Consider the following 56,424-nt stretch of genomic DNA (forward strand, 5'->3'; position numbering starts at 1 on the left):
GTCTTCCCGGTCCTGATCACCCTGGTCTTCGGCTACCTCTTCGGCGGCGCCGTGGCCGTGCCACCCGGCGCGAACTACTTCGACTTCCTCATGCCCGGCATGTACGGCATGACGATGCTCTTCGGCCTGAGCGCCACGATGGTCCAGGTCACCACCGACGCCTCCCGAGGCGTCACCGACCGCTTCCGCTCGATGCCGATGGCCCAGTCGGCCGTGCTGCTCGGCCGCAGCATCGCCGACCTGATCCACTCCACCGTGCTGCTCGCCCTCATGCTCGGCTGCGGCCTGGCCGTCGGCTGGCGGCCCACCGGCGGCCCGGCCGGCGCGCTCGCCGCGGTGGCCCTGCTGCTCCTGCTGCGGTTCGCGCTCATCTGGGCCGGCATCTACCTCGGCCTGCTCACCCGCGACCCCGGCGCGGTGGCCGCCGCGCAGGCGCTGGAGTTCCCGGTGGGCTTCCTGTCCAACGCCTTCGTCGCGCCGTCCAGCATGCCGGGCTGGCTGGGCGCGATCGCCGAGTGGAACCCGCTGTCGGCCACCGTCGGCGCGGTCCGCGAGCTGTTCGGCAACCCCACCTGGGGCGGCGACTCGTGGGTGGCCCAGCACTCGGTGCTCATGGCGGTGATCTGGCCGCTGGTCCTGCTCGCGGTCTTCTTCCCGCTGTCGGTCCGCGCCTACCGTCGGCTGGGCCGCTAGCGGCGGTAGAAGTCGATCGGCTCGGCCGGCAGCGGCGTGTTGCCGAGGATCAGGTCGGCCGCCTTCTCCGCCAGCATCATCACCGGCGCGTAGATGTTGCCGTTGGTGACGTACGGCATGGCCGAGGCGTCGACCACGCGTAACCCCTCCAGCCCGTGCACCCGCATGGTCTCCGGGTCGAGCACCGACAGCTCGTCCAGGCCCATGCGGTTGCTGCAGGAGGGGTGCAGCGCGGTCTCGCCGTCGCGGCGCACCCAGTCGAGGATCTCCTCGTCGGTCTCGACGCCCGGGCCGGGGGAGAGCTCGCCGCCGTTCAGCTCCGCCCAGGCCGGCTGGGAGAGGATGGCCCGGGCGTGCCGGATCGCCTCGACCCACTCGCGCCGGTCCTGGTCGGTGGACAGGTAGTTGAACCGCAGCGCCGGCTTGACCGCGATGTCGCCCGAGGTGATCCGCACCGAGCCGCGGGCGTCGGAGTACATCGGCCCGATGTGCAGTTGGTAGCCGTGCCCGCCCGCCGGGGCCGACCCGTCGTAGCGCACCGCGATCGGCAGGAAGTGGATCATCAGGTTGGGGTAGGCCACCTCGTCGTTGGAGCGCAGGAAGCCGCCCGCCTCGAAGTGGTTGGTCGCGCCGGGCCCCCGGCGCAGGAAGAGCCAGTCGGCCCCGATGAACGGCCGCCGCCACATCGCCAGCGACGGCTGCTGGGAGACCGGCTTCAGGCAGGCGTGCTGCACGTAGACCTCCAGGTGGTCCTGGAGGTGCTCGCCGACGCCGGGCAGGTCGTGCCGCACCTTGACGCCCGCCGCCTCCAGCACCGCCCGCGGCCCGACGCCGGAGACCTGCAGGAGCTGCGGCGAGTTGATCGCGCCGCCGCACAGGATGATCTCCCTGCCGCGCACGGCGGCCCCGTTGACCTCGACGCCGACCGCGCGCTCGCCCTCGAACAGCACCTTCGACACCAGCGCGCGGGTCCGCACCGTCAGGTTCGGGCGCCGGCGCACCGGGTGCAGGTAGGCGCGGGCCGCGCTGAGCCGCCGGCCCCGGTGCAGGTTGCGGTCGAAGGCGGCGAAGCCTTCCTGCCGGTAGCCGTTCACGTCGTCGGTCAGCTCGTGGCCGGCCTGCCGTACCGCCTGGAAGAAGGCCTCGAACAGCGGGCCACGCGCGGGCCCGCGCTCCAGCTTCAGCGGCCCTCGCGACCCGCGGTAGGGCGAGTCGGGGTCGGCCAGGCAGTTCTCCATCCGCCTGAAGTACGGCAGGCAGTGCGCGTAGTCCCAGCTCTTCATGCCGGGGTCGGCCGCCCAGCGCTCGTAGTCGAGCGGGTTGCCGCGCTGGAAGATCATGCCGTTGATGCTGCTGGAGCCGCCCAGCACCTTGCCGCGCGCGTGGTAGATCCGGCGCCCGCCCATGTGCGGCTCCGGCTCCGACTCGTACTTCCAGTCGTAGAAGCGGCTGCCGATGGGGAACATCAACGCCGCCGGCATGTGGATGAAGACGTCCCACCGGTAGTCGGGCCGCCCGGCCTCCAGGAGGAGGACGGAGGCGCCGGGGTCGGCGCTGAGCCGGTTGGCCAGCGCGCAGCCGGCCGAGCCGCCGCCGACGATGATGAAGTCCCACGTCCGCGTCACCGGGGCATCCAGTCCTTCCACACGATCTTGTTCTCTTCGACCCACTTCTCGGCCGCCTGCTCGGGGGTCAGGCCGGCCACGATGTCCCCGGCGACCGCGTTCTGGTGGTCGTTGCTCCAGGTGAAGTTGCGGACCAGCTCGTAGGCCTTGCCGCCCTCGCGGGCGAAGCGGGTGCTGACGATCTTGTCCAGCAGGTAGGGCGGGTAGTCGCAGGCGACCTTGGCCGCGTCGGCGTCGCAGCCGATGGCGTAGGGCGGCAGGTTGACCTTCACCAGCTTGACCTTGGTGAACAGCCACTGCGGTTCGTAGAAGTACATGAGCAGCGGTTTGCGGTTCTTGGTGGCGTCGAGGGCGGCTTTGATGAGCGCGTCCTCGCTGCCGGAGTAGACGACCCGGTAATTCAGGTCGAGATTCTTGACGATGCTCTCGTCGTTGGTCACGAAACTGGGGTCGCCATCAAGCACCTGACCGAAATTTCCGGATTTAGCCGTCCGGAAAAGGTTCGCATGCTTGTTGAGATTGCGCCAGTCCGAAATTCCGGGATAGGCGCCGGCCATCCATTGCGGGATGTACCACCCGATAACGCCCTTGTTGCCGTTCAGCCCGGCGGAGAGCGCCACCTTCTTGCGGTCGATGTACTCCTTCTTGAGATCCTCGTGCCCCCAGTTCTCGACGATCACGTCCACCTCGCCACTCTCGAAGCGGGCCCAGGAGTCCTTCTCGGCCGACTCCCGGAAGGACACCTCGTAGCCGAGCTCCTTCCGGAGCAGGTGGGCCAGGACGGCGGCGGTCGCCCGGTAGCCGGCCCAGTCGTGCAGGTCGATCCGCACCCGCCCGGCCGACCCCGCCCGGGGCGCGGGCTCCTCGGCGGAACAGGCCACCAGGAGGAGGGCCAGGGGCACGGCGAGCAGCTTGCTTCTGGTCATTGGGGTTCTCCGTAGGATGCCGCGGCCCCCACGATGCAGGGGGCCGCGGCTGGGGATCTCCGGGTCAGCGGGGGAGCGCCGGGGTCAGCTCGGGATCCAGGCCTGCCACTTGGCGGTGTTGGCCTCGATCCACTTCTTGGCGGCCTCCTCGGGCTCCATGCCGTCGTTGATGTCCATGGACACCTGGTTCTGGTCCTCGTTGGTCCAGCTGAAGTTCTTGACGAGCTGGTAGGCCTTGCCTCCGGTGTCGGCGAACTTCTTGCTCACGATCTTGTCGAGGTCGAGCTCGGCGTAGTCGCAGGCCACCTTCTTCGGGTCGGCGTCGCAGCCCTCGGTGTACGGAGGCAGGTTGACGCGGACCAGCTCGGTCTTGCTGAACAGCCAGTGCGGGTCCCAGAAGTAGAACAGCAGTGGCTTCTTCTGCTCCTGCGCGGTCTGCGCGCCCTTGATCAGCGCCGCCTCGGAGCCGCCGGTGACGACCTTGTAGTTCAGCTTGAGGTTCTTGATGATCGCCTCCTCGTTGCTCACGTAGGAGGGGTCGCCGAACAGCAGGGCGCCCTTGTCGCCCGACTCCGAGGTCTTGAAGAGCTCGGCGTACTTGTTGAGGTTCTTCCAGTCGGTGATGTCGGGGTACTTGTCGGCCATCCACTTGGGCACGTACCAGCCGATGACGCCCTTGTTGCCGGTCGAGCCGGCCTCGACCGCGACGCCCTTCTCCTCGATGAACTTCTTCTTCAGGTCGGGGTGACCCCAGTTCTCGATGATGACGTCCACGTCGCCGGTCTCGAAGCCCTCCCAGGCGAGCTGCTCCTTGATCTCGGGCAGCTCGACGGTGTAGCCGAGCTCGTTCTTCAGCAGGTAGGCCACCACGTTGGCGCTGGCCTCGTAGCCGACCCAGGGGTTGATCGCGATCTTGACGGTGCCGCCGGCGGAGGTCTCCGGCGTGGCGCTGGCCGACGGCTGCGGGCTGGCCGCGGCGCCCGGCGTGTCCTGGACCTTGGCCCCGCCGCAGCCGGCGAGCGCCATTCCTAAGGTCAGGATGCCTGCGAGCAGGCGTATCTTCATTTCCGACTCATCCTTTTGCTGTGAAGAGGGGGGCGCCGGTCGGCGCCCTGGGTGATCCGGTCGAGCATGATGCCGAGCAGCACGATGGCCAGGCCGGCGGCGAAGCCCATGCCGAAGTCCGTGCGCTGGGAGAAGCCGGAGACCACGTCGTAGCCGAGCGCGCCGCCGCCGACGAGCGCACCGAGCACGACCATCGCGAGGGTCATCACGATGCCCTGGTTGGCGGCGAGGAGGATGGCCTTGCGCGCCATGGGGAGCTGGACCTTCCACAGGAGCTGGCCTGGTGTGGATCCGGCGGAGGCCGCGGCTTCGACCACGGTCGGTGGCACGCCGCGGATGCCCTCCTCCACCAGCCGCACCACGGGCGGCACCGCGTAGATCACCGAAGCGAAGATCGCGGTGAACCGGGTGGCGCCGAACAGCGCCAGCGCGGGGAGCAGGTAGACGAAGGCGGGCAGGGTCTGGGCGGCGTCCAGCAGCGGGCGCTGGAACGCCGAGTAGCGGGGCGAGCGGGCCGCCGCGATGCCGAGCAGCACGCCGGCCACGAGCGTCACGGCCACGGCGACGATGACCATCGCCAGGGTGACCATGCTGTGCTCCCACAACGCCAGGCCGATGAGCGCGGCCACGCAGACCAGCGTGGTGACGGCCGGCCGTACCCCGCCGACCCGCCAGGCGAGCCCGGCCAGCAGGGCGGCGACCAGCCACCACGGGGCCGAGGTCAGCACCCCCTCCAGCGGGTTGAGCAGGCCGTAGCTGACCGCGTCCTTGATCGCGTCGGTGGCGGCGAACCAGCTCGACTCCATCCAGTCCACGAAGGCGTTGACCGGCGCGGCCGTCTTCAGCACCCACGGCCACTCGGCCGGCAGCGTCCGGCTGAGCACGAGACCGGCGACCACCAGCAGCGTGGCGCCGATCAGCCGGCCGGGCCTGAACCGCTCGCGGGCGGCGGCCATGGTGGCGCGGTCGAGCACGATGCCCATGATCACGATGGCGAGCCCGGCGGGGAGCATGATGCCGACGTTCTCCCGGGACAGGCCCTTGATGACGTCGGAGCCCAGGCCGGGCGCGGAGATCAGGTTGGCGATGACCACCATCGACAGCGCCATCATGATGGTCTGGTTGATCGCCAGCCCGATGGTGCCGCGCGCCAGCGGCAGGTAGACCTTGCGCAACGTCTGCCAACCGGTCGCGCCCAGCGAGGCCGAGGCCTCCACCGCCGAGGGCGAGACCTGCTCGATGGCCAGCGCCGTGATGCGGATCGCCGGCGGGATCGAGTAGATCAGCGTCGCCATGACCCCGGCCGGGGCGCCGATCTGGAAGAACAGCACCATCGGCGCCAGGTAGGCGAAGGTCGGCATGATCTGCATGAAGTCGAGCACCGGCGCGATGGCCCGGCGCAGCCGCGGCGAGCGCCCCGCCCAGACGCCCAGCGGCAGCCCGATCGCCAGCGACAGCAGCACCGCCGCGCCGACCAGGGCGAGCGTGTCGACGCTCAGCTCCCAGACGCCGAGCACGCCGAGCGCGGCGAACCCGGTCACCGCCAGCAGCCCGATCCGCCAGCCGCCGGCCAGCCAGCCGAGCGCGCCGGCCGCGCCGATCAGCCCCGGCCAGCCCAGCGCGTGCAGCCCGGTCTGCAGGGCCACGAAGAGCGAGCCGACGACGAGCCGGATGTAGTTCACGAAGTAGAGGAAGAGCGGGCTGTCGTTCTTGTGGGTGTCCACCCACTCGCGCAGCTCGGTGATCGCGGTGAACTGCGCCGCGTCGTCGTCGTGCGGGAGCGTTCCCGTGCCGCGGAACAGCAGGTACAGCCCCACCGCGACCAGGGTGAGCCCGGCGGGCGCCACCCAGCGGGGGAGGGCGGCGGGCGCGGTGAGCGCGGGCGCGCTCACGCCGGGACCTTCTCCGGTACGGCGAGCGAGGCCAGGATGTCCACCCGGTCGACCACGCCCACCAGTCGCTCGCCGTCCATCACCCGGATCGGCAGCGCGGAGGCGGCCGCCACCGGCACGGCCTCCCGGATGACCGTGGAGGCGGCCAGCGCGGGCCCGTCCAGGGAGTCGTGCTCGTCCGGCTCGCGGCAGATCCAGCGCAGCGACAGCACGTCGCTGCGCGGCACGTCGCGCACGAAGTCGGCCACGTAGTCGTCGGCCGGCGCCCCCACGAGCTGCTCGGGCGTGCCGAGCTGCACGATGGCGCCGTCGCGCATGATGGCGATCCGCTCGCCCAGCTTCAACGCCTCGGCCAGGTCGTGGGTGATGAAGACCATCGTCTTGCCGACCTCGCGGTGCAGCCGGACGACCTCGGCCTGCATGTCGCGCCGGATCAGCGGGTCGAGCGCGCTGAACGGCTCGTCGAAGAGCATCACCTGCGGCTCGACCGCCAGCGCGCGGGCCAGGCCGACGCGTTGCTGCATGCCGCCGGAGAGCTGGTCGGGGTAGGCGTCGGCGTGCCCGTCCAGGCCGACCAGGGTGAGGATCTCCCGGGCGCGGGCGTGCCGGGCGGCCTTGGCGGCGCCCTGGATCTCCAGGCCGTAGGCGACGTTGTCGATGACGCGGCGGTGCGGGAGCAGGCCGAAGTGCTGGAAGACCATGCTCACCTTGTGCCGGCGCAGCTCGCGCAGCCCGGCGGGGGTGGCGCGCACGACGTCCTCGCCGCCGATGGAGATCTCGCCGGAGGTGGGCTCGACCAGCCGGGTCAGGCAGCGGACGAGCGTGGACTTGCCGCTGCCGGACAGGCCCATGACGACGAAGACCTCGCCGGGCCGTACCTCGAAGCTGACGTCGCGGACGGCCGCGGTGCAGCCGGTCCGCTCGCGCAGGGCGGCGGGGTCGAGGTGGCGGTCGTCGCTGGTCATGACGCGCTCCGCCCGGGGGCCGAAGATCTTCCACAGGTTCGAGACCGTGATGCCGGCTGACATGCCCCCAGGAGTTTCCGGAGCAACCACCACAATTCCCTCCAGAAGGGTCGGCGCATGTAGGGGCACAACTTATGGCCAAATTCGAGAGTTCCTCAAGGTGGTGAGCCCCTGGAACCCTGACTGTTACCTACTGGAACGCGACAAACGCCCAAAGGGGACAGTAAACGTATTCCGGGCTTTCTTCCTTTATGCTCTCCAGCCACAAAGCTCGTGTTTTGTCGCGTAATGTGTGGCTCGACAACCTCGTAGTGCGGTATGTAAATGCTTTTCAGCCGATGTCAGGACTTATGTGATGGGTGAGAGTCGGTCTCAGGCCGCAGACGAGAGCAGGTGGCGCCTTCGCAACTGGCGGGTCCGCGCCCGCCTGGTCGCCCTCATCCTGGTGCCCACGGCCGCGGCCGTCCTGCTCGGCGCCGTTCAGGTGCTGAGCTCGACCGGAGCGGCCACGGAGTACGCCGGGACCAACCGGCTGGCCAGACTGACCGCCGAGGTCGGCGGCCTGGCCCACGAGCTGGAGGCGGAACGGGCGCGCGTCGCCTGGCACATCGCCACCGGCCGCCGCACCGGGCGCGAGGCCGTCACCAAACAGATCGCCGAGGTGGACTCCGCCGCGGGACGCGTGCGGGCCCTGGCCGCGCAGCTCGGCGGCGACCTGACCGGCCGCACGGCCGACGAGGTCGAGGCGATGCTCTCCCGGCTCACCGACCTCGCCGAGGTACGCAAGCAGGCGGTCGAGGGCGACCTGCTGCCCGGCGCGGCGATCGACCTCTACACCACCGTGGTCAACGACCTGCTCACGCTGCACGACGAGGTGAGCAAGGGCAGCGACGACGACGCCCTGTTCCGGCAGACCCGCGTGCTGCACGCCCTGGCCCTGGCCAAGGAGAGCCTCTCCCTCCAGCAGGCCCTGTTCACCGTGGTCATGGTGGACGGCCGCTTCGAGCAGGAACAGCTCAAGCGGGTGCTGGGCGAGCTCTCCCGCGAGCAGGACGAGCGCCGCGCCTTCGCCGACGAGGCCACCGCCGAGGAACGCCGCGCCTTCGACGAGTCGGTCAACTCCAGCCTCGCCGACCGCGCGCTGTTCCTGCGCGAGCTGCTGCTGACCCGCGCGGCGGCCGGCGCCCCGCTGACCGACCTCGACCTGACCAAGCGCGACGACGTCGGCGAGTGGTTCGAGGCCTCCGGCCGGGTCGTCGAGGCCATGCGCAAGATCGAGACCGACCACGCCGCCCGGATCGTCGCCCGCAGCGAGGAGCTGAGCGCCACCGAGAGCCAGCGCGCCTTCGTGGTCGCCGCCGCCGTGCTCGCCCTGCTGGTCGCGGTCCTGCTGATCACCACCGGGGTGGCCCGCTCGCTGGTCAAACCGCTGCGCCGGCTGCGCAGGGAGGCCCTGGAGGTGGCCGGGCGCCGGCTGCCCGAGGTCGTGCAGCGGCTGCGCGAGGGCCAGGACGCGGCCGACGCCGCGGTGCCGCCGATCGGCGTCTTCTCCAAGGACGAGGTCGGCGAGGTGGCCCGCGCCTTCGACGAGGTGCACCGCGAGGCGGTACGGCTGGCCGGCGACGAGGCCAAGCTGCGTGCCAACGTCAACGCGATGTTCGTCAACCTCTCGCGCCGCTCCCAGACCCTGGTCGAGCGGCAGCTCACGCTGATCGAGCGCCTGGAGCGCGGCGAGCGCGACGACACCCGGCTGGGCGACCTGTTCAAGCTCGACCACCTGGCCACCCGCATGCGGCGCAACAGCGAGAACCTCCTGGTCCTGGCCGGCCAGGAGACCGCGCGCAAGTGGACCGAGCCGGTCGAGCTGCTCGACGTGGTGCGCGCGGCGGTCGGCGAGGTGGAGAGCTACGACCGGGTCAGCGTGCAGGTCCAGTCGGACGTCGCGGTCGCCGGCCAGGCGGTCAACGACGTCGTGCACCTGCTGGCCGAGCTGGTGGAGAACGCCGTCTCCTTCTCCCGGCACGACGCCAAGGTCTACGTCTCCAGCAACCGCATCGACGGCGGCGGGCTGATGGTCTCGGTCACCGACCACGGCATCGGCATGGCGGCCGACGAGCTCGCCCAGGCCAACTGGCGGCTGGCCAACCCGCCGGTGGTGGACGTCTCGGTCGCCCGCCGGATGGGCCTGTTCGTGGTGGGTCGGCTGGCGCTGCGGCACGACATCCGCGTCCAGCTCCGGCCGCAGGACGTCGGCGGGCTGACCGCCATGGTCCTGCTGCCCGACCGCATGCTCACCGCGGTCGCCGAGCCCGCGCCGCCGCCCCGGCCCGCGCCCGGGTTCGACGGGCCGCCGCCGGCCGAGATCTACCCGAACGGGCACCCGTCCTTCGACTACCCCTCCGCCGACCTCCGCCTGGCCGAGCCGTACCTGCCCGAGACGCGGCGGCCCGACTACGCCGTCTCGGTGGAGACCCTCGACCGGGTCGAGGCGGCCACCGGCTGGTTCACCCGCACGCCCGCGCCGACCGACGGGGTGGGCACCGACACCGGGCCGCTGGAGCGCATCGAGGCGGAGCCGCCGCCCCAGCCCCAGCCGCGCACCGAGTCCGCCTTCCCGCTCGCCCCCGGCTACCCCCTCGGTCCCGAGCCCGACCCGTACCCCGTGCCGGAACCCGGGAGCTGGTTCGTCCGGCCCGCCGAGCCGGGGGACGACCCGCACGCCACCACCGTGCTCCCCGCCCTGCCGCCCCCGGCGAGTCCGGCCGGGCCGCCGGGGCCGAGCCTGCCCGCCGGGACCACGCAGGCCGGGCTGCCTCGCCGTACCCCCAAGGCGAACCTGATGCCCGGCACACCCGCACCGCCGCCGGCGCCGCTGCCGCCGGTCTCACCCGACCACCTGCGCGACCGGCTCTCCACCTTCCAGCAAGGGGTCAGGAAGGGCCGCGCGGAGATCGAGGAGGACCCCCGATGAGAGGCATGAGCCAGGCGGCCCGCGACGTGAACTGGCTGGTCACGGGCTTCGTGGAGGAAGTGCCAGGGGTGGCGCACGCGGTGGTCGTCTCCGCCGACGGCCTGCCGATGGCCTTCTCGCGCGGCTTCCCCAAGGACCGCGCCGACCAGCTCGCCGCCATCGGCGCCGGGCTGATCAGCCTGACGCAGGGCGCGGCCCGCGTCTTCGAGGGCGGCGTGGTCAACCAGACGCTGGTGGAGATGGAACGCGGCCTGCTACTGGTCATGTCGATCAGCGACGGGTCGTGCCTGGCGGTGCTGGCCGCCCCGGACTGTGACATGGGCCTGGTGGCCTACCAGATGACGGTGCTGGTCGAACGGGCCGGCCAGGTGCTCACCCCGGCGGTCCGGGCTGAGCTCTCGGCCTCGCGCCCATGGTGATGGGAGATCTTCGGTGACATCGTGGGACGACGGGGCGCAGCAGGAGCGCAGCTCGCTGGTGCGCATGTACACGGTCACCGGGGGCCGGACCGCGCCCCGCGGCGGGCTGGCCATCGAGGCGCTGGTCTCCTCGGCGACCTCGGCGGTGCTCGGCACCAGCTACTCGCGCGAGTACCGGGCGATCAGCGAGCTGTGCCGCCAGGTCCGCTCGGTGGCCGAGGTCTCGGCGCTGCTGGCCGTCCCCCTGGGCGTCGCCCGGGTGCTGATCTCCGACATGGAGGCCGAAGGGCTCGTGCGGGTCTACCAGCCGCAGGTGGGCACGCCGGAAATGAACCTCCTGGAAAGGGTGCTCAGTGGGCTACGCAGGCTATGAGGCGATGACCTCAAGCAAGATCGTCGTAGCCGGCGGGTTCGGGGTCGGCAAGACCACCTTCGTCGGCGCGGTCTCCGAGATCATGCCGCTGACCACCGAGGCCGTGCTGACCGACGCCTCGGCCGGCGTGGACGACCTGGCGATGACGCCGCTGAAGTCCACGACCACGGTGGCCATGGACTTCGGGCGGGTCTCGCTGGACCGGGATCTGATCCTGTACCTGTTCGGGACGCCCGGTCAGCACCGGTTCTGGTTCATGTGGGACGACCTGGTGCGCGGGGCGATCGGCGCGGTGGTGCTGGTCGACACCCGGCGCCTGGCCGACAGCTTCCCGGCCATCGACTACTTCGAGGAAGCGCGGCTGCCGTTCATCGTCGGCATCAACGGCTGGGACGGCCAGTTCGCCTACGGCGAGCCCGAGGTCAGGGAGGCCCTGGCCCTCGCGCCGTCCATCCCGATCGTGCGCACCGACGCGCGCCGCCGCGACGCGGTGAAGGGCACGCTCATCATGCTGGTCGAGCACTCCATCCGCGTCCGCTCCGCCGCGCCCTACTGATTCCACCAGGTGGCCGCGACCAGCTCGGCGACGAGCGTCTCGGTCAGCAGGGCCACCAGCGGGTCGTCGTCGTGCCGGTACCGGATGTCGCGGCCGACCGTCAGCACCGTGGAGCCGCGCTGCCGTACCCACTCCATGGCCTGCTCGTCGTAGGCCGAACCGGGGAAGAGGATCGCGCGGTAGTCGAGCGTCTTGGTCAGGTAGACGTCCACGTGCGCCCAGTCGCCGGTCTCGCACGCGTCGGCGGGCCGGCGCGGCCCTTCGCGGACCATCAGGGCCGACTGCTGCGCGCTCGACAGCCGTTCGGCCGGGGCGATCGTGTAGACCCCGTGCGGCCCGTCGAGCAGTTCGAGCGCCTTGGGCAGCCACTCCGCCCGCCGGTCGAGCAGGTCGGCGCTCGCCTCGGCGGCCCTGCGGACCAGCTCGGGCAGCCTCAGGTCGGCGCCGGTGAGCCGCTCCTCCAGGGCGAGCAGCAGGATCAGCGTGTGCTGGAAGGTACGGCAGGCGACCCCGCCGCGCTCCTCGCCGGCCAGCATCGGCACCAGCAGATCGGCGTGCTTGGCCAGCTCGGAGCCGGGGTTGTTGGTGAGGACCGCGCGGTGGCTGTCGCCGTACCGGGCGACCGCGTCGAGGGTCTCGCGCGAGCCGCCGGTGGCCGAGATCGGCACCACGAGCAGGTCGGGGCTCTGCGGGTAGGACGCCTCGGCCGAGGCGTACTCGGCGTAGGCGTCCACGCCACGCGCCCGCAGTCGGCGGGCGGCGACCCCGGCGGCGTAACGCGAGCTGCCCATGCCGAGGAACAGCACGCGGGAGAAGCCGCCCAGCGCCGCGAAGGGGTTCTCACCGGACAGCGTGGCGGCCAGCTCGGCCAGGGCGGCCGGCTTGGCTTCCAGGTCGGCGAGGAACAGGTCGGGCTTCACGGGGTCTCCTCCACAGGGGCGGGGTCGTCGGGGTCGTCGGGGTACCACGTGCGCAGCACGCCCATCGGGGCGTAGCGCCAGCGGGGCAGGTGCCGGGCGGCGTAGATCAGCTCCCGGCACTCCTGCTCCACCTCGAACGGTCTGATCAGCCGCTCGTCGAGCAGGTCGCCGGCCCGCTCGCGGTAGGCGGCCAGGAACTTCTCCCTGGCCTCGCGCGCCCAGGTGGCGGCGGCCTCGGGCGGGGTGCCCCGGCGCAGCACCGCGACCTGGGCGACGTGCTCCAGGCTGGTGGTGAGCTGGGCGACGTCGCGGGCGGCGGGCTGGCGGGCGGCGCCGGGCTCGCTGACGGTCGGGTTGCCGTCGAAGTCGATCACCGCGTAGCCGCCGTCCCACTGCAGGATCTGGCCGACGTGGAAGTCGCCGTGGATACGGATCCGCCGATCCTCGACCGCATGCTCCAGTCCGGCCAGCTCGCGGCGCATCGTCTCGGCGCGGCCGGCCAGCCAGTCGCCGTCGTCGCCGTCGGTCAGCTCCAGCGCCTCGCGCAGCGCCTCCGCGGCCCGCCGCGCGTCGTCCGGCGGGCGCGGGCGGGCGCCGGGCGGGGTCTCGGGGGCGGGCTCCACGGGCAGGGTCGCCAGGGCCAGGTGCAGGCCGGCGGCCAGGTGGCCGAGCACGGGCGCGAAGGCGGTCTCGCCGGACTCGGCGAAGTCGACGCACCACTCCCACCCGTCCCGAGCCCCCGGCAGGAAGCCGGTCACCAGCGCGACGAGGTGATCACCCACCGTGACGGCGGCGTACGGCGGAGCCGTCTCGTTGAAGCCCGCCTCAACAAGGTGCCCCAGAACCTCCGGTGCGGGGTGCGGCAGCGGGGCCGGCGGGATGATCCACTTGACGACGACCCGCTCTCCCGCCACGACTGAGAAATTGGTCTGGTCGACCTCGATCGCCCGCTCGGCGGCCTCGCCGTACGAAAGCGCAGGCAGGGGTCGGTAGCGGCGGACGGCGACGGGCGCGGGCACGGGATCGCCGGAGGCGAGCGCGGCGAGTAGCGCGGTGGTGAGGCCTCGATCTCTTGTGGTAATCGGATTCTCACTTACCGCCAGCAACCGCCGCCAAACTGAAGCGAAGTTCAAGAACAGACCAAACTTCCAGGCTGGGCATCGATCGTTAGTGTTGCTCAAGTTTAAAACTTCTGCAAAAGTCCTACCTTGGTCTGCCATGTCAGGACCTATGCGTATCGGCTTGCATCAAGGAGTATCGGTCGTGTTCCGTACCCGATTCACCCGTCGTCTCCCGGCCGCGCTGGCGGTCACCGGGCTCGCCCTGGCAGTGGCGGCCTGTGGTGGTGAGTCGTCGACCACCACCGACGCTGCCCCCCAGGCGACGGCGGCGCAGCTCAACCCCCAGGCGGACCTGTCCAAGCAGACGATCAACGTGACGGTCTGGGACGGCTACACCCCCAAGGAACTCGCCCAGCGAGCCACCGAGAAGCTGAAGATCTCCAAGATCGACATCGGCCTGCACGAGACCAACGAGAAGGCCATGGCCAAGCTCACCGTCCCCGGTGACAGCGGCATCGACGTGGCCTTCGTCTCCGGCCAGTACGCCGAGGCGCTCAACGCGCAGGGCCTGCTGGAGCCGATCCACGCCGAGCTGATCCCGAACCTGGCCAACCTCTACCCCGAGGCCACCCAGCTCTCCTACGACAAGGGCAACAAGTACTCCGTGCCCTACACCTGGGGCACCACGGGCATCTGCTACCGCAAGGACCTGCTCAAGACCACGCCGTCGAGCTGGAACGACCTGCTCAACCCGCCGGCCGAGGCGGTCAAGAAGGTCACCATGATGACCACCGAGCGCTGGCTGGCCCTGCCCGCGCTGAAGTCGCTCGGCCTGTCGGTCAACACCGACAAGGACGAGGACATCGCCAAGGCCAAGGAGCTGCTGCTCAAGGCCAAGCCGAACCTGCTCGGCTACGACGACACCACCTTCGGCGAGAAGCTGAAGTCCGGCGAGGCCGTCATGGCCGAGGCGTGGGACGGCTGGTGCCCGACCACCGAGAAGAACATCGGCTGGGTGGTGCCGAAGGAGGGCTCCGACCTCTGGGTGGACACCATGGTGATCATGAAGTCCTCCAAGAACAAGGAGGCCGCCCACGCCCTGATCAACTACATCCTCGACCCGGAGATCCACAGCTGGGCCGCGGAGAACATCGGCTACAAGGTGCCCAACAAGGCCGCCATGGACCGCGTGAAGATCGCCGAGGGCTCGCTGCTCGGCATCACCCCGGCCGACCTGCTCATGGGTGAGTCGCTGATCGACCTGGGCGAGGCCGCCACCAAGTACACCCGCCTGTCGACCGAGGTCGCGGCGCAGCAATGAGAAGCAGGCCCCGGTTCTGGGCGGCCTCGGCTTTTCTGGGGCCGGGGCTGCTCTACCTGCTCGCCTTCCTCCTGATCCCGCTCGCGCTGATCTTCGGATTCACCGTCTTCAAGCGCGGGCGGTTCGGCGGGATCGTCTACGAGTACACGGCGGAGAACTTCGCCCGCCTGTTCGACCCGCTCTACCTGGGCGTGGTCGTCGACTCGCTCAAGCTCGCGGGGATCACCACGCTGCTGGCGCTGCTGCTCGGCTACCCGACCGCGTACGCCATCGCCCGGCTGCCGCACAAGTGGCGGACGATCGCGCTGGTGGCCGTGGTGCTGCCCTTCCTGACCAGCTTCATCATCCGCATGTACGCGCTGATCATCCTGATGAGCGGGCCCGGCCTGATCAACTCGGCGCTGGGCACGGAGCTGGAGCTGCTCTACCACGAGGGAGCGATCGTCACCGGCCTGCTGTACTGCTACCTGCCGCTGATGGTGCTGCCGCTGTACACCGCCATCGAGCGGCTCGACCCGCAGCTTCGCGAGGCCTCCGGCAACCTGGGCGCGAACGCCTTCACCACCTTCCGGCGCGTCACCTTCCCGCTGACGCTGCCCGGCGTGCTGACCGGCTGCATGTTCGTCTTCGTGCCGAGCTTCGGCAACTTCGCCGTCCCGGAGATCCTCGGCGGCAGCAAGTCGCTCATGGTCGGCAACCTGGTGCAGACCGCCTTCCTCAAGGAGCGCGACTACCCCTTCGGCTCCACCCTGGCCCTGGCGCTGATCGCCGTGCTGCTGGTGCTGCTGCTGATCCAGGCCAAGGTGGCGCGCCGTGGGTAAGCTCCGCCTGGTCCCGCTCTGGATCACCTACGTCTTCCTGTACCTGCCGATCCTCGTGGTCGTGTGGATGTCGTTCAACGCCGGGCGCTCGCCGTACGTCTTCGAGGGCTTCAGCCTGCGCTGGTACGGCGAGCTGGCCGCCAACGACCGGCTGACCGAGGGCCTGGTCAACACGCTGATCGTGGCGGCCGGCACGACGGTGCTGTCGACCGTGCTCGGCACGCTGCTGGCGGTGGGCCTGGCGCGGTACACCCGCTCCAAGCTGCTCGACGCCGTCGCGCTGATGCCGGCGGTCCTGCCCGACCTGGTGATCGCCATCGGGCTGCTGATGGTCTACTCGCTGGTCCAGTTCACCCTGGGCCTGTGGTCGGTGATCATCGCGCACAGCGTCTTCGCGATGGCCTTCGTCACCGCGGTGGTCAGGACCCGGCTCTCGCACGCCGACGCCTCCCTGGAGGAGGCCTCCCGCGACCTGGGCGCGGGGGCGTTCCGCACCTTCGTCCGCATCACCCTGCCGCAGCTCGCGCCGGGCATCGTGGCCGGGGCGCTGCTGGCCTTCACGTTGTCGATCGACGAGTTCGCGATCGCCTTCTTCACCGCGGGCAACACCCAGCAGACGTTGCCCATCGTCATCTACTCCATGCTCAAGGTCGGGGTGAAGCCCGAGGTCAACGCCCTGGCCACGGCGCTCCTGCTGGTCAGCTTCACTGCGGTGATCGCCGGTCAGCGCCTGACGAAACTAGGGGAGAGCCGTGCTCACGATTGACCGCGTCAGCCGCCGCTTCGGTGAGGTCACCGCGCTGGACGAGGTCTCGCTGGAGATCGGCCAGGGTGAGTTCTTCGCGCTGCTCGGACCGAGCGGCTGCGGCAAGACCACGCTGCTGCGCATCCTGGCCGGGTTCGAGACGCCCGACTCCGGCGCCGTCACCCTCGACGGCGAGGACCTGCTGAAGCTGGCGCCCAACCGGCGGCCGATCAACCTGATGTTCCAGTCGTACGCGCTGTTCCCGCACATGAGCGTGGCCAAGAACATCGCCTACGGCCTGGAGCAGGAGAAGCTCGGCCGCCAGGAGATCCGCCGCCGCGTCGGCGAGGTGCTGGAGACCGTCGGCCTCGGCGAGCTGGGCGAGCGCAAGCCGCAGCAGCTCTCCGGCGGCCAGCGCCAGCGCGTCGCCCTCGCCCGCGCCATCGTCAAGCGGCCCCGGCTGCTGCTGCTGGACGAGCCGCTGTCCGCCCTGGACAAGAAGGTCAGGGCCGACATGCAGCTGGAGCTGAAGCGGCTGCAGAACGAGGTCGGCATCACCTTCGTGGTCGTCACGCACGACCAGGAGGAGGCCATGTCGCTGGCCGACCGCATCGCCGTCTTCTCCAAGGGCAGCGTCTGCCAGGTGGACGCGCCGGTGGCCCTGTACGAGCGGCCCAAGACCCGGTTCGTGGCCGACTTCGTCGGGGCCAACAACATCTTCGAGGACGGGCCGGAGCTGCTGGCCGTACGGCCGGAGAAGATCAGGCTGGACGGCGGGAAGCTGGAGGGCAGCGTCGCCGACGTGAGCTTCTACGGCGGCACCTCGCACATCTCGGTGACGGTGGCCGGGCGCGCCAAGCCGGTGCTCGTGGCGGTCCAGGGGGCCAGCACGGTACGGCAGGGCGAGGCCGTGGCCCTCGGCTGGGACCCCGGCGACGCGGTGCCGATCAGTGAGTGAGTTCGCAGCCCGTCGCGGTACGGGCATACGTCATGATCAGCTCGGCCGCCCGGTCGGTGTCGATCGCCGGGTGCCGGGCGGTGATCCGGTAGCCGTAGGCGTCCTCCAGCGCCACCAGGTTGCGCGCGATGGACAGCGAGTCGGCGGCCAGCCGGAAGACGCCCAGCGCCGCCCCGGTGTCCAGGATCGACTGGTACATCGCCACCTGGCGGTCGTACAGGGCGGTCAGGAGCACGCCGTAGACGCGGTTGCGCCCGGCGGCGCCGCCGGCCTCGTTGAGCAGCCGCACGTCCGGGTCCTCCGGCCCGGTGGGCAGCCCGGCGCGGATGGTGGTGACCAGCTTCTCGACCGGGTCGCCGATGCTGCCCACCCGCTCCATCCGCTGCTCGTAGAAGCGTTCGACGCCGGCCTGCTGGGCGTCGATCAGCAGCTCGGACAGCTCGGGGTAGTGGTAGAGCACGGCCCCGGAGCTGAGCCCGGCCTCCTCGGCGACGTGCGCGAGCTGCACCCGGTCGAGCCCGTGGCGGACGATGGCCCGGCGGGCGGCCTCGATCAGGTCGATGCGCCGGTCGGTGCGGCTCTTGCGCTGAGTCACGGGTGCAATAGTGCCCTGAAGTTGACCTTGCTCGCTAGTAATAGACATTCGACCCATATGTCCCCCCGGAGCTAGAAATGTCACTCACCATCCTGTTCATGCCGGAAAGTGCCTACGGGCCGACCAACAACTGCATCGGCATCGGCGACATCCTGCGGCAGCGCGGCCACCGCGTGGTCTTCGCCGCGGAGGCCTCCTGGAAGGGCAAGCTGGAGGCGCTCGGCTTCGAGGAGGACCTGGTCGACCTCGCGCCCCCGGCCGAGGACGCCGAGGAGCAGGACCCGGGCCAGTTCTGGAAGGACTTCATCCGCGACACCGCGCCCGAGTACCGCAAGAGCACGCTGGAGCAGCTCTCCACGGTCACCAAGCCGATCTGGGACTCGCTGATCGACGGCGCCAAGTACTGCGAGCCGCAGCTTCGCGAGATCATCGCCCGTGTGCAGCCGGACGTCATCGTCGAGGACAACGTCATCACCTTCCCGGCGCTGCTCACCGCGGGCAAGCCGTTCGTCCGCATCGTCTCCTGCAACCCGCTGGAGATGCGCGGCGAGAACGTCGCCCCGGTCTTCTCCGGCCTGCCGGCCGCCGATCGCGGCGAGTGGGACGGCTTCCGCGCCGAGTACGAGCGGACCCACCGCGAGATCTGGACCGCCTTCAACGAGTGGTGCGTCGAGCAGGGCACCGAGCCGCTGCCCGACCTGGACTTCATCCACCAGGGCGCGCTCAACCTCTACGTCTACCCCGAGGCCCTCGACTACGTCGCCGACCGGCCGCTGGACGAGTCCTGGCACCGGCTCGACTCCTCGGTGCGCGAGACCGACGAGGCCTTCGAGCTGCCCTTCGAGCGCCGCGAGGACGCCGCGCTCGTCTACTTCTCGCTCGGCTCGCTCGGCTCCTCCGACGTGGAGCTGATGCAGCGGGTGATCGACATCCTCGGCACCACGCGGCACCAGTACATCGTCTCGATGGGCCCGCTGCACGCCGAGATCAAGCTCGCCGCCAACATGTGGGGCGCCGAGTTCGTGCCGCAGACGAAGATCATCCCGCTGGCCGACCTGGTCATCACCCACGGTGGCAACAACACCACCACCGAGGCGATGCACTTCGGCAAGCCGATGATCCTGCTGCCGCTCTTCTGGGACCAGTACGACAACGCCCAGCGCGTGGACGAGTTGGGCTTCGGCGTGCGGCTGTCCACCTACGCCTTCGCCGACGACGAGCTCACCGGAGCCGTCGAGCGCCTGATCGGCGACACGGAGCTCCGTGGCCGCCTGGCGGCGATCGGCGAGGAGATCCGCCGCCGTGACGGCCTGCGCAAGGCCGCCGACCTCATCGAACAGCTCGGATAGGAACATGCGTCAACTGATCAACCCGGCGACCGGCCAGCCCTTCGACGAGGTGCCCGACACCTCGGTGGAGGCGGTGGCCAAGGCCGTCCAGCGGGCCAGGACGGCCTTCGCCACCTGGTCCGAGCTCACCCCGGGTGAGCGCTCCCGCGTCCTGCTGCGCCTGGCCGACCTCGTGGAGGCCGACGCCGAGGAGCTGACCCGCCTGGAGGTCGAGGAGACCGGCAAGCCGGCCGCCGTCTTCCGTGACGGCGAGCTGCCCTTCGCGGTGGACAACCTCCGCTTCTTCGCCGGCGCGGCCCGCTCGCTGGACGGCTCGGGCGCGGGGGTCTTCTCCCAGGGCTACACCTCGGTCATGCTGCGCAGGCCGGTCGGGGTCGTCGGGTCGATCAGCCCGTGGAACTTCCCCTTCATCATGGCGGTCTGGAAGGTCGCGCCCGCGCTCGCCGCGGGCAACGCCGTGGTGATCAAGCCCGCTCCCATGACGCCGCGCAGCACCCTGCGCCTGGCCGAGCTGGTCGCCCGCGCCGGCGCGCCCGAGCACCTGCTCCAGGTCGTCCTGGGCGGCGCGGAGGTCGGCCAGGCCCTGGTCACCGACCCCGGCGTGGACATGGTCAGCGTCACCGGCTCGACCGAGACCGGCCGCGCGGTGATGAGCGGCGCGGCCCAGACGCTCAAGCGGGTCCACCTGGAGCTGGGCGGCAAGGCCCCGGCGCTCGTCTTCGAGGACGCCGACCTGGCCGAGATGGCCCGCGGCGTGGCCATGGGCGCCACCTACAACACCGGCCAGGACTGCACCGCCGCCACGCGGGTGTACGTCGACCGCCGCGTGTACGGCGACGCCGTCGCGGCCATCGAGGCGACTGTTGCCAAAATCACTGTCGGCGATCCGTGGGACCCGTCCACGGACATCGGACCGCTGATTTCCGCCCAGCACCGCGAGCGCGTGCACGGTTTCGTGACGCGTTCGGGCGGCACCGTGGCCCACGGCGGCCGGCCCCTCGACGGGCCCGGGTTCTACTACCCTCCGACCCTGGTCACGGGCGTGGAGCAGGGTAGCGAGATCGTCCAGGGCGAGATCTTCGGCCCGGTGCTGGCCGTCCTGCCCTTCGACGGCGAGGAGGAGGCGATCCGGCTGGCCAACGACACGCGGTACGGCCTGGCCTCCTCGGTGTGGTCGCGCGACGTGGCCCGGGCCATGCGCGTCTCGCACCGCCTCGACGTGGGCGTGACCTGGATCAACGACCACCTGCCCATCGCCAGCGAGGCCCCGCACGGCGGCGTCAAGGGCAGCGGCTTCGGCAAGGACATGAGCCAGGAAGCGGTCCAGGAGTACTCGGTGACCAGGCACCTGATGATCAAGCATGCGGCACCGGCGGAGCGGGACTCCTTCCGGCCAGCCTAAAACGCGCGGTTTGGGCGCATTTGTCAAGAAATGGTCGGTTCGCCGATCTGGTAGGGGTTGTGTTCCAATTACCCCCATCCAAGATTTCTTATGCGCCCAACGCGTCTCGGATTTTCCAGAGCACGTCGGACGGCGAGAGGTTGCGAAACACAGTGAGGAAGGAAATCCCCAGGCACGCCACGTCGGGGGAGCAGACCGGCGGACGGTTCCAGCTCGGGAACCTGCGCGTACGGTCCAGGCTCGTGGCGCTGATCCTCATTCCCACCGTCGTCGGCGTGCTCCTCGCCGCCATCCAGCTCACCGACGCCATCTCGACCAGCTCGGAGTACCGGCGCCTGACGCAGGTCGCCGAGCTGGTGCGACGGCTGGGCGGGCTCTCCCACGAGCTCGGCAAGGAACGCACGCTCACCGCGTGGTTCGTCGCCGACAAGCGGCCCACCGGCCACCTGACCCGGCTGAAGGAACAGCGCGTCAAGGTCGACACGCTCCGCGGCCAGGTGCTCAAGGCCACCGAGGTGATCGACGGCGGCCACCAGCCGCGTGTGCGGCACGCGGTGGAGGAGATGCGCCGCTGGCTGAACGGCCTGCCCGCGCTCCGTGACTCCATCGTGGGCGAGAGCGCGCCGCCCCGCGCGGCCATCCGGACCTACACCAGCCTGATCGAGGTCCTGCGCGCCCTGCAGGGCGAGATGGTGACCGTGGGCGACGACCGCCTCGTCGCGGACGGCAGCGCCTTCGCCGCGCTGCACCGCGCCAAGGAGGAGGTCGCGCGCCAGCAGGTCATCCTCACCGTCGCGCTGGCCGAGAACCGCCTCGACTACGACGACCTGTCGGACTTCCTCGGCTCCTGGGACCGCCAGCAGGCCGAGCTCGACCGGTTCACCGCCGAGGCCGCGCCCGCCGAGGCCCTGCTCTACCGCAAGACCGTGCGCGGGCAGACGGTCGACCGCGCCGACGCCATGCGCCAGCGCGCCCTGGCCCAGCTCCGCGAGTACCGCACCATCCGCGACCTGGACATCAGCACCCGGCGCGACCTGAACGTCTGGTACGCCTCCACCGGCGTCACCGTCGACCTGACCCGCAAGGTCGAGGACGCGCTGGCCGCCAAGCTGGTCAGCCGCAGCCAGGAGCTCCAGGACGCCGAGCAGCGCAACGCGATCATCTCCGGCGCGGTCATCCTCGTCCTGCTCATCCTGGTCCTCGTGATCACCACCTGGGTGGCCGGCTCGCTCGTCCGCCCGCTGCGCCGGCTGCGAGCCGAGGCGCTGGAGATCGCCGGATTCCGCCTGCCCGAAACCGTCCGCGCTCTGCGCGAGTCGGGGGAGAGCACGCTGCCCCAGGTCGCCTCGGTCGGTGTCACCACCCGCGACGAGATCGGTGAAGTCGCCCGGGCCTTCGACGAGGTCCACCGCGAGGCGATCCGGCTGGCCGGTGACGAGGCCAAGCTGCGTGCGAACGTCAACTCGATGTTCGTCAACCTGGCCCGCCGCAGCCAGACCCTCGTCGAGCGCCAGCTCGACCTCATCGAGGAGCTGGAGCACGGCGAGGAGGACGAGAGCCGGCTGTCCAGCCTGTTCCGCCTCGACCACATGGCCACCCGCATGCGGCGCAACTCCGAGAACCTCCTGGTCCTCGCCGGCCAGGAGACCGCCCGCAAGTGGAGCGAGCCCGTCCCGCTCGTGGACGTGGCCCGCGCCTCGCTGTCGGAGGTCGAGAACTACGAGCGCGTCGCCATCCAGATCCCCTCGGACCTGGAGATCGTCGGCCCGGCCGTCACCGACACCGTCCACCTGCTCGCCGAGCTGATCGAGAACGCCATCTCCTTCTCGCCGCGCGAGACCAAGGTCGTCGTGACCAGCGCCCCCGTCGCCGGCGGCGGCGTGCTGCTGTCGGTGACCGACCTCGGCATCGGCATGTCGGCCGAGGAGATGGGCGAGGCCAACTGGCGGCTGACCAACCCGCCGATCGTGGACGTCGCGGTCGCGCGCCGCATGGGCCTGTTCGTGGTCGGCCGGCTGGCCCTGCGCCACGGCATCCAGGTCCAGCTCCGCCCGCGCGAGGGCGGCCCCGGCCTCACCGCCATGGTGCTGCTGCCCGCCGTCCTCATCGTCCCGGCCTCCGCGCCGACCCAGCAGATCCCGGCCTACGCCGGCGCCGGCCAGGGTTCCACCGGGGGCGCCACGCCCGCCGGGCCCAACCCGTACGGCCAGCCCCAGGCCCTCGTGCCGTACGGCGAGCAGCCCCCCGCGGGCTTCGACAGCGCGCGCTACGAGCAGCAGGCCCCGGCGACCGGCTTCGACGGCCCCATGTTCGGCGACCGCGGCGCCTTCGGCGACGACCGCTCGGCCGGCTCCGGCAGCGCCGGGCTCGGCGTCATGGACACGCCGTGGCCGACGCACCTGCCCCCGCCCGGGGGCGGCGACTCCTGGCCGTCGGCGGCCGAGGAGCCGCAGGAGGTCTACGAGCAGCCCGACTTCCAGCGCGAGCGGCCCAGCCGGCTGGCCGACGAGCCCGTCGCGTCGTGGCCGTCGTTCGCCGAGACCGCGCGCGAGCCGTACGCCGAGCCCTATGCCGATCAGGCGGGGCGCGAGCCGTACGCGGAGTCGTTCGCTGAGTCGTTCGCTGAGGCCGACGGCACCGGCCCGCTCCCGGTGATCCGGGAGTCGGTGCTGGACGACCGGGGCGAGGAGGCGCACCTGCCGATCTTCTCGGCGGTCAGCACCTCCGACTGGTTCACCAAGCCCGAGATCCTGACCCGCCCGGCCGAGCAGCGCGCCGAGCAGCGGCAGGACGGTCCCGGACTGCCGCAGCGCGGCGCCGACTCCTTCGGCTCCACCGGCGACTTCGGTTCCCTCGGCGCCTCCGCCGGTGACTTCGGCGCCCCGGCCGGTGACGGCGGTCTTCCGCAGCGCCGTCCGGGCGCCACCGAGCCGCCGGTCGACAGCTCCCTGCCGCAGCGCTCGCCCTTCGGGGAGTCCGCGTACGGCGAGCCCGCCTCCGGCGCCTTCGCCGGCGGCGGCTCGGCGGCCGGTGGCTCCATGTTCGGCGACGCGGGCCAGGGTGGCGGCCTGCCCCGCCGCCAGCCCGCGGGCGGCGGCTTCGGCGACGCCGACCCGTTCGGCTACGGCGACCAGAGCCAGGGCCAGAGCGGCCAGGGCCACTTCGGCCAGAGCCAGAGCCAGAGCCAGAGCGGTCAGGGCGGTCAAGGCGGTCACTTCGGCCAGGACCAGGGCGGTCAGGGCGGCCTGCCGCAGCGGCAGCCGTCCTCGGGCAACTCGCTGCTGCGCGGCGGCCCGTCCGAGCCCAGCACCGGCGGAACCACCAGCACCGGCCTGCCGCGCCGGGTGCCCAAGGCGAACCTGGTGTCGGGCTCGGTGCAGAGCTCGGGGTCGTTGTTCGGCGAGCCGGCGGAACCGGTCTCCCCGGACCGGCTCCGCAGCCGGCTGTCGAGCTTCCAGCAAGGCGTACGGCAGGGCCGTGAAGAAATCGGAGAGGAATGAGCATGAGAGAACTGAGTCAGGGCGCGCGCGGCGTCAGCTGGTTGATCACTGACTTCGTGAACAACGTGCCCGGGGTGGCGCACACCGTGGTGGTCTCCGCCGACGGGTTGCCGCTGGCTTTCTCCGAGGGCTTCCCCAAGGACCGGGCCGACCAGCTCGCCGCGGTGGCCTCCGGTGTGGTCAGCCTCACCGCGGGCGCGGCCCGGGTGTTCGAGGGCGGCGCGGTCAGCCAGACCGTCATCGAGATGCAGCGCGGACTGCTGATGATCATGTCCATCAGCGACGGGTCGAGCCTGGCCGTGCTGGCCTCGGCCGACTGCGACATGGGCTTGGTGGCCTACCAGATGACCCTGCTCGTCGAGCGGGCGGGCCAGGTGCTCACCCCCGCCGTGCGGGCCGAGCTGCAGGCGGCCCGCCCCCGCTAAGGGCGGTTGCGACGGGAGAGGTTTGTGTCAGAGCAGGGTTGGACGGGTGATACCTCGCCGAACAAGCCACGCAAGGCCAACTCTCTGGTCCGGCCGTATGCCGTGACCGGAGGGCGGACCGCGCCGCGGATCAAGTTCGCTATGGAGGCGTTGGTATCGGTCCCCGCGGAATTGACAGCCGCGCACCAAGACATTTCACTTATCAGTCCGGAGTATCAAACGATCATCAACCTGGCTCGCCAGGTACGCTCGATCGCCGAGATCTCCGCTCTTTTACGACAGCCGCTCGGGGTCGTCCGAGTGCTGATCGCCGACATGGCGGCGGAGGGGCTCATCCGCGTCCACCAGCCTGCGCTGGAGTCGGGTAAGCCGGACCTCAACCTGCTCGAAAGGGTGCTCAGTGGACTTCGCAGGCTCTAGAGGCCTCTCCTCGACGAAGATCGTCGTGGCAGGCGGCTTCGGTGTCGGCAAGACGACATTCGTGGGTGCGGTTTCGGAGATCCTGCCGCTGACCACGGAAGCCGTCATGACCGACGCCTCGGCGGGGGTGGACGACCTGTCGCTCACGCCGACCAAGACCACCACCACCGTGGCGATGGACTTCGGCCGGGTCTCCCTCGACCAGGACCTGATCCTCTACCTGTTCGGCACGCCCGGGCAGCACCGGTTCTGGTTCATGTGGGACGACCTGGTGCGCGGCGCCATCGGCGCGGTGGTGCTCGTCGACACCCGGCGGCTGGCCGACAGCTTCCCGGCGATCGACTACTTCGAAGAGGCGCAGCTGCCCTTCGTGATCGGCATCAACGGCTGGGACGGGAGCTTCCCGCACCAGGCCGAGGAGGTGCGCGAGGCGCTGTCGCTGCCGCCGTACGTGCCGATCGTCTCGCTCGACGCGCGGGCCCGCGAGTCGGTCAAGCAGACGCTGATCACGCTGGTGGAGCACGCGCTCACCCGGCACATGGCCACCCCGGCCTAGTCCTTCCGGACCGGGCGGCGACCCTCAGGCTCGCCGCCCGGACCGACAGCACCCCCTGGCCGGCGCCGCTCCCGGCAACGTCAACGCTCCGCGTGCGCGCCCCGGTGCCAGGCCAGCAGCCGGGCCTCGACGAGCAGGAAGCCGCTGTTCAGCACGATGCCGAGCAGCCCGAGCAACACGATCGCCGCCCACAGGGCCGGGATGTCGATGCCTTCCGCCTCCCGCATCCGGTGGCCGATCCCCTCCGTGCTGGCGTAGAGCTCGGAGATGACCATCATGATCAGCGCCAGCGAGACGCTCAGCCGCAGCCCGGCGAAGATCTTGGGCGCCGCCGCCGGCAGGATGATCCGCCAGAGCTGCTGAGCCCGGCCCATCCGGAAGACGCGGGCGGTCTCCAGGTACTGCCGGTCCACGAACCGGGCCCCGTCCGCCGTGTTGATCAGCACCGGCCACAGCACGCCGTACACGATGGCCGCGATCTGCACCGGCGACCCGATCGGGAAGAAGAGCAGGAAGAGCGGCAGCAGCGCGGCGGGCGGCACCGAGCGCCCGAAGTGCACCAGCGGCCCGGTCAGGTCGGCCAGCGTCCGCGACCGGCCGATCGCCAGGCCGAGCGCCACCCCGGCCGCGGCGGCCACCGCCCAGCCGGCGCCCAGCCGGGCGAGGCTGGGCAGCACGTCGGCGGCGCCTTCCGGGCTCACCCACAGCGTCACGGTCTTGGCCGCGATCACCGAGGGCGGCGGGAAGTAGACCGCCTCGGCCAGCCGCGAGCCCGCCTCCCACGCGGCCAGCGCCACGACCACCAGCGCCAGCCGGATCAGCGTGTGAAGTGCCACCGGAACAGCCTCCGCTCGGCCAGGGTGAACAGCAGGTTGGCCGCCAGCCCGAGCGCACCGGCCCAGAGCGTCCCGGCGAAGACCAGGTCGGGCCGGTTGGCGGTTCCCGCCTCCAGCAGGAAGACGCCGATCCCGCCGCCGCCGGCCAGCAGTTCGACGCTGACCGCGACGATGAGCGTGACCGAGGCGGCGATGCGGACCGCGGTGGCGATGAAGGGCGCGGTGCTCGGCAACGACACCCGCGCCAGCACCGCCAGCGGCCCGAAGCCGAAGGCGCGCAACGTCTCCTTGGCCAGCGGGTCCACGTCGCCCAGGCCGTACATGGTGTTGATGAGCAGCGGCCACGAGCAGGTGTAGACGATCAGCGCCGTCTTGGCGTCGTGGCTGTCGGTCCAGACGAACATGGCCAGCGGGATCAGCGCCAGCGACGGGATCGGCCGCAGGAACTCCACCAGCGGCCGCATCGACCGCTCGATCAGCGGCACGCTCCCCAGCAGCAACCCCAGAGGTACGGCCAGCATGATCGCGATGGCCAGGCCGGCTCCGCACGCCAGGAGGGTGGCGCCGGCGTGCGCCAGGAAGGCCGGATCGACCGCCAGCCCGGCCGCCGCCGCCAGGACGGCCGAGGCCCGCGGCAGGAAGGACGGTCCGAAGAGCTCGGCGGCGAGCAGGACCGCCGCCACGCCCGCCGCACCCAGCGCGACCTTCCTGATCATCCGATCTTGGCGGGGACGAGCTCCGCCACGTCCACCTTCCTGCCGATGTAGCCGTAGCCCTGCAGCAGGTCGGCCAGCTTCTGGAAGGCGGCCTTGTCGACCTCCATCGAGAAGGTCCCGAGCTTCATCTTGGCCGCCACGTCCGCCGGGATCTTGGTGTAGGTCGGGATGACCTCGTTGATCGCCGCCCGGTCGTCGCTCGCCAGCTTCTGGGCCTTGGCGAGCGCGCGGTGGAAGGCGGCGGCGGTCTTGGGGTTGTCGCTCAGCCACTTCTCCGAGACGCCCCAGGCGTCGATCGGGATGCCCGCGGTCGGCCCGCTGGTGGTGTCGATGAGCTCGACCGCGCCCTGCGCCTTGGCCGCCGACAGGAACGGCTCGACCAGCCACGCGGCGTCGACGCTCTTGCTCGCCAGCGCGGGGAGCTGCTGGTCGAAGGGGACGGCGGTGAACTTCACGTCGGCCGGGGTGAGCCCGGCCTGCTGCAGATGGGCGTTGGTGACCGTCTGGCCGAGCGCCTGGAGCACGTTGACCGCGACGGTCTTGCCCTTCAGGTCGGCGACCGCCTTGACCGGGGAGTCCGCGGGCACGACCACGCTGGCGATGCCGGGCGCGCCCGCCTGGACGTGCTGGAAGAGCTTGAGCTTGGCCGTGCCCTTCTCGTGGATGGCCAGCAGGGAGACGTAGCTGGTCAGGAAGGCGTCCATGCTGCCGTTGAGGATCTTCGGCAGGACCGCCTGCGGAGCCTGGATGATCTCCGTCTTGACGGTCAGGCCCTCCTCCTTGAAGAAGCCCTTCTTCTCGGCGATGAAGAGCGAGGCCGAGGAGGGGACCGGCACCACGCCGACGGTCAGGGTGGTCTTCTCCAGCCCGCCGGTCGAACCCGAGTCGCCCCCGCCGCCACAGGCGGCGAGGGCGAGGGCTAAGGCGGCTACGGCGGCCAGACGTCTCATGCGGGGGTCCTTTCGACGCCGCGCACCAGCCGGCCCACCTCCGCGCGCAGGTGGACGAAGTCGGGGTGCTCGCGGGTGCTGATCTGGTCACGAGGTCCGGGCAGGTCGACCTTGAGGTCGCCGACCACGTGCGCGGGAGCCTTGGACAGGATGACGACGCGGTCGCCGACGTAGACGCTCTCGTCAATGTCGTGGGTGATCAGCACGATCGTCATCCGGTGGTGCCCGCGCACCTGCAGGACCAGGTCCTCCAGATCCTCGCGGGTCTGGGCGTCCACCGAGCCGAAGGGCTCGTCCATGAGCATCAGCGACGGGCGGTAGGCCAGGGCGCGGGCGATGGCCACGCGCTGCTGCATGCCGCCGGACAACTGGAACGGGTACTTCTTGCCCGCCCCGGACAGGCCCACCGACTCCAGCGCCTCCTGGGCGGCCTCCTTGCGCTTGGCCTTGTCCAGGCCGCGCCGGCGCAGCGGGAGCGCGACGTTGTCGGCGACCGACATCCAGGGGAAGAGCGAGCGGCTGTAGTCCTGGAAGACCACGGCCAGGTTGTCGGGGGTCTGGCGGACGAGCTCCCCGCTCACGCGGATCTCACCGCCGGTCGGGGTGATGAGGCCGGCGATGGAGCGCAGGAGGGTGGACTTCCCGCAGCCCGACGGGCCGACGATGGACAGCAGTTCGCCCTCGGCGACGTGGAGCGACAGGCCGTCGATCGCGTGGTGCGCGGTGGGGCCGCTGCCGTAGGTGTGCGTGAGGTTCGATATCTCGAGCAAAACCGGGATCCTTGCGGGGGGAGGAGCGGCGGAACATCGGGACTCTATCCGAGTGCGTCTTGGCCGGTCACTCATCGAGTCAAGATAATTGACCATTAAGCGGCGTTTATGTCTATTTCTCCGGTTTTATGGCTTTAAGAGAAGCGGGTGTGCCTGAAGCCCGGCTTCCCCGCGGAGCCTTCTGAGATGATCGGCGCGGCTCCCCGCGCGGTGCGCATGAAGGCTGACATTTGCGGCCTCGGCGCTATTTGCCGGGGTTCGGACGACTATGATCATTTGGTGGTTACGGCGGGGAAGGAGCACTCGTGCGGGCTTTGATCATCGGTGGCGGGATCGGCGGGCTCACCACCGCGCTCAGCCTCCACGCGGCGGGCATCGACTGCCGGATCGTGGAGTCGGCCGCCCAGCTCAAGCCCCTGGGCGTCGGCATCAACCTGCAGCCGCACGCGGTGCGGGAGCTGACCGAGCTCGGCCTGGGCGACGCGCTGGAGCGCACCGGCGTGCGGACCAGCTTCATGACCTTCACCGACCGCTTCGGCGGGGTGATCATCGCGTTGCCGCGCGGCCTGTCGGCCGGCTACCGCTGGCCGCAGTACTCCATCCACCGCGGCGAGCTCCAGATGCTCCTGCTGGAGGCGGTGCGCGAGCGGCTCGGCGCCGACGCGGTCGTCACCGGCACCACGTTCGAGGACTTCGTCCAGGACGAGGACGGCGTCACCGCGCGGCTGTCCACCGGCGAGGAGCGCGCCGACGTGCTCGTCGGCGCCGACGGCATCCACTCCGCGGTGCGCGCCCGGCTCCACCCGCACGGCGACCACCTGCAGTGGTGCGGCGTGCAGATGTGGCGCGGCGTGGCCGAGGGCGAGCCGTTCATGGACGACGCGACCGTGCTGGTCGCCGGCTCCAACGCGGTCGCCAAGTTCGTGGCCTACCCGGTCTCGGCGCGGGCCCGCGAGCGCGGCCGGGCGCTGATCAACTGGGTGGCCGAGGTCAAGGTGGCCGAGCCTGGCGTGGTGGAGCTGGCCGACTGGACCGGCCAGGGCCGCCTGGAGGAGGTGCTCACGCACTTCGCCGACTGGAAGCACGCCCTGCTCGACATCCCGGGCGTCATCGCCGCGACCGAGCGCATCCTGGCCTACCCCATGGTCGACCGCGACCCGCTGGACAGCTGGGGGAGCGGGCGGGTCACGCTGCTGGGCGACGCCGCGCACCCGGTCTACCCGATCGGGTCCAACGGCGGCTCGCAGGCGGTGCTCGACGCGCGGGTGCTGGCTCGCTGCCTGGCCACCGCCGGCCGCCCGGAGGACGGGCTGGCCGCCTACGAGCTGGAGCGCCGCGAGGCGACCAACGCGCTGGTCCGCGCGCACCGCGAACTGCCGATGGAGAGCACCTTGCGGCTGGTCGCCGAGCGCGCGCCGCAGGGGTTCGGCGACATCGCCGACGTGCTGACCGCCGCGGAACTGGCCGAGACGGCGGAGGCCCAGCGGAGGCTCACCGACATGGATGTCGAGGAGCTCAACCGCCGGGCCTCGTGGAGCGTGGCCTGACCCTCACCGGGGGCCGGGCCCGCTCGGGAGCGGGCTCGATTCCGGTGCGGGTCAGGAAGCAGCCGGGGAGTGCACCAGGGGCGCCACGTCGAACTTCGCCTTGAGGTAGCCGAACTTCAGCATCAGGTCCGCCACCCGCTGGAGCCGGGTCGGGTTCACCGAGGTGGAGTAGCCGCCGAGCTGCATCAGGTCGGCCGTGGCCTGGTCGATCTTGGTGTACTTCGGCAGCGCCGCGTCCACCTCGTCGGAGTTGCTGATCGCCAGCTCGATGGCCTTGGTGAGGCCGCGCTGGAAGGCCGCGACGGTCTTCGGGTTCTTGCTCGCGAACTCCTCGGTCACCAGGTAGCCGGCGATCGGGAAGTCGGCGGTCGGGCCCTGCATCAGGTCGGTGATGGTCTTGGCGCCGTTCTTGCTGGCGGCCAGCTCGTGGAAGGGCTCGGGGAGGAAGGCCGCGTCGATCTGGCCCTGCTCCAGCATGCCGGGCATCTCGGGGAAGGGGTGCTCCACGAACTGCACGTCCTCCGGCTTGAGGCCGGCGACCTCGAGCTGGGCGCTCACGGTCAGCGTCGCCACGTTGTTCAGCGTGTTGACGGCGATCTTCTTGCCCTTGAGGTCGGCCATCGAGGTGACCGGGGAGTCCTTCTTGGCCATCAGCAGGAAGTTGTTCGGCTTGGCCACGTAGGCCTCGGCGATCACCTTCAGCTTGGCGACGTTCTCGGCGGAGGCCTTCAGCGCGGAGACGTAGTTGGAGTGCAGCACGTCGAGCTTGCCGGAGGCCAGCTCGCCCATGGCCGCCGCGCCACCCTGGATGGTCTGGACCTTGACGTTCAGGCCCTCGGCCTTGAAGAAGCCCTTGTCGATGGCGATCTGGACCGGCGCGACCTCGGGCAGCGGCAGCATGCCGACGGTGAGGTCGGTCTTCTCCAGACCGCCCGTCCCCGAGCTGGTGGTGCTGCCGCCGCCACCGCAGGCGGTGGCGGCGAGGGCGAGTGAGACGACTAGTGCGGAAATGCTTATGCGACGCCGGAGACCGGACATGGACTCTCCCGGGGGGAAGCGCGTGCCGAAATACACGCCCAAGCTGTGATCTTGCGGTCGATGAGCTTAGCGCAAGGCGATGGATTGACCTATATTGCCGGATTCCTCCTGTTACCCCTTGGCCTTGCTTGTAAGGAAATGTCCGGATTCTTGGGCCCCCAGAAAACGCCCATGAATCCGGACATTCGGTAATAAAAACTGTGTATTTGGAATATGTCGTCTGATTGTGGGATGGATCAGACGGTCTGCCGCGCGAACCGGTGCCAGGCCAGCAAACGCCTCTCCACCAGCAAGAACAGCCCGTTCAGCAGCAGTCCGAGGACGCCGAGGAGGATGACCAGCCCCCACACGCTCGCGAGGTCGAAGTTGCGCTGAGCCGTCAGCAACTGGAAGCCGATCCCGTCGGTGGCGCCCACCAGCTCCGAGATGACCATGAGGATCAGCGCCAGCGACAGGCTCACCCGCAGCCCGGCGAAGATCTTCGGCGCCGCGGCCGGGAGGATCACCTTGGTCAGCCGCTGCCGCCCGCTCAGCCCGAAGGCCCGGGCCGACTCCAGGTAGAGCGCGTCCACGTTGCGCGCCCCGTCGATGGTGTTGAACAGCACCGGCCAGACGATGCCGAAGGCGATCACCGCGATCTGCATCCGCGGCCCGCTGCCGAACAGGGCGAGGAAGACCATCAGCAGCGCGGGCGGCGGCAGCGCCCGGCCGAACTGGATGACCGGGTCGAGGAAGCGCAACGCCACGGCGGTACGGCCGAGCAGCAGCCCGAGCCCGATGCCGATGACGCCGGCCAGCACCCAGCCGGCCAGCAGCCGCCCGATGCTGGGCGGGAAGTGGCCCAGCGCCGCCTCCGACAGCCAGAGCTGCCCGGCCGGGCCGGAGAACCACATTTCCACGGCCTTCGCCGCGATGGCCGACGGCGGCGGGTAGAAGGTGCTCTCGCCCGCCCGGGCGAGCAGCTCCCAGCCGCCCAGGATGGCCGCGAACACCGCGATCCGCGTCAGCGTGAGGGTGAACCGGTTCATCGGGCGCCTCCGGTCTTGGCCGTGTGCCAGCGGAACATCCGCCGTTCCGCGCCCACGAACGCGGCGTTGGTCAGCAGGCCCAGCACGCCCGCCCACAGCACCGCGGCGACGGTGAGCAGCACGCCCTCGGGGCTGCTGCCGGCCTCCAGGATGAAGGTGCCGATCCCGGATTCCTGGCTGCTGATCAGCTCCGCGCTGATCGCGACGATGAGGCCGAAGCCGGCGGCGATGCGGATCCCGGTGGCGATGAACGGCGCGGCGCTGGGCAGCGACACCCGGGCGAGCACGGCCGACCGGCCGAAGCCGAAGGTGCGCAGCGTCTCCTTGGCCAGCGGGTCCACGTCCTTCACCCCGTAGATCGTGTTGATCAGGATCGGCCAGGTGGACGCGTAGGCGATGACCCCGATCTTCATCTGCAGGTTGTCCGGGAACAGGAAGACGGCCAGCGGGATGATCGCGATCGACGGGATCGGCCGCAGGAACTCGATCACCGGCCGCGCCACCGCCTCCAGTGCCGGCACGCTGCCCAGGACCAGCCCGGCCGGTACGGCCAGCAGTACGGTCAGCGCCAGCCCGGCGGCCCAGGCGCCGAAGGTGCCCGCGATGTCGCCCAGGAACGCCGGGTCGGCGATGAGCGTGATCGCCTCGGCGATGATCGTCGAGGCCAGCGGGAACAGATCCGTGGAGATCAGACCGGTGCGCCCGGCCAGTTCGGCGAGGAGCGTGACGCCCACGACGCCGAGCACGCCGCACACCACTTTGTTTTCGGTCCAGCTCGGTGCCCTCATGGGAACTGTCCTATCCGCATGGGTCTCCTCGTGTTTAGCGCCCAAGGCCGAGGGCAATAATGTGTGTCCTCAAATTCGCGCAGCCGAGGGCTGAAGCGGTGACTCGCGCCAGAGTAGCGGAGCAGAACGGACTAATCACCCGGAACTATGGCCACTCCTGCGGTCAAAAACCATCATCTGTCCGCTTATGTCCGAATCACTCCTTGACCCTGTGTCATATGTCCGAAATGGGTAGGGTCTGGCGGGGTATGGGGTGAATGCTCTGTCTGGGCCATTGGCCGAAGTAATCCGGATGTGCTCAAATAATCATTCGCCACGTGGATACTCATGAGTCACAGCGAGAACTGCGCTGCGAGATCACGTGCTTCAGTCCATCCGAGAGAGGTTGCGGACGTCATTGAGGACTGCATCTTCACGCGGCAGTCGGGATGTCGGGCCCGACGCCGCCGTCGACCCTGAGGCCCCAGTGGCGAACTCGGCCCCTTCGCCGGCCCCCGCCCGCGCCGCCGCCCGGTCCAAGGGCGGCATCTTCGCGCTGCGCAACTGGCGCGTCCGCTCCAAGCTCGTCGTCCTGGTCGTCCTGCCGACGGCCGCCGCCCTCATCCTCGGCGGCGTCAGCGTCGCCTCCTCGGTGAGCAGCGCGATCCAGTACCAGCGCGTCAGCGACACCGCGGAACTGGCCGGGAAGCTGGCCACCTTCGCCGACCAGCTCCAGCTCGAACGCGACCTCACCGCCTGGTGGGTGGCCGAGGGGCGCCAGCAGGGCGCGGTCGAGAAGATGCAGACGCAGCAAGGCGTGGTGGACAAGACCAAGAGCGAGCTCGGACCGATCGTCCAGCGGGCCTCCGACTCCGACTACGTGGACGCCGCCGACATCCGCCAGGTGCGCAACCGCATGGACGAGCTCGCCGTCGCCCGCAAGGCGGCCGCCGAGTCGCTCTTCGACACCGGCACCGTCATCAACCTGTACGAGCAGATCATCCGCGACCTGCTCGCCATCCACGAGCAGGTCTCCCAGGGTGCGGTCGACACCGAGCTGTCGCACAGCGTGGCCACCTTCGGCGCCCTGTCCCGGGCCAAGGCGCAGATGTCGCGCGAGCGCGCCCTCCTGCTGGCGGGCCTGGCGGCCGGCCGCTTCACCGAGGCGCAGCGCTCCGACTTCGTCACCGCCCGCTCCCAGCGCGACTCCGAGCTGAACACCTTCCGCAGCGAGGCGCCCCTGGCGCTCCGCAACACCTACGACGACACGGTCAGCGGCCAGAAGATCGACCAGGCGGAGTTCATGCGCGCCCGCGCGCTGTTCCTGACCGGGCGCAACCGCCTCCTGGCCGACCGCCTGCTCGGCGGGCAGCAGGCCGAGGAGCAGTGGTTCGAGGCCGCCTCCACCACCGTCGACCGGATGCGCAAGGTCGAGATCCAGATCGCCGACTCGATCATGTTGCGCAGCCGTACGCTGAAGGAGTCGGAGCAGCGCAGCGCCATCGTGGTCGCCGCGCTCATCCTGGCCCTGCTGGTCGCGGTCCTGATCGTCACCGCGGTGATGGCCCGCTCGCTGGTCCGCCCGCTGCGCACGCTGCGCGGCGAAGCCCTGGAGATCGCCGGCCAGCGGCTTCCGGAGACCGTCCGCCGGCTGCGCGAGTCCGGTGACCTGGCCGCCGCCCAGGTCGACCCGATCGGCGTCGTCTCCGAGGACGAGGTCGGTGAAGTCGCCCGGGCCTTCGACGAGGTCCACCGCGAGGCGGTACGGCTGGCCGGCGAGGAAGCCCGCCTGCGCGCCAACGTCAACGCGATGTTCGTCAACCTCTCGCGCCGCTCCCAGACCCTGGTCGAGCGGCAGATCACCCTGATCGACAGCCTGGAGCAGGGCGAGCAGGACGAGCAGCGGCTCGGCAACCTGTTCAAGCTCGACCACCTGGCCACCCGCATGCGGCGCAACTCCGAGAACCTCCTGGTCCTCGCCGGCCAGGACCCGCCGCGCCGCTGGAGCCAGCCGGTCAAGCTGGTCGACGTGGCCCGCGCCTCGCTGTCGGAGGTCGAGAACTACGAGCGGGTCGCGCTGCAGGTGCCGGACGGCGCCTCCGTCGCCGGCCAGGCCGTCAACGACATCATCCACCTGCTGGCCGAGCTGGTGGAGAACGCGCTGTCGTTCTCCCCGCGCGAGACCCGGGTGGTCGTCTCCGCCAGCCGCATCGACGGCGGCGCGATCATGCTGTCGATCACCGACAACGGCATCGGCATGACGCAGGAGGAGCTGGCCCACGCCAACGAGCGCCTGGAGAACAGCCCGACGGTCGACGTCTCCGTCTCCCGCCGCATGGGCCTGTTCGTGGTCGCGAGGCTGGCCCACCGGCACGGCGTCCGCGTCCAGCTCCGCCCGCACGGCGCCGGCGGCCTGACCGCCATGGTGCTGCTGCCCGAGTCCCTGCTCGGCGCGCAGCCCGGCCTGACCGGTGCGGCCCCCGGCATGCCCGGCGCGGTCCCCGGCCCGGCGCACAGCTCCGACCCGTTCGCCTCGGCCTCCCCGGCCCTGGCCGCGCCGTCGATGCACGCCCCGATCATCCCCGAGCAGATGCCCGGCTCCTGGCCCGCGACGCCGCAGTACGGCGAGCCGCCGGCACGGGAACCGCAGTTCGGCGGCCCGGGCTTCGGCGGCGAGCAGCGCTGGCCCTCCGACCCCGGCCCCTCGTGGCCGGCCGACTCGCCCGCCTCGGCCTTCCCCTCCGCGGGATCCGGCTTCGGCACCGGCGGCTTCACCAGCGACAGCGCCTTCTCCACTGGCGGCACCTTCGACACCGCCGACCCGTGGCTGGCCTCGCGTGGCTGGAACGCCCCGCCCGCGCCGCCGGAGGAGCCGCCGAGCTGGACCTTCCCGCCCGAGCGGACCCCGGAGCGCAAGTCCTTCGACTTCCCGGAGACCGAGTCGGCGGCCACCGGCCCGATCCCGGTGGTCAAGCCGCCGAGCGCCGGCGACGAGTTCCTGCCGATCTTCGCCTCGGTGGAGTCGGCCTGGTTCGAGCAGGGCGGCACCAGCTCCTGGGGCACCACCAAGGCCGACGCCGGCTGGAACGCCGCGGCCGCCGCCCGTGAGCCGGTGAACGACGGCTCGACCTCGGCGGGCCTGCCCAAGCGGGTCCCCAAGGCCAACCTGGTGCCCGGCTCGGCCGATGCCGCCGCGAAGGCCGCCGCACCGGCGCCCCCGCCGGCCCCGGCGCTGCCGCCCGAGCGGGTGCGCAGCCGGTTGTCGAGCTTCCAGCAGGGCTTCCGCGCCGCGCGCGCGGATCTCAGCGAGGGCCGGGCGCAACCCCCCGGCTCCCGGAACGTTGATAGCAGGGAGGAGGACGAATGAACGATCTGAGCCGCGGGGCTCGCGGAGTCGACTGGTTGATCACCGACTTCGTCTCGACAGTGCCTGGCGTCGCGCACGCCGTGGTCGTCTCGTCCGACGGCCTGCCCCTCGCGGCCTCGTCCGGCTTCCCGCCGGACCGGGCCGACCAGCTCGCCGCCATCGCCTCCGGACTGATCAGCCTGACACAGGGGGCGGCGCGGGTCTTCGAGGGCGGCGCGGTCAACCAGACGATCGTCGAGATGCAGCGCGGGCTCATGCTGATCATGGCGATCAGCGACGGGTCCTGCCTGGCGGTGCTGGCCGCGCCCGACTGCGACATGGGCCTGGTGGCCTACCAGATGACCGTCCTCGTCGAGCGGGCCGGCCAGGTGCTGACGCCTGCCGTACGCGCTGAACTGCGCGCCAGCCAGACCAGGTGATGACGTGAGACAGACGCGTGGTGCCTTCCAGGCGGAACGGGGTTTAGTCCGGTGAGCGATCCACGATGGAACAGCGGCGGGTGGGAACCGGTTCCCCAGCCCCCGCCTCCCTCCGATCCGGCCTCCCCGGTGCGCCCGTACGCGGTGACCGGCGGCCGGACGGCTCCGCGCATGAAGCTGGCCATGGAGGCCCTGGTCTCCTCGGCGACCGCGGAACAGCGCGAGCTGAGTTACATGACGCCGGAGTACCAGGCGATCAGCCAGTTGTGCCGGCAGATCAGATCGGTCGCCGAGGTCTCCGCGCTGATGCGGATGCCGCTCGGGGTGGTCAGGGTGCTGATCGCCGACATGGCGGCCGAGGGTCTGGTCCGCGTCCACCAGCCGCAGCTGGACGAGGGAAGGCCAGACGTCAACCTGCTCGAAAGGGTGCTCAGTGGACTTCGCAGGCTCTAGCACCGGCCTCACCTCCACGAAGATCGTGGTGGCCGGTGGGTTCGGCGTGGGGAAGACGACCTTCGTCGGAGCGGTGTCGGAGATCATGCCGCTGACGACCGAGGCGGTCATGACCGACGCCTCGGTCGGGGTGGACGACCTGGGCATGACGCCGCTGAAGTCCACGACCACGGTGGCCATGGACTTCGGGCGGGTCTCGCTGGACCGGGATCTGATCCTGTACCTGTTCGGGACGCCCGGTCAGCACCGGTTCTGGTTCATGTGGGACGACCTGGTGCGGGGGGCGATCGGCGCGGTGGTGCTGGTCGACACCCGGCGGCTGGCCGACAGCTTCCCGGCCATCGACTACTTCGAAGAGGCCAAACTGCCTTTCGTGGTGGGAGTCAACGGCTGGGACGGCTCGTTCTCGCACGGCGAGGCCGAGGTGCGCGAGGCGCTCACCCTCTCACCTGGGATCCCTATCGTCCGGCTGGACGCCAGGTCCAAGGACTCGGTCAAATCGGCATTGATCACGCTCGTGGAGCATGCGCTCAGCCAGCGCATGGCGGTGCCCGGTTGGGGATAGGCTGGGAAACCACGCCTGAACGCGGGCGCGCGCCCCGGGTGCGCGCCCGTGCCGTAAAGATCTCCGAGGACTGGTCAACCACGTGTTCGAGACGCTTTCCGACCGCCTGACATCGGTCTTCTCCTCCCTCCGTGCCAAGGGACGCCTCTCCGAGGCCGACATCGACGCGACCACCCGCGAGATCCGCATCGCCCTGCTCGAGGCCGATGTGGCGCTTCCCGTGGTCAGGGCCTTCGTCGCGCAGGTCAAGGAGCGCGCCCGCGGCGCCGAGGTCTCCCAGGCGCTCAACCCCGCCCAGCAGGTCGTGAAGATCGTCAATGACGAGCTCATCGCGATCCTCGGCGGCGAGACCCGCCGGCTGCGCTACGCCAAGACCCCGCCCACGGTCATCATGCTCGCCGGCCTCCAGGGCGCGGGCAAGACGACCCTGGCCGGCAAGCTGGCCAAGTGGCTGCGCGACCAGGGCCACGTGCCCATGCTGGTCGCCGCCGACCTCCAGCGCCCCAACGCGGTCCAGCAGCTCCAGGTCATGGGCGAGCGGGCCGGCGTCCCGGTCTACGCCCCCTTCGCCGGCAACGGCGTCGGCGACCCGGTCCAGGCCGCCCGCGACTCCATCGAGCACGCCCGGCGCCAGCAGCACGACGTGGTCGTCATCGACACCGCCGGCCGCCTCGGCATCGACTCCGAGCTGATGAAGCAGGCCGCCGACATCCGCGACGCGGTCCGGCCCGACGAGGTGCTCTTCGTCGTCGACGCCATGATCGGCCAGGACGCGGTCACCACCGCCCAGGCGTTCATGGAGGGCGTCGGCTTCGACGGCGTCGTCCTCACCAAGCTCGACGGCGACGCCCGCGGCGGCGCGGCCCTGTCGGTCCGGCACATCACCGGCAAGCCGATCATGTTCGCCTCCACCGGCGAGAAGCTGGAAGACTTCGACGCCTTCCACCCCGACCGGATGGCCTCCCGCATCCTCGACATGGGTGACATCCTCACCCTGATCGAGCAGGCCCAGAAGACCTTCGACGAGGAGCAGACCGCCAAGATGGCGGGCAAGCTCACCTCGGGCGAGGACTTCACGCTCGACGACTTCCTCGAGCAGATGATGATGGTCCGCAAGATGGGGCCGATCAAGAACCTGCTCGGCATGATGCCCGGCATGGGGCAGATGCGCGACCAGCTCAACTCCATCGACGAGCGCGACCTTGACCGCATCCAGGCGATCATCCGCTCGATGACGCCGGCCGAGCGCGGCGACCCCAAGATGATCAACGGCTCCCGCCGGGCGCGCATCGCCAAGGGCTCGGGCGTCGAGGTCTCGGCGGTCAACAACCTCGTCACGCGCTTCTTCGAGGCCCAGAAGATGATGAAGCGCATGGCCAGCGGCGTCGGCATCCCGGGCATGCCCGGCGGCCGGGGCAAGGCGGCCAAGCAGGCCAAGAAGAGCAAGGGCCGGCGGGTCAGCGGCGACCCGCGCAAGGCCGCGCTCGGCAAGGCCAAGGACGCCGAGACGCCGCCCGCGGCCGACAAGCCCAAGGGCGGGGCGCTGGGCAACCTGCGGTTGCCGCCGGGCATGCAGTTGCCGCCCGGCTTCGACCCGTCCAAGCTCAACCTGCCGCCGGAGCAGAAGTGAAGAACCCGCGCCGGGCACAGTTGATCATCGCCGTTCTCGTGCTGGCGATCGCGGTGCTCTACGCGTTGCAGGCGCTGGGGGTCATCCCGCGCGCCTGACCTTGATGACGATGAAAGCCGGTGCTCCTTCGGGAGCACCGGCTTTCATCGTTTCTCAGTTGTCGGTTCTTTATTCGGTACGGCGGCGCCGGCTCGCGTAGCGGATGGCGAGTCCCGCGCCGATGGCGGCGACGGCGAGCGCCGGGTAGACCAGCGGCAGGCCGGTCATGGGCAGGTCGTCCGAGCCCGGGCCGCGTCCGCCGCCCCCGTGGTCATGCGGGCGGTGGGGGCGCGGCCGGTCCGAGGTCGGAGTCGTGGCCGTCGGGGTCGTGGGCGTCGGCCCGGGCGTGGTGGGCGTCGGGCCCGGTGTCGTGGGCGTCGGTCCGGGTGTCGTGGGCGTCGGGCCCGGGGTGGTGTAGGTCGGGGTCGGGGTGGTGGGTGTCGGCCCGGGCGTGGTGGGCGTCGGGCCCGGAGTGGTGTAGGTCGGGGTCGGCGTGGTCGGCGTCGGCTTCGGCTTCGGCTTGCAGAAGGCGCAGGTCCTGGCGAGGACGACGGAGGCCAGCGGCCCCGAGTACTTCCGGCCGCCCTCGTCCTTGATCACGCCGGTGAAGGTGATCTCGATCCAGGCCTCGGCAGGAAGCGCGCCCGGCGGGGTCTCGTGGTCGGTCCTCCGGGCGGTGATCTTCGCGCTGTCGATGTTCGGGAACCCGAGCTGCGCGCCGGTCACGGTTCCGGACACCGTCTGGCCGTTCTCGATGGCGGTGCCCCCGGCGGGCGCGTCGCCCAGGATCCTGATCGTGCCCGGCGCGGACTGCACCGCCGCGAAGCCCTTGGCCTGCTCGGTGCACCGCGCGTAGTTGTTGACGTTGCCGGTGGACAGCAGCGGCACGGTGGCCGACGGGCTGAGCGCGAAGCGGTTGACGACCAGGTCGGCGCGGCCTTCCCAGGCGTCGGGCGCGTCCACGCCGCTGGCGTACAGGGTGCCGTTGGCCAGCGACATGAACCGGCTCATGCCGTCCGGGTCCGGCCAGGTGGGATGGACGGCGGTGTCGGTGCCGGGCGTGTTCTCGACGGCGACCGTACCCCAGATGCCGGAGTAGGCCGGCTGGCCGAGCAGGTCTACGGGCGGCAGGTAGAGCTGCACGCCCGAGGCTTTGCCGTATTCGCCGGTGGAGGCGCCGGCCGCGGACAGCAGCAGTGCGCCGGCCGTGAGCGTGGCCGCTGCCGCGGTCAGCAGCGCGCGAGTCTTCGTGGTGGTCGTCACGCGTGCTATTGCCCCGCAACCTCCCCCCGGTGCGGGCGGGGGACACGCACGGCTTACCGAGGTTTTGCGGCTCGCCTGCCGTACCTGGTCGAAGGCAGTGCCCGCGGTCTGGCACAATGACATGTTGGAACATCGTGGCCAGGTGGGTGCCCTCTCATCTCCTGCCGGTCGCGCCTGTCCCTTCGAGCGGCTTCCCATCGTGCCCCACTCGGTGCGACGTCGTTCACCCACGCTCTGAAGCAGGAGAGACCACACCCGTGGCAGTCAAGATCAAGCTCAAGCGGCTCGGCATGATCCGCAACCCGCAGTACCGCATCATCGTCGCCGACAGCCGCACCAAGCGTGACGGCCGGGCGATCGAGGAGATCGGCCTGTACCACCCGAAGGAGAACCCCTCCTTCATCCAGATCGACGCTGAGCGCGCCGCTTACTGGCTGGGTGTCGGCGCGCAGCCGACCGAGCCCGTGCTGAAGCTGCTCAAGCTCACCGGCGACTGGCAGAAGTTCAAGGGCGAGGCGGCTCCGGCGCCGCTGCTGGTCGCCGAGCCGAAGGCCGACCGGCACGCCGTGTACGAGGCCGCGGCCAAGGAGGCCATGTCCGGTGGCGACACCGGCACCGCCGCCACCACGCCGAAGAAGGCCAAGAAGAAGGAGGAGGCCCCCGCCGAGGAGGCCGCCACCGAGACTCCGGCCGAGGCCTGACATGCTCGAGGAGGCACTCGAGCACCTCGTGAAGGGCATCGTCGAACATCCTGACGATGTCCGGGTCCGCGCCCGCCGCATCCGCAGCGGGAGCGTGCTCGAGGTCCGGGTGCATCCCGACGACCTCGGCAAGGTCATCGGCCGCAACGGTCGCACCGCCAAGGCGCTGCGCACCGTGGTCAACGCCCTGGCCGGCGGGAAGCGAGTGCAGGTCGACTTGCGCGATCTGTACGAAGTGGCCCGCTAGCGAAAGTTCGTAGCGAACGCGCCCTCATCGGTTCACCGGTGGGGGTGTGGTCGTTTCTGGAAGGGAAGTCCCCAAGGTGAAGCTGGCCGTCGGCCGCATCGGCCGTCCGCACGGAGTGCGCGGCGAGATGACCGTCGAGGTGCGCACCGACGATCCCGAGGAGCGGTTCCGCCCCGGCACCGTCTTCGCCACCGACGCCGGAACGGTCGTGGTCGAGGCCGCCCGGTGGCACAAGGGCGTGCTCCTGCTCTCGGTGGAGGGCGTGCGCAGCCGCGAGGCCGCCGAGGAACTGCGCGACACGATGCTGCTCATCGACTCCGAGGACGTGGCGCCCACCGGCGACCCCGACGAGTTCCACGACCACCAGCTCATCGGCCTGGCCGTGGTCACGGTCTCCGGCGAGCCGGTCGGCGAGGTCACCGACGTGCTGCACCACGGCCAGGACCTCCTGGTCGTCCGGCGCGGCGGCGGCGAGGACGCCTACATCCCCTTCGTCAAGGCACTGGTCCCCGAGGTGGACGTCGAGGGCGGCCGGCTCGTGGTGGACCCGCCCGAGGGCCTGCTGTGAGCGGCTCCGCCGGAAGGTCCGCGCGATGAGGGTCGACATCGTCTCGATCTTCCCGGAGTACTTCGCGCCGCTGGACGTCTCGCTCATCGGCAAGGCCCGCGAGCGCGGCGACCTCGACGTGCGCCTGCACCAGCTCCGCGACTGGACGCACGACGTGCACAAGACGGTCGACGACAGCCCGTACGGCGGCGGCCCCGGCATGGTCATGAAGCCCGAGCCGTGGGGCGAGGCGCTCGACTCGATCATCGACGGCGGCACGCCGAAGCTGGTCGTGCCCACGCCCAGCGGCCGTCCCTTCACCCAGGCGAAGGCCCAGGAACTGGCCCGCGAACCGTGGCTGATCTTCGCCTGCGGGCGCTACGAGGGCATCGACTCCCGGGTGATGGCCGAGTACGACGCCGACGAGGTCAGCATCGGCGACTACGTGCTCGCCGGGGGCGAGGTGGCCGTGCTGGTGATGATGGAGGCCATCGGCCGGCTGCTGCCCGGCGTGCTGGGCAACGCGCACTCCGCGGTGGACGACTCCTTCGCGCCGGGCGCGATGGAGAACCTCCTGGAGGGCCCGGTCTACACCAAACCGCCGGTCTGGCGCGATCGGGCCGTACCCGACGTGCTGCTGTCCGGCCACCACGGGAAGGTGGCGCGGTGGCGGCGCGACGAGGCGCTGAAGAAGACCGTGCGCAACCGGCCCGATCTCGCCGCGCGGCTCACCGACCTCGACAAGCATGATCGCCGGGTGCTGGACGAGCTGTCGTTTCGCGCCGGGCCGGAAGATATGGCACACTGAATCGCTGGCCCGCTTTCCGGGTCTGCTTAGTCATGTACGCGTGTCCCCCTCGAGCCCAGGCCGGGTGGACCTCCGCGTGCTCATCGAAACGTTGAGGATAGTTCTCATGCACACGAAGATCCAGGAGCTCGACAAGGCGAGCCTGCGCAGCGACGTCCCGGACTTCCGTCCCGGTGACACGCTCGAGGTTCACGTGCGAGTCGTCGAAGGCAACCGCTCGCGTATCCAGGTCTTCAAGGGCTTCGTGCTCCGCCGCCAGGGTGCCGGCGCTCGCGAGACCTTCACGGTCCGCAAGGTCAGCTACAGCGTCGGCGTCGAGCGGACCTTCCCGGTCCACAGCCCGGTCATCGAGAAGATCGTCCTCGTGACCCGCGGTGACGTGCGTCGCGCCAAGCTCTACTACATGCGTGACCTGCGCGGCAAGGCCGCCCGCATCCGCGAGAAGCGCGACAACTCGACCGCCAAGTAAAACGGCGTCCGGAATGGCCCGGTACGGCACTGCCGTACCGGGCCATTTCCTTTATCTTTTCCGACGCGTGGCCGGTGTACCGTCGGTCGTGGCTTGTCGCGCACGCGCATCATCTAGGCTCGTGGGCGATGACTAGCGAGAGCCAGGACAACGAGGTGGACGTGGTCGCGGAAGACACCCAGAAGCCGGCCAAAGGCAAGAAGGACAAGAAGGGGTCGTTCTGGAAGGAACTCCCCGTCCTCGTGGTCGTGGCGCTGGTGCTGGCTCTGATCATCAAGTCCTTCGTGGTGCAGGCGTTCTACATCCCCTCCGAGTCGATGGAGAACACCCTCCTGGTCAACGACCGGGTCCTGGTGAACAAGCTCGTCTACCACACGCGTGACATCGAGCGCGGCGACGTCGTGGTCTTCTCCGGCGTCGACTCCTGGGACAGCGAGGTCGTCTACGAGGAGCCGGCCAACCCGATCGCGGCCTTCTTCCGCTGGGTCGGCACCGCCTTCGGCGTGATCCCCGGCGAGAAGGACTACATCAAGCGGGTCATCGGCGTCGCCGGCGACCGGGTGAAGTGCTGCGACGACAAGCAGCGGGTGACGGTCAACGGCGTCCCGCTGGACGAGAAGAGCTACCTGTACCCGGGCGACGTGCCCTCCAAGGAGCACTTCGACGTCACCGTGCCGCAGGACGCGCTGTGGGTGATGGGCGACCACCGCGTGGTCTCCCAGGACTCGCGCGCCCACCAGGGCGACGTCGGCGGCGGCACCATCCCGGTCGAGCACGTCGTGGGGCGGGCGTTCGTGATCGTCTGGCCGTTCTCGCGGGCCACCACCCTGCCCATCCCCGAGACCTTCGCCCAGCCGGCCCTGCAGGCCCTGGGCGGAGCCACCCCGTTGCTCGCGGGCTTCGCGGGCGCGATCCCCCTAGTGCTGCTGCGCCGGAGGCTGTTGTTGAGGCGGAAGAAGAAGTGAGCGAGCCCATTGCCGAGAGCCCGAAGGCGGAGAAGAAGAAGGGCGGGGGGTTCCGCGAGACGGTCGTGCTGCTCGCGGTCGGCGTCGGCCTGGCCCTGCTGCTCCAGCACTTCGTGATCGGCTCCAACTTCATCCCGTCGGAGTCGATGGAGAACACCCTGCTCATCGACGACCGCGTGTTCGTGAACAAGCTCGACGGCTCGGTCGACCGCGGCGAGATCGTGGTGTTCAAGGGCTGGAACGGCGAGGCGACGATCAAGCGGGTCATCGGCATCGGCGGCGACCAGGTGAAGTGCTGCGACGCCAAGGACCGGATCACGGTCAACGGGGTGCCGCTGGAGGAGTCGTCCTACCTCTACCCGGGTGACAAGCCGTCCGAGCACGAGTTCTCGGTCAAGGTGCCGCCGGGCAAGCTGTGGCTGATGGGCGACCACCGCTCGGCCTCGGCCGACTCGCGCGCGCACTACGAGGACCCGGGCGGCTGGATCTCCGTGGACGACGTCGAGGGCAGCGCCTTCTTCCGCTACTGGCCGCTCAACCGCATCGCGGTGATCAGCACGCCGGAGAGCTTCGCCAAGCTCAACTCCGCACAGTAACCGGACAATCGGTCGCGGGTTGCGGCGTATGGGGCGTACGCTGCCACTGTCATGACACATTCGTTTCGTCCCCGGCCTAGCGTCGTGCGCCGCGACTCCGGGCTCTACGCCTACGAGCGAGCGCTCGCGCGGCGCGGGCTCACTCCCGTCGCCGGGGTCGACGAGGCGGGCCGTGGCGCCTGCGCGGGCCCTCTGGTGGTGTCCGCGGTGGTCCTGCGGCGCGAGATCCCCGGGCTGGGCGACTCCAAGCTGCTGACGCCTGCCGTACGGGAGCGGTTGTACGGGGTGATCACGAAGTCCGCCTACGTCGAGACCGTCGTCATCCCGCCCGAGGTGATCGACGCGCGCGGGCTGCACCGCTGCAACGTCGAGGGAATGCGCCGGGCCGTCGCGCGGTTGTCGCTGGTTCCCGAGTACATCCTCACCGACGGGTTCCCGGTCCCGGGCCTGCCGGCGCCGTCCCTTGCGGTGTGGAAGGGTGACCAGGTCGCCGCGTGTGTCGCGGCGGCGTCGATCGTGGCGAAGGTGACCCGTGACCGGATCATGACCGAGCTTGACGGGAGTTTTCCCGCGTACGGCTTCGCGGAGCACAAGGGATATGTCACGCTTCGGCACCGGCTGGCGTTGAAGGAGCACGGGCCGTGCGCGCATCATCGCTTCTCGTTCGTCACGGTCGGTAGGGAAGTGCGCGAGAATGGAGATGTGGGAGCCGCATGACGGGCGCGACAGGAGGGACGGGATGAGCGCAGAGGATCTCGAGAAGTACGAGACCGAGATGGAGCTGCAGCTCTACCGCGAGTACCGAGATGTCGTCGGCCTGTTCACCTATGTGGTGGAGACGGAGCGGCGCTTCTATCTCACCAACTCGGTGGACCTCGAGGTACGCACGGCGGAGAACGGCGACGTCTTCTTCGACGTGCGCATGCAGGACGCGTGGGTGTGGGACATGTACCGCCCCGCGCGGTTCGTGAAGAACGTCCGCGTGGTGACGTTCAAGGACGTGAACGTGGAGGAGCTCGCCAAGAGTGACCTGGAGATGCCCAAGGAGGGGTTCTCCAGCTAGCCCGCGGTTGTCCACAGGCTGACTCCCCGTCCACAGAACGCGGTTCGGGGGACGGCGTCCCGGTCCCGGCTCGGCCAGAGTCAGGGGCCGGAGGTGGTCCCCATGGCCGCGAAAGACGAACTCGGAAAACACGGCGAGCAGGTCGCCGTCGACTACCTGCGCTCCGGAGGCATGACCATCCTGGAGCGCAACTGGCGTTGCGCCCTGGGCGAGATCGACGTCCTGGCCCGTGACGGGCGCAACCTGGTCGTCGTCGAGGTTAAGACCCGCTCGGGCCGCTCCCACGGCACCGCTCTGGAGTCGGTACGGCAGGCGAAGCTGGCCAGGCTGCGCACGTTGGCCGCCCGCTGGCTCAGCACGCAGGACGCGCGCTTCGACGCGGTCCGGATCGACGTCATCGCCCTGGAGCGGTTCGCCGGCGACTTCGCCCTCCGCCACGTGCGCGGGGTGAGCTAGATGGCCGTCTCCCGCACCCGCAGCGTCGCCCTGGTCGGGGTCAGCGGCCGCATCGTCGAGATCGAGGCCGACGTCGGCAACGGCCTGGCCGGCATCCACCTGATCGGCCTGCCCGACACCGCGCTCAGCGAGGCTCGCGAGCGCGTCAGGTCCGCGATGGTCAACAGCCACTACCCGTGGCCCGACGCGCGCATCACGGTCAGCCTCTTCCCGGCCAGCCTGCCCAAACGCGGCAGCCAGTTCGACCTGGCCATCGCCATCGCCATCCTGGGGGCAGCGGGGGTCGTCCCGGCCGACCGCATCGCCGAGCCGTTCTTCCTTGGCGAGCTGGGTCTCGACGGCCGCCTCCGCCCGGTGCGCGGCATCCTGCCCGCCGTCCTGGGCGCGGCCAAGACCGGGCGGGCGACCGTGGCCGTGCCCGCCGCCAACGCCCGCGAGGCCGCCCTGGTGCCCGACGTCCAGGTGATCCCGGTCAAAGACCTGCGCCAGCTCGTCGAATGGCTCCGCACCGGCGAGGCCCCGCCCCAGCTCGACCTCTCGCCGGGCGAAGCGGCCCTCCCCACCACCGAGAAGCCCTCGGTCGACCTGTCGGACGTCGTCGGCCAGCCCATCGGCCGCCGCGCCCTGGAGGTGTGCGCGGCCGGCGGCCACAACCTCTGGATGCTCGGCCCGCCCGGCACCGGCAAGACCCTCCTGGCCGAGCGCCTGCCGACGCTGCTGCCCGATCTCCCGCTCGAGCACGCCCTGGAGGTCACGGCCATCCAGTCGGTCGCCGGAGTGCTGCCCACCAGCAGCCCCCTCGTCGTGCGGCCGCCCTTCGTCAGCCCCCACCACACCGCGACCGCCGCGGCCATGGTCGGCGGCGGCAGCACCGTGCTCCGCCCCGGCGCCGTCTCTCTGGCGCACCGGGGGACGCTCTTCCTCGACGAGGCTCCCGAGTTCCCGCGCCAGGTGCTCGACTCCCTCCGCCAGCCGCTGGAGTCCGGGAGCGTCACGGTCGCCCGCGCGGTGGGCACCCTCACCTTTCCCGCCCGGTTCACCCTGATCCTCGCCGCCAACCCGTGTCCCTGCTCGCAGCCGGCCGGGCCCGGTCAGGCGTGCGCCTGCTCGCCCACCGTCCGCCGCCGCTACATCGGCCGGCTGTCCGGGCCGCTGCTCGACCGTATCGACGTCAAGGTCACCGTCTCGCAGGCCAACAAGCGGGAGCTCATGGCCGACCGCCGCTTCGTCGAGAGCAGCGCCGTCGTCGCGGCCCGGGTGCTCGCCGCCCGCGAACGCACCGCCAAGCGGCTCGACGGCACCCCGTGGCGGACCAACGCCGAGGTGTCCTCCGCGGAGCTGCACGCCCGCTTCTGGCCTTCGGAGGCGGCGATGAAGCCGGTCAGTGCGGGTCTCGACACCGGTTCCCTCAGCGCCCGTGGCCTTGACCGCATCGTCCGCGTCGCCTGGACCCTCGCCGACCTGGCCGACAAGGACCGTCCCGGCGAGGACGAGACCACCGGCGCCCTGGCGCTGTGGCTCGGCGTCGGCGGCTAGACCCCCCTCAAGGACCTCTCCATGAACCACGACCTGCTGACCCGGGCCACCCTCATGCGCACCGCCGAGGTGGGTGACGCCGTGATGGGCCAACTGATCCGGCACCACGGCCCCGACGAGGCCGTCGCCCTCATCCGCTCGGGCACCCTGCCGGAGCCGTTCATCGCCCGCGTCATCGCCGCCGCCGATCACCCCGACCTGGCCAGGGCCAAGCTCCTCCGCCGCCTGACCACCTGGCACGCCCGCCTGTCCGCCAGTGACCCCGCCGCCGACCTGCGGGCGGGCGAGCAGTTCGGCGCCCGCCTCGTCACCCCCGGCACCCCCGAGTGGCCCACCCAGTTGGAGGCCCTCGGCCATGGCGTTCCGTTGGGGCTGTGGGTCTCCGGCAGTGCCGACCTCCGCTTCGCCTGCCTTCGCTCCGTGGCCGTCGTCGGTGCCCGGGCCTCCACCGCCTATGGCGTGCACGTGGCCGCCGACCTTTCCGCCGAACTCGGCGACGGCGGCTGGACCGTCGTCTCCGGCGGGGCCTACGGCATCGACGGCGCGGCCCACCGGGGTGCGCTCACCGCCGACTCACCCACCGTCGCCGTCCTGGCCTGTGGGGTGGACGTCGCCTACCCGAGCGGGCATACCGACCTCTTCGCCGCCATCCGCCGTCAAGGCGTGCTGGTCAGCGAGTGCCCACCCGGCGTCCACCCCACCCGTGCTCGCTTCCTCATCCGTAACCGGGTCATCGCCGCCCTGGCCCGGGGCACCGTCGTCGTCGAGGCCGCCCTTCGTAGCGGCGCCCTCAACACCGCCGGCCACACCACCGCCCTTGGCCGCCCCCTTGCCGCCGTCCCCGGCCCCATCACCTCGGAGGTCTCCGCCGGTTGCCACCGCCTGCTGCGTGAGGCCAGTGCCGTCTGTGTCACCTCCGCCCAGGAGGTCATCGACCTTGTCGGCGACCTCGGCACCGACCTGGCCCCGCCCTCTCGGGGGCCTGTCCTCCCTCTCGACGCCCTCAACGACCAGACCCGTCGTGTGCTGGACGCCGTCCCCTCCCGTACCGCCGCCGGCCCGGCCACCATCGCCGTCTCGGCCGGCGTCGACCTTCCCACCGCCCTCAGCTGCCTGGGCGGCTTGGCCGCCGCGGGCTACATCGACCGCACCCCCAAGGGCTGGCGCCTCCGCCCCACCCGCACCCCCACCACCCACTAACCTCCGCCACCCCGTAACCCCAGCCACCCCATAACCCAGCCATCCCGTAACCCCGCTTCTTGCCACCCGTAACCCCGGCCACCCGTAACCCCGGCCACCCGTAACCCCGGCCACCCGTAACCCCGGCCACCCGTAGCCCCGGCCACCCGTGACGGTGGCCACCCGTGACGCTGGCCACCCGGGATGCTCGCTTCCCTGCCGCCCCTCACCTTCAACCTGCTGGCCAGCCCCGCCGCACCCCGGCCCACTTCCCACCCCGTCACTTCCAGCGGCCGGCCCAAGCTCGACACCTCACCCCGACTCCTCAGCCAGCCGTCTCATCCCGCCATCCCGCCACGCGCCAGCCGCCCGCTGTGTCACCTGCCCGTAGTTCTACGGGCGCACCGCTGGCGGCCCTCAGCCTGCCCGCCGCCACCCGCCCACGGCCCTTCTCCCAAAACACGCGGCACACCGATCCATCCCCACAGCCGCGATGCGATCCCAACACGCCCCCAGCGGGCAAAGTAGAAGGGTGCCCACCAATCCACCACCCCGTCTGCCCGAACCGGACCCCGCCCGGTCCGTACATGCCGCCCACCCAAACGGCAGGGCAGCCGACACCCCCACCCAGAGCCTCCCGGCGGATGAACGGAGCACCCCCGCAGCCCGCCCTCAGCAGCCGCCCACACCCGACAGACAGCACCCCAAGTCCGCAGCGGTGTCCGAGTTCGAGCGACACCTCCGCTTCGAACGAGACCTGTCCCCGCACACCGTCCGCGCCTACCTCTCCGACCTGGCCACCCTCCTCACCCACCTAGGGGAACGAGACCTGGACCACCTCACCATCACCCTCCTCCGGGAATGGCTGGCCACCCAACACGCCACCGGCCTGTCCCGCGCAACCCTGGCCCGCAGAACCGCCTGCGCCCGAACCTTCACCGCCTTCTGCCACCGCCGAGGCTGGCTGAACGACGACCCCGGTCTCCTCCTCGGCACCGCCAAGGCTCCCAAGTCACTCCCCGCAGTCCTGGACCAATCCCAAGCCCGAGCCGCCCTGGAACCCCCGACAGACGACACCACCCCCAAGGCCCTTCGAGACCAAGCCATCCTGGAACTCCTCTACGCCACCGGCATCCGAGTGAGCGAGCTGTGCCAGCTCGACGTCGACGACGTAGACCGCGACCGCCGCGTCATCCGGGTCCTGGGCAAGGGCCGCAAGGAGCGTTCTGTCCCCTTCGGCGCCCCCGCGATGCACGCCATAGACCGCTGGTGCGTCTACGGCCGCCCTCTCTGGATCAAGCCCAAGTCCGGCCCCGCCCTCTTCCTCGGCACCCGAGGCGCCCGTATCGACGCAGGCACCGTCCGCCGTATCGTCCATGCCCGCCTCCAACAGGTCGACGGCGCCCCCGATCTCAGCCCCCACGGCCTCCGCCACAGCGCCGCCACCCACCTCCTCGAAGGCGGCGCCGACCTCCGCAGCGTCCAGGAGTTGCTCGGCCACGCCTCACTCAACACCACGCAGATCTACACCCACGTCTCCATCGACCGCCTCCGCACGGCCTACCGCCAAGCCCACCCCCGAGCCTGACAACCATCCCTCATCGTGGCCCCCGGACGACGGACTCCCGGCTGACCAGCTTCCGGTTACCCGCTTCGGTTACCTGTCTCCGGCAGCCCCGTTTCCGCCAGTGCCGGTTCCGGCAGGTGCGTCTCGGGCCCGGCCCACCTCAGGCTGGTCCGGCTCCGGTGGTCTGCCTCGGGTGGCCCGCCTCCGAGCAATCAGTCGCGGCCGCTGTGGGACCCCTGTGGGGTGGGGATGAGTTTGAGCACAGGCAGAGGCTGCTCTCGTAGCCAAGCAGAGCGCGCCGGTTCGTGGGCAAACACGAGCTGCGGATCCGCGGTCAGGGCGATGGAGCGGACGGGCGGCCAAGCCACACACGCCGGAGGTGCCACCTAGAGCGCGACGGCGGCCGAGCAACCCAAGATGGTCGAACCAGCAAGCAACGCACACGCGCTTCACAGGCCCGGGCGGCTCCTTGCCCGGCCAACCTTCCCGAGTCGAACGAGCAAGCAACGCACGCGCTTCACAGGCCCGGGCGGCTCCTTGCCCGGCCAACCTCCTGACCGGCCTACTGCCCCACTTGGGCAGGCCCTCCCCAGCTGGCACGACCACCCGCCTGCGGAGCGGCTACGTCGAGGTCTGCAAGAAGTCGGGCGTCGACTCATGCCAGTCCGGCGCGACCAGCTCGTTCAGAGCCGAGACGATCCGGCGCTCCTCGTACGTGAAGTGCGACTCGACCAACGCCGCCAACCCGTCAAGCTCGGCACGGACGCGTCGGGGGTCGGCCGACTGAGGGTCGCGGTCGAGGTCATCGACCACGGCCTGCAACTGCCTGAGCAGTCCAGACACAACATGGTGATCGCGACCAAGCTCCTCCAGCACCTCGCGCAACTCAGGGAACTGTCGCGCGAGCAACGGGAAGACAGCAGCGTCCTCGCCGGTGTGGTGGCGCTCCAAGGCCGAGCAGAAGGCCAAGCAGTGGGAACGGAGGTCGCGAGGCCGAGCGCCATTCCGTTCGAGGTAGGCATCGACTTCCTCGCGTAGCCGAGCCAGTTCGTCCCGGAGCCACTGGTGTACTTCGATCAGTTCGGTGCCAAAGGCCGCCAGGCGTCTCCCGGCGGGCTGGGAGTGGTCAGCGTGCTGTTTCGCAGAAAGATCGGCGGCTTGCGAAGAGGACGAGGCGCTGAGCCCTGGCTGTACGTCGCTGTTCTGAGGGGGTGGCGCGCTCGCCCGCGCATCGGCGGGGCTGGTTGCTGGCGCTGCAGTGGAGAGCTGAGGTTCCGCCCCAGGGGGCTGGGCGGATGGGCTGATTGACCCCGTAGAAGTCGTGCTGTGGTGTGAGTTCCTGCGGTTGGGCGAAGTCATTGCCGTCCCGGGTTACCGCGCCTCCATGTCCACGACGTCCACTTGCCGGGTACACCGCGACGCTGCGGGGGATTTCACCAGATGAGATCGACATCGTCAACCGGTCGATCCGGAAGGAAAGACCCAGAACGGGAGCAGTCTTACCTGTCCGCGGCCCACGAGAAGGAGTGGATCCAGGTAGCGGTGATCCTGGATGAGGCCCCAGTGCAGGCAGGACTCGCGGCAGTGGCTGACCAAGCCCTCAATCACACCCACCTGAGTGCCGGTGGCCACAACGTCGCCTCGCCGTACCGAGGCTCTGACCGGTAGGTAGGTCGTCCGCATGCCGTTGGTGTGGACGATGCTCACGACGCCTCGGCCTGCCAAGGGTGCGGCGTAAGCCACTGTGCCAGGGCCGGCGGCGTACACGGGGGTGCCTTGAGGGGCGGCCAGGTCTACGCCTCGGTGGCCGGACAGCCACGGCACGGGCGGTGGGTTGAACGGGCGCAGGATCCGAGGATTGCCGGTCAGAGGCCATCCCCAGGCTGGCGCCCGAGGGGCGGGAGCTTGGGCGGCTGGCGTGCGAAGGGCAAGGGTTTGTACGGCGGACGACTGGACTGCGGGTGCCTGAATGGCAGGGGCGCGAGCAGGTGCGCGAGCAGCGAGTGCGTGAAGGTCAAGGACGCGAGCACCAAGTGCGTGAGGGCCAAGTGCGTGAGGGCCAAGCGCGTGAGAGCCGAGGGCGTGAGAGCCGAGGGCGTGAGAGCCGAGGGCGTGAGGGCCTGGGGTCTGTACGGCAAGCGAGCGAGCGCTAAGGGCTTGTATGGCAGCCGGGTGAGGGCCCAGCGCCTGCACTGCAGGAGGTGCACGGCGGGTTGCCGCTGGGCTGGCTCCTGGGCGAGTCGCGAGGGCTGGGGGATGAGTGGGTGTACGGGAATGGAGCCGCTGCTGGATGGTTGGCGGGCTGGAATCACGGGACATCCGGTTGGCTGGCGGCTGCGGTTGATGGGGCGGCGTCTGTGCTGACGGGCGGGCGCCTGGGGACATGGGCGCGGAGGGCTGATGGGGCGGCTGGAGTGCTTGAGAGTCAGGCGCGTGGCTCAGAGGCATGGCTGGCACGGGTGGCGGTTGTCCCATGGAGCGGGTGGGTGGTTCAGCTAGGGGTGGTTCGACAAGGAGTGGCTGGAACGGCGTCGGAAGTGACCCCTGCGGCGGTGAAGAGGGTGGTTTCCCCGTGCGTCCGTGTGGGTCGAGTTGGGGCGCTTGCTGGGGCGAGCGTGAGGGGTCATCGGCCAGGAGATGCGGCGTGTGGAAAGGCTGCGGCGAGGGTCGTGCGGGGGTTGAGCCGGACCTGAGGGCTGGTGAGCTGCTTTGGGACATGCCGAACCAGATGGCCAGGAGGAAGGTGGCGATCAGGATCAGCGGAACCAGGAGTGTTCGATGCTGGAAAGGGGTGGGCTCGTACTGGCGATCTCGCTGGTTGGTCCGTAGCGGGTGATGGGGGCGGTCGGGCGTGGAGGTGCTTCCGGGCCGGAGAGGCGGGTTGGACGGAAAGGTGCTTCCGGGGTGGAGGGTCGGTCCAGACGGGAGGGGGTGTTGGCGCTGGGAGGGCCGTTGGGGGTGACGGGCGGGGCTGGGCATGGGGAGAGCATGCTGAAGCGACGGGGAGCGCGGGCGGCCGAGCGGGGTTCTGTGGACGAATAGCGGGGCGCGGTCGGTCCTGTGGACGGGGAGTTGCTGCAGGCGGTCCTGTGGGTGGGGGGCTGTTGGAGGCGGTCCTGCGGGCCGGTCAACCGAGGTGGTGCTGGAAACGGGTTGGTTGTGGTCCTGGTGATCGATGGGCATGGACTGAGTCGGGGGAGAGGGCTCCGGCGGATGAGGGGCTGGGCTGGGGGGCGCCTGTGGATAGCGGTACGAACAAGTTTTCGGGAAGTGGCATGATGCTGCTCGGCCGACGGTGAAGGGAGGGCCGGTGGAGAGGCTGGTCGAGGCGCTGGCGGCTGAGGTGGGGGTACGGCTGCCGACCGTACGGATCACGGACGATGGGGCGCGGCTGGCCTCGGCGTTGCCGGTGGAGGTGCTGGCTGCCGTGTCGGTCGGGGTGGCGACGGGGGCTGCGGCGGCTATCGCAAGGGAGAGTGCGGAAGTCGATGTGCGGGAGGCGCTGGCGGCGTTCCTGGATGAGCGGTATTTCCTGATCGACGGGGTTGCGCCTGAGTTGTGGGCGCCTTTGTCGGGCGACTATCGGACTGTTGATGGGTGGGTGCGGCTGCACTCCAACTTCGATCATCACCGGGAGGCGGTGGTGGAGGCCCTTGGCCTTATGGGCGGTGTGGAGCGGGCCGAGGTTGAGGTGGCTTGCGGGAGCCGTACGGCGATCGAGGTTGAGGAGGCGGTCACGGCGGCGGGTGGGTGTGCGGCGGCTCAGCGGAGCAGGGCTGAGTGGGCGGCGCATCCGCAGGCGGTGGCGGTGGCGGCCATGCCGTTGGTGGGCTTGGAGCGGGTGGCGGCGGCTGGTGGGACGGCTTCCGGTGGCTCGGCTTCACCCCGGTCGGCTTCGCGCGGATCGGTCTCGCGCGCGTCGGCGTCGGATGGCTCGGCTTCGGGTGGCTCGGCTTCGGGTGGCTCGGCTTCGGGTGGCTCGGCTTCGGGTGGCTCGGCTTCGGGTGGCTCGGCTTCGGGTGGCTCGGCCTCCACGGGCTCGGCCTCCACGGGCTCGGCCTTCAGTGGCACGGCCTTCAGTGGCTTGAGCTCGGGTGGGTGGCGCGCGGGGTGTGGGGGTGGGCGGCCGTTGGAGGGGGTGCGGGTTCTCGATCTCACGCGGGTCATTGCTGGGCCGGTGGCTTCCCGGACGTTGGCCGCTTATGGGGCGAAGGTGTTGAGGGTGGGGGCGGCGCATTTGCCTGAGGTGCCTGGGCTGGTGGTCAGTACGGCGTTTGGGAAGCGGTCGACGGAGTTGGATCTGCGGACGGGGGAGGGGGCTGAGGCGTTCCGGAGGCTTGTGAGCTCGGCGGACATTGTCGTGCGGGGGTATCGGCCGGGTGGGTTGGAGTGGCTTGGGTTCGGGTTCGAGGAGCTGGCGCGGATCAGGCCTGGGGTGGTTTGTGTGGACATATCGGCGTACGGCAGGCATGGGCCTTGGGGTGGGTGGCGGGGGTTCGACAGCCTTGTGCAGATGGTGACGGGGATTGCGGGTGGCTCGCCGCCTCGGCCGTTGCCCGCGCAGGCGCTTGATCATGCGACGGGGTATTTGGCGGCCTTCGGTGCTATGGCGGCTCTGTTGCGGCGGGCTGAGGAAGGGGGGTCTTGGCGGGTTGAGGTGGCTTTGGCTCGGGTGGCGCAGTGGCTGGTTGAGCTTGGTGACGCGCACGGCGAGGGTGACCGCGGGGGTGAGGGTGGTCGCCGGGGTGAGGGTGGCGGGCGGTTCGACGTGGAGGGGTTGCTGGGGGAGATGGACAGTTCGTTTGGTCGGCTGACGTATGTGCTGGCGCCGGGGCGGATCGGAGGGCGGAGGCCGGGGTGGGAGACGCCGCCGCCGGCTCGTGGGGAGCATCCGCCTGAGTGGTGGTGAGGGCGGAGGCGGGTTCTCCGGGTTCGAGCGGGTCCAGGATGGCGGGCTTCGGGCGAGGTGTGAGTTGGGGAAGGAGGAGGGAGGTCGGCCTGGGCGCTGCCGGTGCGCGGCGGTGGGGTGGGTGTCGGACAGGGCTGGCGGTGGGGTGCGTGTCGGGGTCGGGTAGGGCTGGCGGTGGCGTGGGGCATTGGGCAGTGCTGGCGGCGGCGGTGGGTGGCGTGGTGTCGAGGGGGGCGGCGGTGGCAGGCGTGACGGTGGCGTTGGGTGGCGGTGGGTGGTGTGGGCGTCGAGCGGGACTGATGGCGGGGTGCCCCGGCTGAGGTGAAGCTCGCCCGGCTGAGGTGAAGCTCGCCTGACTGTGGTGAGGCTCGTCCGACCGAGGGGGGCCTGGCGCGACCGAGGGGGGCTGGCGCGACCGAGGTGGGCTGGCCTGGG

At 70.5% G+C, this 56,424-nt stretch carries 53 protein-coding genes (1 of these 53 cut by a window edge); 35 read left to right on the plus strand and 18 right to left on the minus strand.

What is annotated here, in order from left to right; all coding sequences use genetic code 11:
• A protein-coding gene (locus AB0I67_RS05560) for an ABC transporter permease (RefSeq protein ID WP_357918014.1) crosses the window boundary here: on the plus strand, positions 1 to 693 show its 3' portion. Its footprint begins 120 nt before the window's first position; the window shows 693 of its 813 coding nt (coding positions 121-813); the start codon falls outside the window, past its left edge; it ends in the stop codon at positions 691 to 693.
• On the opposite strand, the gene betA is transcribed toward AB0I67_RS05560, so the two are convergent.
• The 5 genes from betA to AB0I67_RS05585 form a co-directional block, all read right to left on the minus strand.
• Entirely contained in the window at positions 690 to 2,318 is a 1,629-nt protein-coding gene (gene betA / locus AB0I67_RS05565) for a choline dehydrogenase (RefSeq protein WP_357918016.1), read from the minus strand. The genes AB0I67_RS05560 and betA overlap by 4 nt on opposite strands.
• The gene (locus AB0I67_RS05570) at positions 2,315 to 3,244 is read right to left on the minus strand and encodes an ABC transporter substrate-binding protein (protein WP_357918019.1); all 930 of its coding nucleotides are present in this window, start codon (positions 3,242 to 3,244) and stop codon (positions 2,315 to 2,317) included. The genes betA and AB0I67_RS05570 overlap by 4 nt, the downstream gene beginning before the upstream one ends.
• Before the next feature lie 84 nt (positions 3,245 to 3,328).
• Complete coding sequence (locus tag AB0I67_RS05575; RefSeq protein ID WP_357918022.1) at positions 3,329 to 4,309, minus strand: ABC transporter substrate-binding protein; 981 nt, start codon at positions 4,307 to 4,309, stop codon at positions 3,329 to 3,331.
• On the minus strand, positions 4,306 to 6,201 hold the full coding sequence (locus AB0I67_RS05580; RefSeq protein ID WP_357918025.1) for an ABC transporter permease subunit: 1,896 nt from the start codon (positions 6,199 to 6,201) through the stop codon (positions 4,306 to 4,308). Before AB0I67_RS05580 ends, AB0I67_RS05575 begins: the two co-directional genes overlap by 4 nt.
• On the minus strand, positions 6,198 to 7,229 hold the full coding sequence (locus AB0I67_RS05585) for a glycine betaine/L-proline ABC transporter ATP-binding protein (protein WP_357918028.1): 1,032 nt from the start codon (positions 7,227 to 7,229) through the stop codon (positions 6,198 to 6,200). Before AB0I67_RS05585 ends, AB0I67_RS05580 begins: the two co-directional genes overlap by 4 nt.
• Positions 7,230 to 7,521: 292 nt before the next feature.
• On the opposite strand from AB0I67_RS05585, the gene AB0I67_RS05590 reads away from it, so the two are divergent.
• From AB0I67_RS05590 to AB0I67_RS05605, 4 genes are read left to right on the plus strand one after another with little or no spacing between them, the layout of a single operon-like run.
• Positions 7,522 to 10,137: a nitrate- and nitrite sensing domain-containing protein gene (locus AB0I67_RS05590; RefSeq protein WP_357918031.1), complete on the plus strand. Its 2,616-nt coding sequence runs from the start codon at positions 7,522 to 7,524 to the stop codon at positions 10,135 to 10,137.
• Positions 10,134 to 10,556 carry a roadblock/LC7 domain-containing protein gene (locus AB0I67_RS05595; RefSeq protein WP_357918034.1) on the plus strand — a complete coding sequence of 141 codons (423 nt, stop codon included), beginning with the start codon at positions 10,134 to 10,136 and terminating at the stop codon, positions 10,554 to 10,556. Before AB0I67_RS05590 ends, AB0I67_RS05595 begins: the two co-directional genes overlap by 4 nt.
• Positions 10,557 to 10,569: 13 nt before the next feature.
• Positions 10,570 to 10,929 (plus strand): DUF742 domain-containing protein, encoded by a 360-nt coding sequence (locus AB0I67_RS05600; RefSeq protein ID WP_357918037.1) that lies wholly within the window; start codon positions 10,570 to 10,572, stop codon positions 10,927 to 10,929.
• A gap of 4 nt (positions 10,930 to 10,933) precedes the next feature.
• Entirely contained in the window at positions 10,934 to 11,485 is a 552-nt protein-coding gene (locus AB0I67_RS05605) for an ATP/GTP-binding protein (RefSeq protein WP_357918040.1), read from the plus strand.
• On the opposite strand, the gene AB0I67_RS05610 is transcribed toward AB0I67_RS05605, so the two are convergent.
• Both AB0I67_RS05610 and AB0I67_RS05615 read right to left on the minus strand, forming a co-directional pair.
• Positions 11,479 to 12,405 carry an SIS domain-containing protein gene (locus AB0I67_RS05610; protein ID WP_357918043.1) on the minus strand — a complete coding sequence of 309 codons (927 nt, stop codon included), beginning with the start codon at positions 12,403 to 12,405 and terminating at the stop codon, positions 11,479 to 11,481. The two genes, AB0I67_RS05605 and AB0I67_RS05610, sit on opposite strands and share 7 nt — an antisense overlap.
• The gene (locus AB0I67_RS05615) at positions 12,402 to 13,424 is read right to left on the minus strand and encodes a hypothetical protein (protein ID WP_357918045.1); all 1,023 of its coding nucleotides are present in this window, start codon (positions 13,422 to 13,424) and stop codon (positions 12,402 to 12,404) included. The genes AB0I67_RS05610 and AB0I67_RS05615 overlap by 4 nt, the downstream gene beginning before the upstream one ends.
• A gap of 244 nt (positions 13,425 to 13,668) precedes the next feature.
• Between AB0I67_RS05615 and AB0I67_RS05620 the strand changes: the two genes are divergently transcribed.
• From AB0I67_RS05620 to AB0I67_RS05635, 4 genes are read left to right on the plus strand one after another with little or no spacing between them, the layout of a single operon-like run.
• Entirely contained in the window at positions 13,669 to 14,787 is a 1,119-nt protein-coding gene (locus AB0I67_RS05620) for a spermidine/putrescine ABC transporter substrate-binding protein (protein ID WP_357918047.1), read from the plus strand.
• The gene (locus tag AB0I67_RS05625; protein ID WP_357918050.1) at positions 14,784 to 15,608 is read left to right on the plus strand and encodes an ABC transporter permease; all 825 of its coding nucleotides are present in this window, start codon (positions 14,784 to 14,786) and stop codon (positions 15,606 to 15,608) included. Before AB0I67_RS05620 ends, AB0I67_RS05625 begins: the two co-directional genes overlap by 4 nt.
• The gene (locus AB0I67_RS05630) at positions 15,601 to 16,374 is read left to right on the plus strand and encodes an ABC transporter permease (protein WP_357918053.1); all 774 of its coding nucleotides are present in this window, start codon (positions 15,601 to 15,603) and stop codon (positions 16,372 to 16,374) included. The genes AB0I67_RS05625 and AB0I67_RS05630 overlap by 8 nt, the downstream gene beginning before the upstream one ends.
• Positions 16,361 to 17,311, plus strand: a complete 951-nt coding sequence (locus AB0I67_RS05635) for an ABC transporter ATP-binding protein (RefSeq protein WP_357918055.1) — start codon at positions 16,361 to 16,363, stop codon at positions 17,309 to 17,311. The genes AB0I67_RS05630 and AB0I67_RS05635 overlap by 14 nt, the downstream gene beginning before the upstream one ends.
• Here AB0I67_RS05635 and AB0I67_RS05640 read toward each other — a convergent pair.
• Positions 17,301 to 17,906, minus strand: a complete 606-nt coding sequence (locus tag AB0I67_RS05640; RefSeq protein ID WP_357918058.1) for a TetR family transcriptional regulator — start codon at positions 17,904 to 17,906, stop codon at positions 17,301 to 17,303. The two genes, AB0I67_RS05635 and AB0I67_RS05640, sit on opposite strands and share 11 nt — an antisense overlap.
• A gap of 77 nt (positions 17,907 to 17,983) precedes the next feature.
• On the opposite strand from AB0I67_RS05640, the gene AB0I67_RS05645 reads away from it, so the two are divergent.
• The 6 genes from AB0I67_RS05645 (at position 17,984) to AB0I67_RS05670 (ending at position 25,558) form a co-directional block, all read left to right on the plus strand.
• Positions 17,984 to 19,255, plus strand: coding sequence for a glycosyltransferase (locus AB0I67_RS05645; RefSeq protein ID WP_357918061.1), 1,272 nt, complete (start codon positions 17,984 to 17,986; stop codon positions 19,253 to 19,255).
• Between the two features lie 4 nt (positions 19,256 to 19,259).
• Complete coding sequence (locus AB0I67_RS05650; RefSeq protein WP_357918063.1) at positions 19,260 to 20,657, plus strand: aminobutyraldehyde dehydrogenase; 1,398 nt, start codon at positions 19,260 to 19,262, stop codon at positions 20,655 to 20,657.
• 242 nt (positions 20,658 to 20,899) lie between these two features.
• Positions 20,900 to 24,157 (plus strand): nitrate- and nitrite sensing domain-containing protein, encoded by a 3,258-nt coding sequence (locus AB0I67_RS05655; RefSeq protein ID WP_357918065.1) that lies wholly within the window; start codon positions 20,900 to 20,902, stop codon positions 24,155 to 24,157.
• 11 nt (positions 24,158 to 24,168) lie between these two features.
• Positions 24,169 to 24,582: a roadblock/LC7 domain-containing protein gene (locus AB0I67_RS05660; RefSeq protein WP_357918395.1), complete on the plus strand. Its 414-nt coding sequence runs from the start codon at positions 24,169 to 24,171 to the stop codon at positions 24,580 to 24,582.
• A 24-nt stretch (positions 24,583 to 24,606) separates the two neighbouring features.
• The gene (locus AB0I67_RS05665) at positions 24,607 to 25,002 is read left to right on the plus strand and encodes a DUF742 domain-containing protein (RefSeq protein WP_357918068.1); all 396 of its coding nucleotides are present in this window, start codon (positions 24,607 to 24,609) and stop codon (positions 25,000 to 25,002) included.
• The gene (locus tag AB0I67_RS05670) at positions 24,983 to 25,558 is read left to right on the plus strand and encodes an ATP/GTP-binding protein (RefSeq protein ID WP_357918070.1); all 576 of its coding nucleotides are present in this window, start codon (positions 24,983 to 24,985) and stop codon (positions 25,556 to 25,558) included. Before AB0I67_RS05665 ends, AB0I67_RS05670 begins: the two co-directional genes overlap by 20 nt.
• An 80-nt stretch (positions 25,559 to 25,638) precedes the next feature.
• On the opposite strand, the gene AB0I67_RS05675 is transcribed toward AB0I67_RS05670, so the two are convergent.
• Genes AB0I67_RS05675 through AB0I67_RS05690 form a run of 4 tightly spaced genes read right to left on the minus strand, consistent with a single transcriptional unit; the run spans position 25,639 to position 28,830 of the window.
• Positions 25,639 to 26,394: an ABC transporter permease subunit gene (locus AB0I67_RS05675; protein WP_357918072.1), complete on the minus strand. Its 756-nt coding sequence runs from the start codon at positions 26,392 to 26,394 to the stop codon at positions 25,639 to 25,641.
• Positions 26,376 to 27,110: an ABC transporter permease gene (locus tag AB0I67_RS05680; RefSeq protein ID WP_357918074.1), complete on the minus strand. Its 735-nt coding sequence runs from the start codon at positions 27,108 to 27,110 to the stop codon at positions 26,376 to 26,378. The genes AB0I67_RS05675 and AB0I67_RS05680 overlap by 19 nt, the downstream gene beginning before the upstream one ends.
• Positions 27,107 to 28,060, minus strand: coding sequence for an ABC transporter substrate-binding protein (locus AB0I67_RS05685; RefSeq protein ID WP_357918077.1), 954 nt, complete (start codon positions 28,058 to 28,060; stop codon positions 27,107 to 27,109). Before AB0I67_RS05685 ends, AB0I67_RS05680 begins: the two co-directional genes overlap by 4 nt.
• Complete coding sequence (locus AB0I67_RS05690) at positions 28,057 to 28,830, minus strand: ABC transporter ATP-binding protein (protein ID WP_357918080.1); 774 nt, start codon at positions 28,828 to 28,830, stop codon at positions 28,057 to 28,059. Before AB0I67_RS05690 ends, AB0I67_RS05685 begins: the two co-directional genes overlap by 4 nt.
• Before the next feature lie 305 nt (positions 28,831 to 29,135).
• Here AB0I67_RS05690 and AB0I67_RS05695 point away from each other — a divergent pair, with 305 nt between their 5' ends.
• Positions 29,136 to 30,377: a flavin-dependent oxidoreductase gene (locus AB0I67_RS05695; RefSeq protein ID WP_357918083.1), complete on the plus strand. Its 1,242-nt coding sequence runs from the start codon at positions 29,136 to 29,138 to the stop codon at positions 30,375 to 30,377.
• A gap of 51 nt (positions 30,378 to 30,428) precedes the next feature.
• Here AB0I67_RS05695 and AB0I67_RS05700 read toward each other — a convergent pair whose 3' ends face one another.
• From AB0I67_RS05700 to AB0I67_RS05710, 3 genes are all read right to left on the minus strand, one after another.
• Positions 30,429 to 31,415 carry an ABC transporter substrate-binding protein gene (locus tag AB0I67_RS05700; protein WP_357918086.1) on the minus strand — a complete coding sequence of 329 codons (987 nt, stop codon included), beginning with the start codon at positions 31,413 to 31,415 and terminating at the stop codon, positions 30,429 to 30,431.
• 236 nt (positions 31,416 to 31,651) lie between these two features.
• The gene (locus AB0I67_RS05705; protein WP_357918089.1) at positions 31,652 to 32,443 is read right to left on the minus strand and encodes an ABC transporter permease; all 792 of its coding nucleotides are present in this window, start codon (positions 32,441 to 32,443) and stop codon (positions 31,652 to 31,654) included.
• A complete protein-coding gene (locus tag AB0I67_RS05710) occupies positions 32,440 to 33,231 on the minus strand; it encodes an ABC transporter permease (RefSeq protein ID WP_357918092.1) in 792 nt (263 codons plus the stop codon). Before AB0I67_RS05710 ends, AB0I67_RS05705 begins: the two co-directional genes overlap by 4 nt.
• 466 nt (positions 33,232 to 33,697) lie before the next feature.
• Between AB0I67_RS05710 and AB0I67_RS05715 the strand changes: the two genes are divergently transcribed.
• From AB0I67_RS05715 to ffh, 5 genes are all read left to right on the plus strand, one after another.
• Positions 33,698 to 36,577: a nitrate- and nitrite sensing domain-containing protein gene (locus AB0I67_RS05715; protein WP_357918095.1), complete on the plus strand. Its 2,880-nt coding sequence runs from the start codon at positions 33,698 to 33,700 to the stop codon at positions 36,575 to 36,577.
• Positions 36,574 to 36,996: a roadblock/LC7 domain-containing protein gene (locus AB0I67_RS05720; RefSeq protein WP_357918098.1), complete on the plus strand. Its 423-nt coding sequence runs from the start codon at positions 36,574 to 36,576 to the stop codon at positions 36,994 to 36,996. The genes AB0I67_RS05715 and AB0I67_RS05720 overlap by 4 nt, the downstream gene beginning before the upstream one ends.
• Before the next feature lie 129 nt (positions 36,997 to 37,125).
• Entirely contained in the window at positions 37,126 to 37,449 is a 324-nt protein-coding gene (locus AB0I67_RS05725) for a DUF742 domain-containing protein (RefSeq protein ID WP_357918398.1), read from the plus strand.
• On the plus strand, positions 37,430 to 38,014 hold the full coding sequence (locus AB0I67_RS05730; RefSeq protein ID WP_357918101.1) for an ATP/GTP-binding protein: 585 nt from the start codon (positions 37,430 to 37,432) through the stop codon (positions 38,012 to 38,014). Before AB0I67_RS05725 ends, AB0I67_RS05730 begins: the two co-directional genes overlap by 20 nt.
• Before the next feature lie 82 nt (positions 38,015 to 38,096).
• A complete protein-coding gene (gene ffh, locus AB0I67_RS05735) occupies positions 38,097 to 39,644 on the plus strand; it encodes a signal recognition particle protein (protein ID WP_357918104.1) in 1,548 nt (515 codons plus the stop codon).
• Between the two features lie 168 nt (positions 39,645 to 39,812).
• Here the strand turns inward: ffh and AB0I67_RS05740 are convergent, their stop codons facing one another.
• On the minus strand, positions 39,813 to 40,946 hold the full coding sequence (locus AB0I67_RS05740; protein ID WP_357918107.1) for a hypothetical protein: 1,134 nt from the start codon (positions 40,944 to 40,946) through the stop codon (positions 39,813 to 39,815).
• A 257-nt stretch (positions 40,947 to 41,203) separates the two neighbouring features.
• On the opposite strand from AB0I67_RS05740, the gene rpsP reads away from it, so the two are divergent.
• From rpsP to AB0I67_RS05805, 13 genes are all read left to right on the plus strand, one after another.
• Complete coding sequence (gene rpsP / locus AB0I67_RS05745) at positions 41,204 to 41,647, plus strand: 30S ribosomal protein S16 (protein WP_357918110.1); 444 nt, start codon at positions 41,204 to 41,206, stop codon at positions 41,645 to 41,647.
• A gap of 1 nt (position 41,648) precedes the next feature.
• The gene (locus tag AB0I67_RS05750) at positions 41,649 to 41,894 is read left to right on the plus strand and encodes an RNA-binding protein (RefSeq protein ID WP_357918113.1); all 246 of its coding nucleotides are present in this window, start codon (positions 41,649 to 41,651) and stop codon (positions 41,892 to 41,894) included.
• Between the two features lie 76 nt (positions 41,895 to 41,970).
• Positions 41,971 to 42,462 (plus strand): ribosome maturation factor RimM, encoded by a 492-nt coding sequence (gene rimM, locus AB0I67_RS05755; RefSeq protein ID WP_357918116.1) that lies wholly within the window; start codon positions 41,971 to 41,973, stop codon positions 42,460 to 42,462.
• Between the two features lie 25 nt (positions 42,463 to 42,487).
• Complete coding sequence (gene trmD / locus AB0I67_RS05760) at positions 42,488 to 43,249, plus strand: tRNA (guanosine(37)-N1)-methyltransferase TrmD (RefSeq protein WP_357918119.1); 762 nt, start codon at positions 42,488 to 42,490, stop codon at positions 43,247 to 43,249.
• Between the two features lie 106 nt (positions 43,250 to 43,355).
• Positions 43,356 to 43,718 carry a 50S ribosomal protein L19 gene (gene rplS / locus AB0I67_RS05765; RefSeq protein WP_357918122.1) on the plus strand — a complete coding sequence of 121 codons (363 nt, stop codon included), beginning with the start codon at positions 43,356 to 43,358 and terminating at the stop codon, positions 43,716 to 43,718.
• 128 nt (positions 43,719 to 43,846) lie between these two features.
• Positions 43,847 to 44,683 carry a signal peptidase I gene (lepB, locus tag AB0I67_RS05770; RefSeq protein ID WP_357918125.1) on the plus strand — a complete coding sequence of 279 codons (837 nt, stop codon included), beginning with the start codon at positions 43,847 to 43,849 and terminating at the stop codon, positions 44,681 to 44,683.
• Positions 44,680 to 45,279, plus strand: coding sequence for a signal peptidase I (lepB, locus tag AB0I67_RS05775; RefSeq protein WP_357918128.1), 600 nt, complete (start codon positions 44,680 to 44,682; stop codon positions 45,277 to 45,279). Before lepB (AB0I67_RS05770) ends, lepB (AB0I67_RS05775) begins: the two co-directional genes overlap by 4 nt.
• Positions 45,280 to 45,330: 51 nt before the next feature.
• Positions 45,331 to 45,996 carry a ribonuclease HII gene (locus AB0I67_RS05780; protein ID WP_357918131.1) on the plus strand — a complete coding sequence of 222 codons (666 nt, stop codon included), beginning with the start codon at positions 45,331 to 45,333 and terminating at the stop codon, positions 45,994 to 45,996.
• 22 nt (positions 45,997 to 46,018) lie between these two features.
• Positions 46,019 to 46,342, plus strand: coding sequence for a DUF2469 domain-containing protein (locus tag AB0I67_RS05785; protein ID WP_357918134.1), 324 nt, complete (start codon positions 46,019 to 46,021; stop codon positions 46,340 to 46,342).
• A gap of 102 nt (positions 46,343 to 46,444) precedes the next feature.
• Positions 46,445 to 46,798 carry a YraN family protein gene (locus AB0I67_RS05790; protein ID WP_357918136.1) on the plus strand — a complete coding sequence of 118 codons (354 nt, stop codon included), beginning with the start codon at positions 46,445 to 46,447 and terminating at the stop codon, positions 46,796 to 46,798.
• The gene (locus AB0I67_RS05795) at positions 46,799 to 48,334 is read left to right on the plus strand and encodes a YifB family Mg chelatase-like AAA ATPase (protein ID WP_357918139.1); all 1,536 of its coding nucleotides are present in this window, start codon (positions 46,799 to 46,801) and stop codon (positions 48,332 to 48,334) included.
• 21 nt (positions 48,335 to 48,355) lie between these two features.
• The gene (gene dprA, locus AB0I67_RS05800) at positions 48,356 to 49,534 is read left to right on the plus strand and encodes a DNA-processing protein DprA (RefSeq protein ID WP_357918141.1); all 1,179 of its coding nucleotides are present in this window, start codon (positions 48,356 to 48,358) and stop codon (positions 49,532 to 49,534) included.
• A gap of 697 nt (positions 49,535 to 50,231) precedes the next feature.
• Positions 50,232 to 51,101 (plus strand): tyrosine recombinase XerC, encoded by an 870-nt coding sequence (locus tag AB0I67_RS05805; RefSeq protein ID WP_357918144.1) that lies wholly within the window; start codon positions 50,232 to 50,234, stop codon positions 51,099 to 51,101.
• A gap of 600 nt (positions 51,102 to 51,701) precedes the next feature.
• Here AB0I67_RS05805 and AB0I67_RS05810 read toward each other — a convergent pair.
• Both AB0I67_RS05810 and AB0I67_RS05815 read right to left on the minus strand, forming a co-directional pair.
• The gene (locus AB0I67_RS05810) at positions 51,702 to 52,439 is read right to left on the minus strand and encodes a hemerythrin domain-containing protein (RefSeq protein ID WP_357918147.1); all 738 of its coding nucleotides are present in this window, start codon (positions 52,437 to 52,439) and stop codon (positions 51,702 to 51,704) included.
• Positions 52,440 to 52,535: 96 nt separating this feature from the next.
• Positions 52,536 to 54,263 carry a peptidoglycan DD-metalloendopeptidase family protein gene (locus AB0I67_RS05815; protein ID WP_357918401.1) on the minus strand — a complete coding sequence of 576 codons (1,728 nt, stop codon included), beginning with the start codon at positions 54,261 to 54,263 and terminating at the stop codon, positions 52,536 to 52,538.
• A gap of 127 nt (positions 54,264 to 54,390) precedes the next feature.
• On the opposite strand from AB0I67_RS05815, the gene AB0I67_RS05820 reads away from it, so the two are divergent.
• Entirely contained in the window at positions 54,391 to 55,989 is a 1,599-nt protein-coding gene (locus tag AB0I67_RS05820) for a CoA transferase (RefSeq protein WP_357918150.1), read from the plus strand.
• The last annotated feature ends 435 nt before the right edge of the window (positions 55,990 to 56,424 follow it).

The organism is Nonomuraea sp. NPDC050310 (genome assembly GCF_040655795.1).
In the GTDB taxonomy this organism is placed as follows: Bacteria; Actinomycetota; Actinomycetes; order Streptosporangiales; family Streptosporangiaceae; genus Nonomuraea.

Excerpts from the sequence above, each read along its gene's own strand:
- AB0I67_RS05790 (WP_357918136.1), top strand. The coding sequence starts at position 46,445 with ATGGCCGCGAAAGACGAACTCGGAAAACACGGCGAGCAGGTCGCCGTC.
- AB0I67_RS05700 (WP_357918086.1), bottom strand. The coding sequence starts at position 31,415 with ATGTCCGGTCTCCGGCGTCGCATAAGCATTTCCGCACTAGTCGTCTCA.
- AB0I67_RS05575 (WP_357918022.1), bottom strand. The coding sequence starts at position 4,309 with ATGAAGATACGCCTGCTCGCAGGCATCCTGACCTTAGGAATGGCGCTC.
- AB0I67_RS05795 (WP_357918139.1), top strand. The coding sequence starts at position 46,799 with ATGGCCGTCTCCCGCACCCGCAGCGTCGCCCTGGTCGGGGTCAGCGGC.
- AB0I67_RS05815 (WP_357918401.1), bottom strand. The coding sequence starts at position 54,263 with ATGCCCATCGATCACCAGGACCACAACCAACCCGTTTCCAGCACCACC.
- AB0I67_RS05710 (WP_357918092.1), bottom strand. The coding sequence starts at position 33,231 with ATGAGGGCACCGAGCTGGACCGAAAACAAAGTGGTGTGCGGCGTGCTC.
- AB0I67_RS05810 (WP_357918147.1), bottom strand. The coding sequence starts at position 52,439 with ATGACTTCGCCCAACCGCAGGAACTCACACCACAGCACGACTTCTACG.
- AB0I67_RS05605 (WP_357918040.1), top strand. The coding sequence starts at position 10,934 with ATGACCTCAAGCAAGATCGTCGTAGCCGGCGGGTTCGGGGTCGGCAAG.
- AB0I67_RS05625 (WP_357918050.1), top strand. The coding sequence starts at position 14,784 with ATGAGAAGCAGGCCCCGGTTCTGGGCGGCCTCGGCTTTTCTGGGGCCG.
- AB0I67_RS05645 (WP_357918061.1), top strand. The coding sequence starts at position 17,984 with ATGTCACTCACCATCCTGTTCATGCCGGAAAGTGCCTACGGGCCGACC.
- AB0I67_RS05585 (WP_357918028.1), bottom strand. The coding sequence starts at position 7,229 with ATGTCAGCCGGCATCACGGTCTCGAACCTGTGGAAGATCTTCGGCCCC.
- lepB (WP_357918125.1), top strand. The coding sequence starts at position 43,847 with ATGACTAGCGAGAGCCAGGACAACGAGGTGGACGTGGTCGCGGAAGAC.
- AB0I67_RS05780 (WP_357918131.1), top strand. The coding sequence starts at position 45,331 with ATGACACATTCGTTTCGTCCCCGGCCTAGCGTCGTGCGCCGCGACTCC.
- AB0I67_RS05785 (WP_357918134.1), top strand. The coding sequence starts at position 46,019 with ATGAGCGCAGAGGATCTCGAGAAGTACGAGACCGAGATGGAGCTGCAG.
- AB0I67_RS05720 (WP_357918098.1), top strand. The coding sequence starts at position 36,574 with ATGAACGATCTGAGCCGCGGGGCTCGCGGAGTCGACTGGTTGATCACC.
- rplS (WP_357918122.1), top strand. The coding sequence starts at position 43,356 with ATGCACACGAAGATCCAGGAGCTCGACAAGGCGAGCCTGCGCAGCGAC.
- AB0I67_RS05685 (WP_357918077.1), bottom strand. The coding sequence starts at position 28,060 with ATGAGACGTCTGGCCGCCGTAGCCGCCTTAGCCCTCGCCCTCGCCGCC.
- trmD (WP_357918119.1), top strand. The coding sequence starts at position 42,488 with ATGAGGGTCGACATCGTCTCGATCTTCCCGGAGTACTTCGCGCCGCTG.
- AB0I67_RS05590 (WP_357918031.1), top strand. The coding sequence starts at position 7,522 with ATGGGTGAGAGTCGGTCTCAGGCCGCAGACGAGAGCAGGTGGCGCCTT.
- AB0I67_RS05595 (WP_357918034.1), top strand. The coding sequence starts at position 10,134 with ATGAGAGGCATGAGCCAGGCGGCCCGCGACGTGAACTGGCTGGTCACG.
- AB0I67_RS05705 (WP_357918089.1), bottom strand. The coding sequence starts at position 32,443 with ATGAACCGGTTCACCCTCACGCTGACGCGGATCGCGGTGTTCGCGGCC.
- AB0I67_RS05650 (WP_357918063.1), top strand. The coding sequence starts at position 19,260 with ATGCGTCAACTGATCAACCCGGCGACCGGCCAGCCCTTCGACGAGGTG.
- AB0I67_RS05570 (WP_357918019.1), bottom strand. The coding sequence starts at position 3,244 with ATGACCAGAAGCAAGCTGCTCGCCGTGCCCCTGGCCCTCCTCCTGGTG.
- AB0I67_RS05680 (WP_357918074.1), bottom strand. The coding sequence starts at position 27,110 with ATGATCAGGAAGGTCGCGCTGGGTGCGGCGGGCGTGGCGGCGGTCCTG.
- AB0I67_RS05750 (WP_357918113.1), top strand. The coding sequence starts at position 41,649 with ATGCTCGAGGAGGCACTCGAGCACCTCGTGAAGGGCATCGTCGAACAT.
- dprA (WP_357918141.1), top strand. The coding sequence starts at position 48,356 with ATGAACCACGACCTGCTGACCCGGGCCACCCTCATGCGCACCGCCGAG.